The organism is Burkholderia vietnamiensis LMG 10929 (assembly GCF_000959445.1).
Taxonomy (GTDB): domain Bacteria; phylum Pseudomonadota; class Gammaproteobacteria; order Burkholderiales; family Burkholderiaceae; genus Burkholderia; species Burkholderia vietnamiensis.
Map to the genome: position 1 here is coordinate 3,245,700 of NZ_CP009631.1, position 55,045 is coordinate 3,300,744.

A 55,045-nucleotide genomic window follows, 5' to 3' on the forward strand; every position below is an offset into this window, starting at 1 on the left:
GGCCGCGGGCTGATTTGTCTGACGTTGACGCAGGAACGCTGCAAGCAGCTGCACCTGCCGCTGATGACCTACCGCAACGGCACCCAGTACGGCACCGCATTCACGGTCAGCATCGAAGCGGCCGAAGGCGTGACGACCGGCATCTCGGCCGCCGACCGCGCACATACGATCGCCACGGCGGTCGCGCACGACGTGCGCCCCGAGCACATCGTGCAGCCGGGCCACGTGTTCCCGATCATGGCGCAGCCGGGCGGCGTGCTGGTGCGCGCCGGCCATACCGAGGCCGGCTGCGACTTCACCGCGCTCGCGGGGCTCACGCCGGCCGCGGTGATCTGCGAGATCATCAAGGACGACGGCACGATGGCGCGCCTGCCCGATCTGCTCGAGTTCGCGAAGGAACACGATCTGAAGATCGGCACGATCGCCGACCTGATCCAGTACCGCAGCCGCACCGAGTCGATCATCGAGCGGATCGCCGAGCGCACGATGCAGACCGCGCACGGCACGTTCCGCGCGGTGCTGTACCGCGACCAGCCGAGCGGCTCGCCGCACATCGCGCTGGTGCGCGGCGCGCCGGCGCCCGACGTCGATACGCCGGTGCGCGTGCACGAGCCGCTGTCGGTGCTCGACCTGCTCGAGACGGGCATCTCGACGCACTCGTGGACGCTCGACGCAGCGATGCGCGAGATTGCGGAGCGCGACCTCGGCGTGATCGTGCTGCTCAACTGCGGCGACACGAAGGAACATCTGATCGACGTTTTCAAGGCGTTCGACGAGGAACAGAAGGCCGCTGCGCTGAAGCGCCGGCCGGTCGATTTCAAGACGTTCGGCATCGGCGCGCAGATCCTGCGTGATGTCGGCGTCGGCAAGATGCAGGTGCTGTCGAATCCGCGCAAGCTGGGCAGCATGTCCGGCTACGGCCTCGAAGTCACGGGCTTCATTCCGATGCCCGGCGACGAAGCCAAGTCCTGCCCGGCGTCCAACGCGTAACCCGCCGCGGCGCTTTCGCCCTATAACCGTTCATCCACACCACGGACCAGATCATGGAAATCGGACAATACCAACCGAATCTCGAAGGCGACGGCCTGCGTATCGGCATCGTGCAATCCCGCTTCAACGAACCCGTCTGCAACGGCCTCGCCGATGCATGCGTCGAAGAACTCGAGCGCCTCGGCGTGTCGGGTGAAGACGTGCTGCTCGTATCGGTGCCGGGCGCGCTGGAAATCCCGCTCGCGCTGCAAAAGCTCGCCGAAAGCGGCCAGTTCGACGCGCTGATCGCGCTCGGCGCGGTGATCCGCGGCGAGACGTACCACTTCGAACTCGTGTCGAACGAAAGCGGTGCGGGCATCACGCGCATCGGCCTCGACTTCAACCTGCCGATCGCGAACGCGGTGCTGACGACCGAAAACGACGAGCAAGCCGTCGCGCGCATGACCGAAAAGGGTCGTGACGCCGCTCGCGTCGCGGTCGAGATGGCGAACCTGACGATGGCGCTCGACCAGCTCGGCGACGACGAAGAAGAAGACGAAGACGACGAAGAGGAGCGCGCATGAAAAAGAGCGCCCGCCGACAATCGCGCGAGCTGGCGACGCAGGGCTTGTATCAGTGGCTGCTGTCGAACGCGTCCTCCGGCGAGATCGACGCGCAACTGCGCGGCGCGCTCGGTTACGACAAGGCCGACAAGGAACTGCTCGAGGCCATCCTGCACGGTGTGATTCGCGAGCACACGACGCTGGTCGAAGCGATCACGCCGTCGCTGGATCGTCCGATCGACCAGTTGTCGCCGGTTGAACGCGCCGTGCTGCTGATCGCGACGTTCGAGCTCACGCACCATGTCGAAACGCCGTACCGCGTCATCATCAACGAAGCGGTCGAACTCACGAAGACGTTCGGCGGCTCCGACGGCTACAAGTACGTGAACGGCGTGCTCGACAAGCTCGCCGCGAAGCTGCGCCCCGCCGAAACGCAGGCGCGTCGCAACAGCTGATCCGTGTATCGACGGGCGCATACGCGCCCGTTTTTCGTTTCCCCTTCCCCTGCCCGCTCCGCCCGACCGATGAATACCACCGCCGATTCGCTCGTCACGCTCGCCGCACGCGTCGACGCGATCCAGCCGTTCTATGTGATGGAACTGATGAAGGAAGCACAGCGGCTCGAGTCCTCCGGGCGCGATGTTATCCACATGGGGATCGGCGAGCCGGACTTCACCGCGCCGGAGCCCGTCGTCGAGGCGGCCGCGGCTGCGTTGCGCCGCGGGGTCACGCAGTACACGAGCGCGCTCGGCATTGCGCCGCTGCGCGAAGCGATCGCGGCGCACTATGCGCGCGCGTACGGCCTCACGATCAGCCCCGAGCGGATCGTCGTGACGGCCGGCGCATCGGCCGCACTGCTGCTCGCGTGCCTCGCGCTCGTCGGCCGCGACGACGAGGTGCTGATGCCAGATCCGTCGTATCCGTGCAACCGGCACTTCGTCGCGGCGGCCGAAGGCCGGCCGGTGCTCGTGCCGAGCGGCCCGGAAGCGCGCTTTCAGCTCACCGCCGACGACGTCCGCACGCGCTGGGGCAACCGCACGCGCGGCGTGCTGCTCGCGTCGCCGTCGAACCCGACCGGCACGTCGCTCGAGCCGGACGAGCTCAAAAGGATCGTCGAGGCGGTGCGCGCACGCGGCGGCTTCACGATCGTCGACGAGATCTATCAGGGCCTCAGTTACGATGCGGCGCCCGTGTCGGCGCTGTCGTACGGCGACGACGTCGTCACGGTGAACAGCTTCTCGAAGTACTTCAGCATGACCGGCTGGCGGCTGGGCTGGCTCGTCGTGCCGCCGGCGCTGGTCGGCACGTTCGAAAAGCTGTCGCAGAATCTGTTCATCTGTCCGTCCGCGCTCGCGCAGCATGCGGCGCTCGCCTGCTTCGAACCGGCGACGCTCGACATCTACGAAGCGCGCCGCCTCGAATTCAAGCGTCGCCGCGACTTCATCGCGCCGGCGCTCGAACGGCTCGGCTTCAAGGTCCCGGTGATGCCCGACGGGGCGTTCTACGTCTACGCACATTGCGGCGGCGTTGCCCACCCGGCAGCCGGCGACAGCGCCGCGCTCACGCATGCGATGCTGCACGACGCCGGCGTCGTGCTGGTGCCGGGCATGGATTTCGGCGTCCATGCGCCGCGCGACTATATCCGGCTGTCGTATGCGACGGCCTATTCACGGCTCGAGGAAGCGGTCGAGCGGCTGGCCAAACTGTTCGGCCACCACTGAGCCACGGAACCCGTGGCACCGCGCCGGCCGGCGGTCCATCTGCGTCGATACAAAAGAAAAAAGCACCCGACCGGGTGCTTTTTCTATTCGTGCGGGTGAAACCTGCGGTCGTTACGCGCCCAGTTCCGAATGCTCGCCGTGCGATTGCTTCGCGGTGTCGACGCTCGCGTCGTCCTGCTGCGCGCCCTTCGGTGCCGCGGTCTTCGCGGCGAGCGGCTGCGCGGCGTCGAGCGTCGCATGCACGCGCTTGGCGCCGCCTGCGGCTGCCGTGACGGCCGCGGTGACGATCGGCTTCGACGCCTGGACCGGCGCCTGCGGTGCATTGACCGGCACGTTGCGGCCGTGCGCCACGTCGCGCAGGCGGCCGCGCTCGGCCATGACCTTCGCGCCGTACGCGTTGTCGTCCGGGTTCGTCGAGCCGTTGTACAGGCGCAGGCCGTTCGCGAGCGAGCCGCCGCGCGCGATGCAGTCCTTCAGCACCAGCGCACCGACCTGCAGGTTCGCGAGCGGCTGCAGCGCGGTATCGGTGCCGCCGAAGTATTCGAACTTGTCGGAATGGACCTTCGACATGACCTGCATCAGCCCCTGCGCGCCGACGCCGCTTTCCGCGTACGGGTTGAAGCCGGATTCGATCGCCATCACCGACAGCAGCAGCAGCGGATCGAGGCCGACGTCGCGGCCGGTCTGGAACGCCGCCTTGACGAGCTGGCCGAGCGGCTCCTGCGCGACCCGGTAGCGGCGCGACAGGTAGGTGGCGACGAGCGCCTGTTCACGGTTCGACGCGAGCGTGCGATCGTCACGGGCGTCGGCCGGAACCCGCTGGGTCGGAATCAGTTTCGCGAGCGCGACCGGCGACGGGCCGTTGCGGGCCGCATCGGCCGCATCGTTCTGCGCGGAGGTTTCAGGCGCGACGTCGAGACCGACGGCGAGCGCGTCCGTTTCGGTCGCGTCTTCCTGCTGCGGCTGCGCGCCGGCGGGCGCGAAGTTCGGCAGCGGATGGCCGGACAGCAGACGGGCCGGACCGGCTTGCATGGCCGCGGATACGATCGGCATCAGCTTTGCTGCGAGGTTCCCGCGCACGGTCGGCACGAGCCAGAGGGCGAGCGCAACTGCGACAGCGAGACAGCCGACAACGCTGAATAAGTGGTGACTGACACGCGTCCCCCGGCGCAGCATGTCGCGCACGAACTGCGCATGCTGCTCTGTGGGACGCCACGATAACCAAGCGTTCATTCAGATCATCTCCCATGAACATGACTCGTGCGGCTCGCTCGGCTCGATGGCGAGACAGAATACGCGCCGCGGAATCACGACGCCGCACGCCTTGGTCGGACGCACAAGCATCGGGGAAACGGTATAAGTACCGTTCGAGGCCACGGTGTAAGAAGGCCAGCACCTTTGCATCTTGTGCAAGGTGGGCACACGCGGTGGCACTCACGCAAAAAACCAGCGTCAGGTGGCGCTGGCCGAGACTACAACTAAAGACCGTCGAAAGACGCCGTGCAGGATTCGGCGGACGGTGACGCGCTGCGTCGAAGATCGGTGATTGGCGGCTCGAAGCCTTTTACCCTGCAACCAATGTGAGCGGATTCTAGCAGGGTTTTATAGATCGTCAACACTATAAAACCTCGAAATTATAACAAAAAGTAATGTTGAGGCGGCCTTCAGATCGCGAGGCCTCTGCCGAAGGGGCTTCCAGCGCGGTCTACTTTTTTCGCTCGCGGGCGAGCGCGCGGCGGCGCGGGTAAAATCGGCGATCGATTCGGGGCCGCACCGGCAGTTGCGCCCGCTCACCGTTGCCCGCGTCGCGGGCAATCCGGACCATCTTCATGAAATACAAAGACTTACGAGATTTCATTCAGCGCCTCGAGGCGCTCGGCGAACTGCGGCGCGTCACGCAACCCGTGTCGCCCGTGCTCGAAATGACCGAGCTGTGCGACCGCGTGCTGCGCGCCGGCGGCCCTGCGCTGCTGTTCAACGCGCCGCCGGGCAATGCGTTTCCGGTGCTCGGCAACCTGTTCGGCACGCCGCGCCGCGTCGCGCTCGGGATGGGCGTCGATGCGGGCGACGACGCCGCGCTCGGCTCGCTGCGCGACCTCGGGCGGCTGCTGTCCGCGTTGAAGGAGCCGGATCCGCCGAAGAGCCTGAAGGACGCCGGCAAGCTGCTGTCGCTCGCCAAGGCCGTGTGGGACATGGCGCCGAAATCGGTGTCGTCGCCGGCATGCCAGGAGATCGTCTGGGAAGGCGCCGACGTCGACCTGCACAAGCTGCCGATCCAGACCTGCTGGCCCGGCGACGCCGGGCCGCTCGTCACGTGGGGCCTCACGGTCACGCGCGGGCCGAACAAGTCGCGCCAGAATCTCGGCATCTACCGCCAGCAGCTGATCGGCCGCAACAAGCTGATCATGCGCTGGCTCGCCCATCGCGGCGGCGCGCTGGATTTCCGCGAATTCGCATTGAGGAATCCGGGCCAACCGTATCCGGTCGCGGTCGTGCTCGGCGCCGACCCGGCCACGACGCTCGGCGCCGTGACGCCGGTGCCCGACACGCTGTCCGAGTATCAGTTCGCCGGCCTGCTGCGCGGCAGCCGCACCGAGCTCGCGAAGTGCCTGACGCCCGGCGTCGACACGCTGCAGGTGCCCGCGCGCGCGGAAATCGTGCTCGAAGGCTTCATTTATCCGCAGCAAGGCACGCCTGCGCCGGCCCCGGCCGGCGCGCCGCCGCGGCCGGCCGGCAATGCGGCGGCCGCGTACGAGCACGCACTCGAAGGCCCGTACGGCGACCACACCGGCTACTACAACGAGCAGGAGTGGTTTCCGGTGTTCACGGTCGAGCGCATCACGATGCGCCGCGACGCGATCTATCACTCGACCTATACGGGCAAGCCGCCCGACGAGCCGGCCGTGCTCGGCGTCGCGCTCAACGAGGTGTTCGTGCCGCTGCTGCAGAAGCAGTTCACCGAGATCACGGACTTCTATCTGCCGCCGGAAGGCTGCAGCTACCGGATGGCCATCGTGCAGATGAAGAAGAGCTACGCGGGCCATGCGAAGCGCGTGATGTTCGGCGTATGGAGCTTCCTGCGGCAGTTCATGTACACGAAGTTCATCGTGGTCGTGGACGAGGACGTGAACATCCGCGACTGGAACGAGGTGATCTGGGCGATCACGACGCGCGTCGATCCAGTGCGCGACACCGTGATGGTCGACAGCACGCCGATCGACTATCTCGACTTTGCGTCGCCGGTCGCCGGGCTCGGTTCGAAGATGGGGCTCGACGCGACCAACAAGTGGCCGGGCGAGACCAACCGCGAATGGGGCCGGCCGATCGAGATGGACGCGGCCGTCAAGGCGCGCGTGGACCGGCTCTGGCAGGAGATCGGACTTTGATCGGCCCGTGCGCAGACATGCGTCGGCACGCACCATCGACTCCACCCGAGCAATGACGATGAGCTTTCCACCCGCCTCGATGCTGTCCGACGGCTTCTTCCTGTCGCTGTCGCTGTGTCTCGACATCGGCCTCGTCAACGTCGCGATGCTGTCGCTAACGCTGTCGCACGGCTTTCGGCCGGGCTTCTGGCTCGGCCTCGGCTCGTGCGTCGGCGATCTCGTCTACGCCGCGCTCGCGCTGGCCGGCATGGCCGTGCTGCTGCAGTTCGAGGCCGTGCGCTGGATCGTCTGGATCGGCGGCGGCGCGGTGCTGCTGTTCCTCACGTGGAAGATGGCGCGCGAAGCGATCGCGCCGCCCGCCGATGCCGACGACCGCGCCGGCGACGCACCCGCGCCGCGTGCGAGCGCGCGCCGCAGCTTCGTACGCGGGCTGCTGCTGGCGATGTCGTCGCCGAGCGCGATCCTGTGGTTCGCGGCGGTCGGCGGCGCACTGATCGCGAAAGCCGGCGCGACCACGCCGGCTACGGCTTCGGTGTTCCTGTCCGGCTTCTTCCTCGGCGGCCTCGCGTGGACGCTGTTCATCTGCACGCTCGCGAGCCACGGCCGCAAGCGTGCGGGCGCGGGGCTGATGCGCGCGTGCCATGTCGCGTCGGCGCTGCTGTTCGCGTATTTCTCTTATAGCGTGATCGTCGGCGGCTACCGCGATCTAATCGTTCACGCCGCGTGAGCGCAACGTGCCGCCCACGCGGCATCGGGCGCCTGAAATGAAGAACGGCGCAACGTCCGTCACCGGGCGTTGCGCCGTTCTGCTTCACGCGGCCGTCGCCGCGCGCGACGCGTCAGCGGCGCCAGTAGCCGTGGTGGCCCCAGCCGCCATAACCGTGATGCCAGTACGGACGGCCGTAATAGCCGCCGACCACCACCGGCGGCGGCGCATAGTACGCCGGCGCAGGCGCGTAATACACGGGCGGAGGCGGCGGTGCGTAGTAGACGGGCGGCGGCGGCGCGTACACGGGGTATGCCGGCGCAACCGGGATACCGATGCCGACCCCGATCGACACGTGGGCCTGCGCGGCGCTCGCGGCACCCAGGCCGAGCGCGGCGGCGGCGATGAACGGAATGAGCTTTTTCACTTCGATTCTCCTGCTGGAGCGGTAATTTGTGCGCTCCGGTCGGCGACGGCAGGCGCGCACGTCGCATGCAAGCAATGTAGCGAAAACCCGCTCCGGGCGGGTCGCGCATTTGTTGCAAATTGCAATTCCGGGCCGCGAGGGCCACCACGATGCCCCGCTCGCGCGGCCATCGCGTGCCGCACCGACACGCAGGATTTCGTCCGACCGGCCCACGCGGGGCACACCACTCGGTCGTTCTTACCGGACCACGCCCGCGCGGCTCGCAGCGTGCCGTAATGAACGATTACAAATTCGAGACAAGACGCCGACCGTTCCGATGGGCAAGCGGCCCCACTCAGTTTGAGGGTCGTAACCGTCCTCCCTCGAAGCTCCGCGCTCACGACATACATTCTTGCAACGACTCGCCACGGCGAGCACCAACGCGCTCGACGAGCTCCACGTGTGCCCGCGCCGTCGCGACGCCGTCGTCATTCCTGCGATACTGGCGGCTGCCCCGTTCTTGTCCCCCGCCCCGCCCATGTCCGTACCCGATACTCCCCGCCTCGGCTTCATCGGCGCCGGCCGTCTCGCGCGCTGCGTCGCGATGCGTTTCGCGGCGGCCGGCTTTCCGGTCGCCGCAGTCGCGAGCCGCACGGCCGCTTCCGCCGCAGAACTCGCAGCCCGCATCGACGGCTGCCGGGCAGTCGACACGCCGCAGCAGGTCGTCGATGCGGCCGACCTGATCTTCCTGACCGTCCCCGACGACCAGCTCGCGCCCGCCGCCGCCGCACTGCGGTTCGATGCGGCCCGCGCGAGCGGCCAGGCGCTCGTGCACTGCAGCGGCGCCTCGGCGGTGGAACTGCTCGATCCGGCCCGGCTGCAAGGCGCAGCCACCGGCGGCTTTCATCCGCTCTACCTGTTCGGCGGCACCGACGCCGACCTCACGCGCATCGACGGTTGCTCGGTCACGATCGAGGCCGACGGCGCATTGCATGCGACGCTGATGCGGCTCGTGGCCGCACTCGGCTGCCACCCGCTGTCGATTCCCGCCGGCGGCCGGATGCTGTATCACGGGGCCGCGCATTACGCGGCGAGCTTCGCGCTGTGCGGGCTGGCGGAAGCGGTCGAGCTGTGGCGCGGCCTCGGCTTCGACGAAGCCGCCGCGCTGCGCGCGCTGCTGCCGATGCTCGCCGGCACGATCGAGACCGCCCGCGACAAGGGGCTCGCGAACGCGCTCGCCGGCCCGGTGTCGCGCGGCGACACCGGCATCGTCGAGCGCCAGCTCGCGCTGCTCGAGGCGCACGGCGGCGATCACGCGACGCTGTACGCGCTGATGACGCGCCGCGCGGTCGCGCTCGCGGCGCAACGCACGGCGCCGCCGGCCACGCTGCCGGCGCTCGCCCAGGCCGTCGAAGCGTCGCTCGCGCGCACCACCGGACACCCCTCCCCGCCGCGAGACGAGGCGTGATAAGGTGTCGGCCGATGCGCCGCCATCCGGCGTTGGCGGCCGCACGCTACTCGACTGCATAAAAAGGATGCCAACGATGTTCGGCGAGATCGCCCGTTTTCTGCTCAATACCGTCTTCACGCTGTTCGGCGCCGCGCTGATATTGCGCGTCTGGATGCAGGCCGTGCGCGTGCCGCCGTACAACCCCGTCACGCAGGCCGTCCTGCAGGCCACCAATTGGCTCGTGCTGCCGCTGCGCCGCGTGATCGCGGGCGTGCGCGGGATCGACTGGGCAAGCGTCGTCGCCGCGCTGCTCACCGCGCTCGTCTATGTGGTGCTGATGGTCGTGATGGCCGGCTTCGATCCGGCTTCGGTGATCGCGACGCTCGTCGTAGTCGCGCTGCTGACCGTCGTGAAGTGGGCGCTCAATCTGGTGATCTGGATGACGATCCTGATGGCGCTGCTGTCGTGGCTCAATCCGCGCTCGCCGGCGATGCCGATCCTCTACCAGCTCACCGCGCCGTTCCTGAACCCGCTGCGCCGCGTGATCCCGAACCTCGGCGGCATCGACCTGTCGCCGATCCTGCTGTTCGTGATCGTGCAGGTGCTGCTGATGATCGTCACGCGCGCAGCGGTGTCGCTGACGCTGTTCGGCATCTGACGCGTTGCGCTACACCGCCGGCCCCGCGGCCGGCGGCGCCGACAGCGTGTCGATCACGCCGAAGCTCGCCGGGATCATCGCGTAGCACACGCGCACTTTCTCGCGCGACAGCCGTTCGAGCAGTTGCCGCGCCTCGTCCTCGGTGACGATGAATTCGACCTCGATCGTGAGCGAGCCCTGCAGCTCGAAGAAGCGGTCCTCATGCAGCACGCGATGCCGGCCGAAGCCGGCCATCGCGCGGAACGCGGAACCGCCCGCGACGCCCATCCGGTTAGCTTCCTCCAGCAGCCATTCCCATAGCGGCTTCCAGTGCAGCCGCTGCTGCTCATGCACATAGAAACGCAGGAACACGGTGTCCATCGCGTTCTCCGGATGCCGGCGCGCTCAGGCCGGCGCGAACCACGCGCTGGCGGTCCACATGCCGAGCGCCGTCAGCGTGAACGAACCAGTCAAGTGTAGGACAGCCACCGCGAACGCCCATCCGAATTCGCCCTGCAGCGCGTGCGTCATCACTTCGACCGAGTAGGTGGAGAACGTCGTGAGGCCGCCGAGGAAGCCGGTGATCACGAACAGCCGCCACTCGGGCGGCAGGCCGACGCGGCTCGTGAACACGACGGCCGCGATGCCGATCGCGTAGCCGCCGAGCAGGTTCGCGGCCAGCGTGCCGAGCGGCATGGCCGGCACGAACGCGTTGAGCGCGAGGCCCAGGAACCAGCGCAACACGGCGCCGAGCCCGGCGCCGACGAAGATCGCGATGATCGAAGGGAACACGAAAACTCCTTGCTGACGGCGCCGGATGGCCGGCGCGGCGTACGCCGAACTGTATGCGCAATCGTGCGGCGGCCGCAATGCCGGCGCGTCGTATCGTTCGCACACGGCCGCCGGATTCGCCATTTTCCGATGAATTACGCCGATCATTACAAATCCACAAAATAAATCGATTAATGAGTCAGCGACCGTTCGGAAGTCGGAGAAACCTGCGCCAGGCGGTCCGTTCCGGTCATGACAAGCCCCATGCGCCGGGCATTCCGCGTATTTACCCTCATCCAGACATTCCCGCATCCTGCCGATATTCGATGTAATTCATTCCGGCTATTTCATAGAATCAATTCGCCGTCGATCCGTCGGCACGGGGAGATTCTCAAAATGAACAATATTCGCCTGTCGTCCATGTTGATTCCGGCGCTGTGCGCATCGCTGCTCGGGTCGAGCGTCGCGCTCGCCGACGACGGCGCCCAGCAGTCGTTCATCGAAGGCCACCGCGCGCCGAAAGGATTCGCCCGCCCGCCATTCCACACCAAGCCGCGTGCGAGCACGGCCACCGTTGCCGGCCTCACGCCCGCGCTCGTGCGGCACGCGTACGGATTCGATGCGCTCGCGAACCAGGGCGACGGGATGGTCGTCGCGATCGTCGACGCGTACGACGACCCGAAGATCGAGGCCGATCTCGGCGTCTTCAGCAACGCGTTCGCGCTGCCTGCCTGCACGTCGTCGAACGGGTGTTTCACCAAGGTGTATGCGCGCGGCACCCGGCCCAAGACGGACGCCGGCTGGTCGCTCGAGATGTCGCTCGACGTCGAATGGGTGCACGCCATCGCGCCGAAAGCGAAGATCGTGCTGGTCGAGGCCGCATCGGCGAGCTTTACCGATCTGATGGCTGCGGTCGACGTTGCGGTGAAACGCGGCGCGTCGGTCGTGTCGATGAGCTTCGGCGGCAACGAGTTCAGCGGCGAAACCGGCTACGACGGCCACTTCAACGTGCCGGGCGTCACCTTCGTCGCGTCGTCCGGCGACAGCGGCACCGGGACCGAGTACCCGGCCGCATCGCCGTATGTGGTGGCGGTGGGCGGCACGACGCTGTCGGTCGACGCAGCGGGCAACTACGTCGGCGAAGCGGCGTGGAGCGGCAGCGGCGGCGGCGTGAGCACCGCCGAGGGCGAGCCGGCCGGTCAGGCCGGCTGGCCGATTCCGGTGGCCGGCAAGCGTGGCGTGCCCGACGTCGGCTACGACGCGAATCCGTCCAGCGGCTTCGCCGTGTACGACTCGGTGACGTACCAGGGGCAGGCCGGCTGGTTCCAGGTCGGCGGCACGAGCGCCGGCGCACCGCAATGGTCGGCGCTCGTCGCGATCGCGAATTCGCTGCGCGCGGCGGCCGGCAAGAGCCGTCTGAGCGGCACCTACGACACGCTGTATGCGATCGGAAAGAGCGCGTACGGCAGCGACTATCACGACGTCACGATCGGGTCGAACGGCAGTTGCGGCAGCATCTGCAACGCGGCCGGCGGCTACGACTACGTGACGGGCCTCGGTTCGCCGGTCGCGCCGTCGCTCGTTCAGGCGCTCGTCGCGCAGCCGTAACCGCGCAACCGGCGGCGGCCGGCGCGCACCGCCGCGTTCAACCGCCGTGCCACGCGCGCTCGAGTTCGACGAGCGTCGCGAGCGCGCCGCCCTGCAGCCCGATCACGTCCGCGCGGCGCGCATGCGCTTCGCGTGCGTTGATGCGGATCACATCGGCGCCGAGCCGCTCGCTCGTCAGCCGGACGGTCGGGATCGCGGTGCCTGCGCCGAGCTCGACCACCACCACCCGCCCCGCCTGGGCGATCCATTCGTCGAGCGCGCGCTGCTGCGCGTCGTAGCGCTCGCCGAGCCAGCCGTGGTCGCCGAACATCAGGATGTTCGGCCGCGCCAGGCCGCCGCAGCGCGGGCAGCGCGGCGGCTCGCCGATCAGCCGGCACGCGGCGGCGTCGACGTCGGGGACGAACGATGCCGCATCCCACGTGTCGTCCGAGCACGGACGCAGACACTGCAGCGCGTGAATCGAACCGTGGATCTCGACGATGCGCGCCGGATCGAAGCCGGCTTTCTGAAACTGACCGTCGACGTTGCTCGTCAGCACGAAACCGCCGTTCGGCATCGCGTCGATCCAGCGTCGCAGGATCGCGAAGCCCTGATGCGGCAGCGTCTGTCGATACAGCGCAAGACGGTGCCCGTAGAAGCCCCACGCCAGCCGCGGTTGCGCGCGAAACGCCTGCGGCGACGCGATCTCGTGAAATTCGAAGCGCTCCTGGCGCAGCGCCGGATAGGCGCGCCAGAAGCCGTCCGTGCCGCGGAAATCGGGCAGCCCCGAATCGACGCCGATGCCGGCGCCGGCCGTCACGAGGAGCGCATCGGCGCGCGCGAGCGCCTCGACGGCGGCGCCGACGCGATCAGTGGGCAGTGGGAGTGGTGCGGCGGACGCATCGGAGGAACGGGAAAGCGGCATGGCGAAGCTGGGCAAAGAATCGAACGGTAGGCGGCGGATGTCGCGCGATCATACGCCGGTTCGAGCGCGATGCTGCGGCGGCGTGGCGTGGCGTGGCGTGGTGTTGCGCAGCGCAGTGCCGCGCCGAGCGCCGAGCGCGCCGCGAACCGGCCGTGGCCGCCGCACGCACGGTCGGGCACGCCGCACGGCATCGCGTTCAGGCTTGTGAACTCTCCTGCACGACCGGTATCGCCTCGACCGACGAGTAGACCGCCTTGCCGAGCTGCCGCGCAAGCGTCACGTCCGCGTCTGCGCCGCGCGATGCGCCGTCGATCCGCAGCACCGCATCGCAGCGCCGCAACAGCCGGTGCGCCGCCGGATACAGGAACGATTCGCTGATCGCGTCACCGATCGCCGTGGCGCCGGCCGCCGCGGCGAGCGGCAGCGACAGCCACTCGCCGATCATCGGCACGTGCCCGCGGCGATACACCGCGAGCGCGGCCTGCTCGAGCCGGCGCAGGTTGGCGGCGATGCGCGCGGGGTCGCCGTCGGTGCCGCTGCGCCACGGCCCGGCGACGAGCACCAGCAGCGGCGTCATGTCGGGCGCACGCCGGCGGTTTCCCGCAGCGCGACGTACTGCAGCAGCATGATGGTCTTCGCATCGACGATCTCGCCGCGCTCGATCGCGTCGAGCGCCGCACGCAGCGGCATCTCGACGACCTCGAGATCCTCGCCCTCTTCCGCGACGCCGCCGCCGTCGCCGATCCGCAGCGACGCGTCGTATTCGCCGATGAAGAAATGCAGCTTCTCCGTCACCGAGCCGGGGCTCATGAACGCCTCGAACACCTTGCGCACGCCGCGCACGCGGTAGCCGGTTTCCTCTTCGGCTTCCGCGCGGATACGCGCGTCGGGCGTCGCATCGTCGAGCAGGCCGGCCGCCGCTTCGAGCAGCATCCCGTCGTGGCCGTTCACGAACGCCGGCATCCGGAACTGCCGCGTGAGCAGCACGTCGCCCGTCGCCGCATTGCGCAGCAGGATGGTCGCGCCGTTGCCGCGGTCGTAGGTCTCGCGGCTCAGCCGCTGCCAGGTGCCGTCGCGGCGCAGGAAATCGAACGTCACCTTCTTCAGCACGTACCAGTCATCGGACAGCACCGTCGTATCGACGATACGGACGCGCTCATGCGTTGCGGCCATCGCGGCCTCCCCATTCGACATAGGACGGCGCCCATGGTAACGTGCAGTTTCGTGCAATTTCAAGATATTTCGTGCAATGCGATGCTGACGACCCAACGCAAGAAAGCGATCCTCGACGCGCTCGCCCGTGACGGCCAGGTGCTGGCCGTCGAACTGAGCGCGCAATTCGGCGTATCCGAAGACACCGTGCGGCGCGACCTGCGCGAGCTGGCCGCCGAAGGGCTGTTGCAGCGCGTGCACGGCGGCGCGCTGCCGGCGTCGCCGGCCGTCGCGCCGTTCGCGCAGCGCGAGACGCTGGAAACCGCGGAAAAGCGGCGCATCGCGCGGCGCGCCGCGCAGATGATCGCGCCGGGACAAGTCGCGATCGTCGATGGCGGCACGACGTCGGCGCTGCTCGTCAGCCAGTTGCCGGCCGACCTGCGCGCGACGATCGTCACGCACAGCCCGAGCGTGGCCGTCGCGCTGGCGGCGCATCCGTCGATCGACGTCATCCTGATCGGCGGGCGGCTGTACAAGCATTCGATCGTCGCGGTCGGCGCAGCGGCGCTCGAAGGTATCTCGCGCATCCATGCCGACCTGTATTTCATGGGCGTCACCGGCGTGCATCCGGTCGCGGGCCTGAGCACCGGCGACTTCGAGGAAGCCGCGATCAAGCGCGCGCTCGCGGCACGCGCCGCGGAGACGGTCGTGCTCGCGTCGCAATCCAAATTGCGCGCGGCGTCGCAATTCGTGATCGGCGAGCTGGCGCTCGCGCAGGCCGTGGTCGTCGAGCAGGAAACCGACGTCGCCCTGACCGAGCCGATCGAGGCTGCCGGCGTGACGGTCGTGCGGGCGTAGCGCGGCGGAAAGCGGGATGAGCGCCGACGGCCCCACGTCAGCGTGCCGACAGACAGCCCTTGCTACCATGGGCGACTGCCCAACCAACACGTCAGCGCCCGCCCGATGCCGACCGCCCCGACCTCCGTTCCAGACGCTATCGCCCCGCCTCCGGGCATCCTCGCCTTGTTCGCCGCGTTCGCGCAGATCGGCCTGACCAGCTTTGGCGGCGGATTGAGCGGGCGCATGATGCGCGCATTCGTGCACGAGCGGCGCTGGCTCGACGAGGAGGCGTTCCTGAACGGACTCGCGTTGTCGTAGGCGTTGCCGGGCGTCAATGTGAAGAACCTCGCGATCTGGATCGGCTACCGGCTCGCCGGATGGCGCGGCGCGGTGGCCGGCTTCACCGGCGTCATCGCGCCGCCCGCCGTGCTGATCGTGCTGTTCGGCGTCGCGCTCTCTGCACTCACGCGCTTCACGCTCGCCCACGTCGCGCTCGCCGGCGCCGCGGCCGCGGCGATCGGGCTGTCGATCTCGATGGCGATCACCGCGGTGCGCCGACTGCCGCGCCGTGCGCTGCCGCTGACGGTGATGACGCTCACGTTCGTGTCGGTGGCCATGCTGCACTGGCCGCTCGTGTGGACCGTGGTGATCGGCGGCACGCTGAGCGTCGCACTCGAATACCGTCGTGCGGCGCGCGCGACGGCCGGGGGGAGCGGCCGATGATCACGCTGTCCCGCTATGTCGCGCTGGCCGGCGTGTTCGCGCCGCTGTCGATCGCCACCATCGGCGGCGGCCAGGCGATCGTCGCCGATATCCAGCGGCAGGTCGTCGATGTTCATCACTGGATGACGGCCGCACAGTTCGTGAACGACTTCGCGATTGCGCGGATGGCGCCGGGCCCCGGCTCTCTGCTTGCAACGCTGATCGGGTGGCAGGTGGCCGGCTTCTGGGGCGCGGTGATCGCGACGCTCGCGCTGTTCGGGCCGACCGCGTTCCTCATTTACGGCGTCGCGCATCTATGGCGGCGGCACCAGGGCGCACGTTGGCAAGTCGCCCTCGAGGCCGGCCTGCGGCCGGTTGCAGCGGGGATGATTCTGGCGTCGGCCTGGGTGCTGCTGCAGGCGCTCGACGGCGGGTGGCCGGCCCGCGCGATCGCGCTTGCGTCGACTGCATGCGTGATGCTCACGCGCGTTCATGCGGTGCTGCTGATCGTCGTCGGGGCGTTGTTGCTGGTCGTCATGCATGCGATCGGCTGACGTCGGCGACCGCGCCGCGAGCCGTCGGCGCACCGCGCGATATTGGATGACGAACGGGGATTTGCGACTTGGCGAGACGCGCGTCGCTAGGGGTCGAAGCCTTGCAGCGCCCCCGTCGAGAATAAGATGGACATCGGCCACGAAGCGCGTATGATCAATTCATCCGAGCGCGCGTCACGTCCCAGATCGCTCGTCCCGCCCTCTGCCCTCTTGCTGCGTTGCGCCGTCATCCGCACGCATCGTTTTCTTTTCACCCCCACCCGTCGCGCCGCGTAGCGGTGATACCGGTCGGTTGCGTTCGTCCGTGCGATTTGTCGCGACGAACAGAGGAGTTCCTCATGAGCATGCATCTGTATCGTGGCTTCGAAATTTACCCGCTGATCTACCCGCACGTTCCGTCGCGGAACGGCAGCGCGCACAACTACGACGGCGGCTTCGACGCGGCCGTGAAGATCTGCCTGCGCGGCACCATCGACACGCTGACCCGCAGCGAGACGTTCCGGTTGGCCAGCAAGACGCCGTTCGAATCGGCGGGCGATGCGCGGCGGGCGTCGGTGCTGTACGCAGAGCAGGTCATCGATGGCAATCGCGGCGAGCAGCCGCTGTTCGCGTAGTTCCACCGATTCCACCGATGCATGTCGACGCGGCCGGCGACAGTCGGCTGGCGATTCGGAGCGCGAAATGATCATCGACGAATTGCTCGGCCTGATCGAGCGACACGAGATTTCCCCGACCGACGCTGTCCCGCAACACCGGCTTGCCGGATCCGCGTTGCGCCATCAACCCGAGTTGCAAATGTTCGCTGCCGTGCGCGCACTGTCGATCGGCGCCGGATATTCCGAGTTCGAGTCCGACGGGATAGCGAGCGCCGTCATGACGCGACTCGGCTAGCTTCCCACCACACGCTTTTAGAACAGGATCTGCATGACGACCATCATCCTCAAGCCCGACGAACCAGTCGAGGTCGCGCTGCGCCGCTTCCGGCGAAACATCGAGAAAACCGGACTCATCCGCGAGTTGCGCAGCCGCACCGGGTATGAGAAACCGACCACCGAGCGCAAACGCAAGAAAGCGAGCGCCGTGTCGAGACAGCGACTCCGCGCGAAGCGCATGCTGCCGCCGCGGAAGCTGTACTAGGGCGCGAGTCGTGTACGAGCCGCCCGTCGAAGTGCGTCCGTTCTTTCCATTGACGAAATGCGAAGTCGACTTCGATCGACAGAACGATGCGATCACGCTGTTGCCGAGCTTCTACGCGTTCGGCTGCGAGTACACCAGCCGCGGCCTGCGGATCGGTCGCGACGACGCGTTCAAATTGATCGCCGCGATCGAAAAGGCGCTGAGCGTCGATTAGCGGAGCGCGCGGTTGGACGCATCGGTCTCCGACCGGCGCTTTCGCACCGGACGGACCGAACGGTTCGTTCACGCGAACACGAAGTACTTGCGCACCGTCTCCACGACTTCCCACGTTCCCTTCATGCCCGGCTCGATCACGAACACGTCGCCGGCCTTCAGGTGCACCGGTTCCTCGCCTTCCGGCGTGATGATGCAATAGCCGTCGAGGAAGTGGCAGTACTCCCATTTCTCGTAGTTCACTTCGAACTTGCCGGGCGTGCAGATCCACGTGCCCATGATCTTGCTGCCGTCGCGGGACACGTAAGCGTTGAGGTTCACGGTGTGCGGATCGCCGCCGATGCGCTTCCACTTGGTCGCATCGACGACGGGCATCGGGCAGGTTTTGCGCAGCACGGTGATGAAATCGGACATGTCGGCTCCTGAAGAACGAACGGATGAGAGGACTGTCACGTTAGTTCGAATGGTCGCGCGCGGCTTGTGTCGTTCCGACATCGAGTCGTTCATTTTCGACATGGGCGGGCGGAGGGTGGCGAGTGCGTTTTGGGAGCCGCGTCGCTTCGAGGCACGCGTCAGGCTCGTCGTCGATGATCATTCCGGTGCTGTTCGACCTGTGCGCGAGCGGCGCTAGGTCATAGACGGCGGCGGCAACGAGCATCACACTCGATCGCGCCGATTGTCTTGCACACCGGACTGGGCCCATCGTCGCCCCGATGGGCAGCAAACCTGTCGCTCAACTCGCGTGATGGGGCTGCGGGTCCGCGTAATGCCAGATGACCATTCCCCACGTCGTGCGCTGCGGCCCCGGCATCGGCGCTCCGGCTTCGACGTGAACCGAATCCTTGACAGCCGGACTTTGCCAGTAACCTCTGCGCGGACAAGGCTCCCCGGGCAGGGCCCGGAGCCTCGATTGCACGACAGGCGTCGGGAAATAAGTCGCCTCTTCCGCCGGAATGCTGCCGTCCCGGTAACGCTTGTCTTCCCACAGCAGCCGCCAGGCCACCGCATGTTCGTCGTTGGTGCCTTCCAGCAAGTAGGTGTGGGCGATACTGCCTTTCAGGAAATAGCTCGGGCAACCGACCTTGCCGGCCGGAAACCATGGCTCCCAGATACCCTCGACTGGAATCTCCTGGCCGCTGTGAATCTCCCCGGCCGCGGATTCGTTCTTCGGCGGGCACGGAGGAAGGTCGGCGGGATAGCTGCGACCGGGCGGCCAATATCGCCATGCCGGGAGCGGCGCACTTTCGAACATCGATTCGTAAGTCCAGTGCTCAAAGACACGGGTCCCTCCATCGGCGCGTGTTCCGTATGCAAGCATCCCGGTAAAACCGAATCCGACCGTGCATTTAAGCGCATAGCAAATCAACCTCTCGATCCAGACGCCCTCCGCGAATCCGGTGGCATACACCGGGTCCGAAAAGTTGGTGTCCTTCAGTCCCAGCGCATGGAAAAACGGATCGTATTTACGGCCGATTTCGAGCGCACTCCGCCCAAACAACAGGTCACCACCTTGCTGGCTTCCTACGATCAACGCGTCGTACGCCGCTCTCTTGTCGAGACCTCGGCGCAATGCATCGATGCCGAGGTCCATTTGCACTAGCGCTCCGAGGAAGTCGCGAATATAGGCTTCTTCAAGCTCAACCTGATTTGGGCACGGCGTATCCAGTTGTTTCGCATACGCGGCCAGAAAGTCCCTGTACAGTCCAACGGCGTAGTCCAAGAACGTGAAACTGGTCCATTTCTTGAGCAGATGAAACGCCTTCGCCCGCGCATCGCGTTCCTGCTCGGCGGTCATGTTCGAAATATTCAACATCAGGGAGCCTGTTCTTCAGTCGATTGTTTTCCGACAACGGCAGTGGTTCGCCGCGCATAGCCTTCGTGTCTGATCTTGGCCGATCATTTCCGCTCTGCCGGGAAGGGTACTCGCCACGTCCGTCGAATCGTTGATATTGGGGCACCCATGCTGCGCAGCGCCACGAGAATGTGCAGTTCGCGTGAACGGCACATTCCGCAAACCGCTCGGAGACTCGCCCCACCGCCCCCTTGCCATCCCCACCCAACCCCCTGTACAATTGCGCGTTCTGCGGGCGTCGTATAATGGCCATTACCTCAGCTTCCCAAGCTGATGACGTGGGTTCGATTCCCATCGCCCGCTCCACCTTCGGCTGCCCGGCAGCCAGCGCAAGAGCCGCCTCGTCGAAGGCGGCTTTTTTGTACCATGTGCCCGTTCATCCGGCGCACCGCTACGCGTAACGGCCTCGCGCCCGAACCGAGTCTTACTCAGTCACCGATGATGCACGACGATCCGAACGAAGCCGGCCTGCCGCCGGACGACGCCGCCCTTCCCGACGAAGCCGCCGACGGCGCCGACGAAGTCAACCCGCTGCACCACCGCCGCATCCGCAGCTTCGTGACGCGCGCCGGCCGCGTGTCGACCGGCCAGCGCCGCGCGATCGACGAACTCGGCCCGCGCTTCGTCGTCCCGTACGCACCGACGCTGCCCGACTGGGACGCCGTGTTCGGCCGCAGCGCACCGCGCATCCTCGAGATCGGCTTCGGGATGGGCGCATCGACCGCCGAAATCGCCGCGCACCGCCCCGGCGACGATTTCCTCGGCGTCGAAGTGCACGAGCCGGGCGTCGGCGCGCTGCTGAAGCTGATCGGCGAACAAGGCCTGACGAACATCCGCATCATCCAGCACGACGCGGTCGAAGTGCTCGAGCACATGCTCGCCCCGGAAAGCCTCGACGGCGTGCACATCTTCTTCCCCGACCCGTGGCACAAGGCGCGCCACCACAAGCGCCGGCTGATCCAGCCGCCGCTCGTCGCACAGCTCGCCGCGCGCCTGAAACCCGGCGCGTACCTGCATTGCGCGACCGACTGGCAAAACTACGCCGAGCAAATGCTGGAAGTGCTCGGCGCCGAGCCGACGCTCGAAAACACCGCGGCCGACTACGCGCCGCGCCCCGACTACCGCCCGGTCACGAAGTTCGAACGCCGCGGCCTGCGGCTCGGCCACGGCGTCTGGGATCTGGTGTTCCGCAAGCGCGCCGCCTGAACCCGACGCACCCCGCGCAACGCAAAACGGCCCGACCGGCATCTGCCGATCGGGCCGTTCGTCATTGACCACTGCCTTCAACGCCGGGCGTCACGCCCAGTTGAGCCATCCGCTGTAACCGACGAGCAGCACGAACAGCCCAAACGCGATCCGGTACCACGCGAACACGGTGAAATCGTGCGTCGCGACGAAGCGCAGCAGCCAGCGCACGCACACGAACGCACTGACGAACGCGGCAACCAGCCCGAGCGCGAACAGGCCGAGCGAGTCGACCGTGAACGCCTGCCAGTCCTTGACGGTTTCATACAGCGTCGCGCCGAAGATGATCGGAATCGCGAGAAAGAACGAGAACTCGGTCGCGACACGCCGGTCGAGCCCGAACAGCATCCCGCCGATGATCGTCGAGCCCGAGCGCGACATGCCGGGCACCAGCGCGAAGCATTGCGCGATGCCGACCTTCAGCGCATCCAGCGGAGTCAGCGCATCGACCGACTGCACGCGCGGCGGCTCGCTACGCTCGCGCTGCCGCGCCTCGGCCCACAGGATGATCGCGCCGCCGACGACCAGCGCAAACGCGACCGGCACCGGCGAAAACAGCACGGCCTTGATCTTCTTCTCCAGCAGCAGGCCGAGCGCGATCGCCGGAATCGTGGCGATCACGACGTTCAGCGTGAAGCGCCGCGCGTCGGGCCGGCTCGGCAGCCCGCACACGACCGACACGATCCGTTCGCGGTATTCCCAGCACACCGCCAGGATCGCGCCGAACTGGATCACGACGTCGAACGTCTTCGCGTGCGCATCGTTGAAATTGAGGAAGCTGCCCGCAACGATCAGGTGGCCGGTGCTCGACACCGGAAGGAATTCCGTCAGCCCCTCGACGACGCCGAGGATCAATGCCTTGCAGATCAGGATCCAGTCCATCCGTGGCCCAACTCCGAAGTAGTCGAAAGAAACGGCCACGTCAGCGCCGCGGCCCGCCCGGCCGCGCGCGCTGCGCCGTCATTTCTCGACGATCGCCACGCGTATGCCGTTTGTAAGAATCGTAATTGTACCGGGTTCGTAGTTCACGCCGGCAAATTGAAGTTGCTCGGGCTTGAACGTGTAGATCGGGTAGTTGGTCAGCACCTGCGTCGCGAGCAGCCCGGCCGCCGCGCCGACCTGTTGCGCGTACATCTGCGCGTCGCCGTCGAGCACGAGATTGTCGACGGCCGGCGCCTTCAGCACGACCGAGCGGCTCGGCGCGTCGTAAGCCAGCTGGCCCGACACGGTGAACTTGCCGCTCACCGGTTCGCGCAGGAACGGACTCGTGAAATGCGCATCCAGCTGCACCGCAACGCGGTTCTGGTCAGGCAGCAGGTTGACGGCCGGATTCGCGAGCGCGACGTCGACGACCTGCGCGACCGTGCGCTCGTACGGGAACTTGCGTGCGACGGCCTTTTGCACGTCGCCGCGCGAGAACGTGTAGTGATCCGGAATGAACGGGAACGTCGACGCGCAGGCGGCAAGCGATATCGACACGCCGAGTGCGCCGGCACAGGCGGCGACGAAACGGCGCCGGCCGGGCGTGCAAGGTGCGGTCATGCTGGACAATCTCCTGTATCGGGCGCGGCCGCGGTCGGACGACCGGCCGTGCGATGAAGTGCGATGCACCGACGTTAGTGCGGCGTCGCGCGCGGCGGGTTCCACGGGCGCACCGCCCGCGCGCCGCGGCGCGACGGCGGGGCGGCTGGCTAACGGCCGGCGCCCGCGTCTGGCGAAGGCTGCGTGGCGATCTCGAGGTGCGCGAGCCATGCAAGCGCGTCGTCGCGCGACACGCCGCACATCTCGGCGGACGGCTGCAATCCCGAGCAGCACGCGGGCCGCTCCGGTCGGCCGAAAATCCGGCACTGCAGATCGTCGCCGAGCTGCGCGCAGCGCACGCCGGCGGGCTTGCCGTTCGGCATCCCGGGAATCGGCGAGGAAATCGACGGCGCGATGCAGCACGCGCCGCAGCCGGGGCGGCACGCATGCGGCGACACGGCATCGGCGGACGCCGGGCGGACAGGTATTTCGACGGACACTCGGCTCTCTCGAACGGACAACAAAAACGGTGCGGCAACCGGACGCGGCGTGCGGCGGCCCACCGCACATTGTGCCACCGCCGGCTGCGACGTTATTACACAATGCGGCCGGAGCGCGCGTTTATATACTCGGACGCATTCGAATAGCGCGAGACCATCATGAGCTCCGGTTCTGCCGACACCCTGTTCCGCCCCGATTTGCTCGCGAAATACGGCGCGAACGGCCCGCGCTATACGTCCTACCCGACCGCCCTGCAGTTCCGCGACGATTTCGATCCGGCCGACTACGCGCGCGCCGCGCGCGATCCCGGTGCGTCGTCGAGCGAGCTGTCGCTGTACTTCCACATCCCGTTCTGCAACACGGCCTGCTTCTACTGCGGCTGCAACAAGATCGCGACCAACAACCACCGGCGCGCGCGCCCGTATCTCGAACAGCTGAAGCGCGAGCTCGCGCTGCAGGCCGCGCTGTTCGACCCTGCGCGCCCGGTCACGCAGTTGCACTGGGGCGGCGGCACGCCGACCTTTCTGTCGGATGCCGAAACGGCCGAGTTGATGGCCGCCACGCGCGAGCATTTCGCGCTGGCGCCGGACATGGACGCCGAATTCTCGATCGAGATCGACCCGCGCACCGTCACGCCGGCGACGCTCGTGCATCTGCGCAACATCGGCTTCAACCGCCTGAGCCTCGGCGTGCAGGATTTCGACCCGGTCGTGCAGCAGGCGATCAACCGCGTGCAGCCACGCGCGATGACGGCCGACCTGATCTCGGCCGCACGCGCGACGGGCTTCCATTCGGTCAGCGTCGACCTGATCTACGGGCTGCCGCACCAGACGGTCGCCGTGTTCGCACGCACGCTGGAGACGATCATCGAGCTCGCGCCGGACCGCCTGTCGGTGTTCGGCTACGCGCACATGCCGCACCTGTTCAAGATGCAGCGGCAGATCGACGACGCCACGCTGCCGTCGCCCGAAACGCGCATCGCGCTGCTCGGCCTCGCGATCGACATGCTGACGTCGGCCGGCTACGTCTACATCGGGATGGATCACTTCGCGAAGCCGACCGACGAACTCGTGCGCGCGCAGCAAAACGGCACGCTGCAGCGCAATTTCCAGGGCTACAGCACGCGGGCCGATACCGATCTGATCGGGATCGGCGTGTCGTCGATCGGCAAGGTCGGCGACGTCTACGCGCAGAACGCGAAGGACCTGCCCGGCTACGGTGCCGCCCTCGACGCGGGCCGGCTGCCGATCGCGCGCGGCGTGCGTCTGACGGCCGAAGACCGCCTGCGCCGCGACGTGATCACGCAGCTGATGTGCAACCTCGAGCTGCCGTTCTCGCACATCGAAGCGGCGCACGGCGTGCACTTCGCCGAGCACTTCGCGCGCGAGCTGGAAGCGCTGCGCCCGTTCGAGCGCGACGGGCTGCTCAGCATCGCCGGCGACCGCCTGACGATCCATCCGGCCGGCCGGATGGTGGTGCGCAACATCGCGATGGCCTTCGACGCGTATCTGGCGCAAACACCACGCCAGCGCTATTCGCGCACCGTCTAGCGCGGCGCGGCACATGCGGGCGGCTGGTTTGATAAAGTAAGGGGCTCGACGCCTCTGCAACCATCCGCACCATGCGCACCACCAAAGCGACCAACGCGGTCGAACGCCTGAAGGCCCGCTCCGGCAACCCGCAGTTCGCGGCCGTTGCGATGGCCGGCGGCCTGTTCTATCTGGTCGACCGCTCGGGCGGCACCGCCGAAAAACGCAGCGAACCGCTTCCGCTCGACGAATTCGTCCGCTTCGTCGACGAATTCGGCCCCAAAAAGCCGCGCAAGGCCAGCAAGCTGGACCTCGCGTTCGAGGCGCAGATCAAGAAGAGCAATGCGTAAAGGTCTGTTGCAGGCTGCCTGAAGGCTTTGCCGACGCCCCGTTTGGTACAATCACGAAGTTTTTCTATCCCCGCTGACGGCCGATTTGGCTGCGTGACCACACCATGAATATCGAAAACGCGCGTTTCAACATGATCGAACAACAGATCCGGCCGTGGGACGTGCTGGACCTGGACGTCCTGGGCCTGCTGTCGATCGTCAAGCGAGAAAACTACGTTCTGCCCGAACACCGCGATCTGGCGTTCGCCGATCTCGAACTGCCGCTGCCGGGCGGCACCAGCAAGATGCTGTTCCCGCGCGTCGAAGCGCGCGTGCTGCAGGATCTGGCGGTCAAGAAGCACGAGAACGTCCTCGTGATCGGTGCGGGCTCCGGCTACCTGGCCGCGCTGTTCGCGCATCGCGCGCAGCACGTGACGGCGGTCGACATCGATCCGACGATCGCGAAGTTCGCAGCCGACAACCTGCGCAACGACGGCGTGACGAACGCCGAAGTCGTGCTCGGCGACGGCTCGCTCGGCTGGCCCGCCAAGGCGCCGTACGACGTGATCTGCGTCGCGGGCGGCCTGCCGGTCGTGCCGCAGCAGATGCTCGAACAGCTGAAGGTCGGCGGCCGCCTGTCGGCATTCGTCGGCGGCCGTCCGGTGATGAAGGCGCAGATCATCACGCGCATCGACGACAAGCAGTACCGCGTCGCCGACGTGTTCGAAACCTACGTGAACCACCTCGTGAACGCGATCGAGCCGTCGCGCTTCAAGTTCTGAGCGGCGGCGCAGCCATGCAGATCCTGACGCCCGCGATGCTCGCCGACTGGCTGCGCGATCCGGCACGCCCGGCGCCGGTCGTGCTCGACGTGCGCGAACCGTGGGAAATCTCGACCGCCCAGATCGCCGGCAGCGTGTCGATCCCGATGCAGCAGATTCCCGCACGCAGCGAGGAGCTCGACGACGAAGCCGAGATCGTCTGCGTGTGCCATCACGGGATGCGCAGCGCGCAGGTCGCGATGTTCCTCGAATCGCGCGGCTTCACGAAGCTGTACAACCTGCAAGGCGGAATCGACGCGTGGTCGCGCGACGTCGATCCCGCCGTGCCGCGCTACTGACCTTCCGCGCGGCGCGTCATGCGCCGCCACGCCGACCGCTCGCCGCGGTCGCGCCGATTCGCCGAACGGGCGCGCATTGCGCGCCCGTTTCATTTCCGCCGACGGTTGCCACGCTGTCGTCGCCTGTCGCGCCCTCTCCTGCCCCGTCCCGCCCCGTCCGAGCGCACGTGATGCGTGCGCCCGCACGCGGATGCACCATTTCCGCCCGCCCGAGCGCACCGCGACGGATCGCCGATGCCGCACGACGCGCCACGCGCACCGCACCGACGCCCCGCATCGCGCCGTAACGGCACGCCGGGCGTGCATCGACACGACTGGCACATGCCTTGCGTTACACCGATGCCGGCGCCGCCCACGGCGCACGCACAACCAACACGTCAAGGGGATATCGATGAAACGTCGCAGTCTGCTGAAGTTCGGTTCGATGGCCGGTGCGCTCGCGCTGGCGGGCAAGAGTCCGTTCGCGCATGCGGCCGATGCAGGCACCGGCCCGATCAAGGTCGGCATCCTGCACTCGCTGTCGGGCACGATGGCGATCTCCGAGACGTCGCTGAAGGACACCGCGCTGATGACGATCGCCGACATCAACAAGAACGGTGGCGTGATGGGTCGCAAGCTGGAGCCGGTGGTCGTCGATCCTGCCTCGAACTGGCCGCTGTTCGCCGAGAAGGCGCGCCAGCTGCTCACGCAGGACAAGGTCGCGTGCGTGTTCGGCTGCTGGACGTCGGTGTCGCGCAAGTCGGTGCTGCCGGTGTTCGAGGAGCTCAACGGTCTGCTCTACTACCCGGTGCAGTATGAAGGCGAGGAAATGTCGCGCAACGTGTTCTACACGGGCGCGGCGCCGAACCAGCAGGCGATCCCGGCCGTCGAGTACCTGATGAGCGCCGAAGGCGGCGGCGCCAAGCGCTTCTTCCTGCTCGGCACCGACTACGTGTATCCGCGCACGACCAACAAGATCCTGCGCGCGTTCCTGAAATCGAAGGGCGTGAAGGACGCCGACATTCAGGAGGTCTACACGCCGTTCGGCCACAGCGATTACCAGACCATCGTCGCGAACATCAAGAACTTCGCGCAAGGCGGCAAGACGACCGTGATCTCGACCATCAACGGCGATTCGAACGTGCCGTTCTACAAGGAGCTCGGCAACCAGGGGATCAAGGCGACCGACGTGCCGGTGGTCGCGTTCTCGGTCGGCGAGGAGGAACTGCGCGGGATCGACACGAAGCCGCTCGTCGGCCACCTTGCCGCATGGAACTACTTCATGTCGGTGAAGAACCCGACCAACACGAAGTTCAAGGACCAGTTCGCCGCGTGGGTGAAGGCGAACAACCTGCCGGGCGGCGCGAAGCGCGTGACCAACGATCCGATGGAGGCCACCTTCGTGGGCATCCACATGTGGAAGCAGGCCGTCGAGAAGGCGAAGAGCACCGACGTCGACAAGGTGCGCGTCGCGATGATCGGCCAGACCGTCGCCGCGCCGTCGGGCTTCACGCTCACGATGGACGGCAACCACCACCTGCACAAGCCGGTGATGATCGGCGAGATCCGCGGCGACGGGCAATTCAACGTCGTGTGGAAGACCAAGACGGCCGTGCGCGCACAGCCGTGGAGCCCGTTCATCGCGGGTAACCAGGGCAAGCCGGACGTCGTCAGCTCGATCCCGGCGTTCCTGCGCCGGCAGCGCGCGGCGCTCGCCTGATGCCGGCCGGAGCGCACGCGCTGCATACGTCGCACACGTCGCGCACGTTGCACGCGGCGCTCCGGTCGCATCCGCGCGCGGTGTGCAGCTTCACGCGTGCGGCGCCGCGCCGCACGCAGCCGCGCGGCGGCCCCCGCGTGCGCTTTCCCCAGCCCGACAGGAATCCCCGATGCCTACACGCTTTCGCCGCGCGGCCGTCGCGCTCGTCGCGCTCGTCGCTGGCGCGATGCTCGCGCTCGCACTGCCGCGCGCCGCATTCGCCCTGACGGCCGCCGATACCGCCGCGCTCGCCGGCGACGACTTCGACGCGAAGACGGCCGCAGTCGAGCGCCTTGCCACCGACGCCGATCCGCGCGCCGCCGCGCTGCTCGATGCGCTGTCGACCGGCGACGCGCTCGCGACCGCCGACGGCCGCCTGCTGATCCAGACCGGCGACACCGCGCACGATGCGCTCACGCAGGCCGCGACGCCGGCCGGCGACGCACAGCCGGTGATGCTGAACAATCTGCTGCGCACGAAGATCGCCGGCGCGCGCTCGGGCCTCGCACTCGCGTCGCCCGATGTCGCGACGCGTCGCGACGCGATCGACGCGCTGCTGAAGTCGCCCGACCCTGCGCTCAAGCCGATGATCGACCGCGCACGCGCAAAGGAAACCGATCCGGTGCTGAAGCGCCGCCTCGACGCGCTGTGGGCGATCGCCGCGCTGCACGACGCCGATCCGGCGAAGCGTCTCGAAGCCGCGCAGGTGGTGGCCGCGCGCCAGGATCTCGACATGATCGAGCAGCTGCGCCCGCTCGTCGCGAAGAACGCGGACGGCAGCTACGCCGAGCCCGATGCACGCGTGCGCGAAGCCGCGCAGCAAGGGCTCGACGCCCTGCACGCGCTGCAGCGTCGCGGCGAAATCGTGGGCACGGTGTTCGCGGGCCTGTCGCTCGGCAGCGTGCTGCTGCTCGCCGCGCTCGGCCTCGCGATCACGTACGGGCTGATCGGCGTGATCAACATGGCGCACGGCGAATTCCTGATGATCGGTGCGTACGCAACCTATGTCGTGCAGACGCTGATCCAGCGCTATGCGCCGGCCGCATTCGACTGGTATCCGCTCGTCGCGGTGCCGGTCTCGTTCGCGACGGCCGCGCTCGTGGGCATCGTGCTCGAACGGCTCGTGCTGCGGCATCTGTACGGCCGCCCGCTCGAGACGCTGCTCGCGACCTTCGGCGTGAGCCTGATCCTGATCCAGGCGACCCGCATGCTGTTCGGCGCACAGAACGTGCAGGTGGTGAACCCGTCGTGGATGAGCGGCGGCGTGTCGGTGATGCAGAACCTGATCCTGCCTTACAACCGGCTCGTGATCCTCGCGTTCGCGCTCGCGGTCGTGTTCGTCGCGTGGGCCGTGCTGACGAAGACGCGGCTCGGGCTGTTCGTGCGCGCCGTCACGCAGAACCGGCGGATGGCCGCGTGCGTCGGCGTGAAGACCGCGCGCGTCGATGCGTATGCGTTCGCGTTCGGCGCGGGCATCGCGGGCCTCGGCGGCTGCGCGCTGTCGCAGATCGGCAACGTGGGCCCTGACCTCGGGCAGAACTACATCATCGATTCGTTCATGGCGGTCGTACTCGGCGGCGTGGGCCAGATCGCCGGCACCGTGCTCGGCGGCTTCGGGCTCGGCCTCGTCAGCAAGGCGATCGAGCCGTTCTGGGGCGCCGTGCTCGCGAAGATCGCGGTGCTCGTGATGATCGTGCTGTTCATCCAGAAACGCCCGCAGGGGATGTTCGCCCCGAAGGGACGCAGCGCGGAGGCCTGACATGACTTCAATCACCGATTCCCTGTCGAACCCGGTCGCGGGCGCGCCGCAGCCCGCAGCGGCCGCCGCGCGCGGCGACGCCGGCTTCGCGCTCGGCCTGCCGCCGCGTCCGGCGCTGCTGTCGCGCCGCGCGTGGCTCGCGCTGATCGCGCTGTGCGTCGCGATCGGCATCGGCGTGCCGCTCGCCGCGCTGGTCGCGCCCGAGGCGAGCGCGTTCCATCTGTCCGCATACACGATGACGCTCGCCGGCAAGCTGATGTGCTACGCGATCGCCGCGCTCGCGCTCGATCTGGTGTGGGGCTACTGCGGCATCCTGAGCCTCGGCCACGGGCTGTTCTTCGCGCTCGGCGGCTACGCGATCGGCATGTACCTGATGCGCGAGATCGGCCGCGACGGCAAGTACGGCAGCGACCTGCCCGACTTCATGGTGTTCCTCGACTGGCACCAGTTGCCGTGGTACTGGAGCGGCACGCAGCATCTCGCATGGGCGCTCGCGCTGGTCGTGCTCGTGCCCGCCGTGCTGGCCTGGGTGTTCGGCTTCTTCACGTTCCGTTCGCGCGTGAAGGGCGTGTACCTGTCGATCATCACGCAGGCGCTGACGTTCGCCGCGATGCTGCTGTTCTTTCGCAACGAGACGGGCTTCGGCGGCAACAACGGCTTCACCGACTTCAAGCGCATCGCCGGCTTCCCGATCACGTCGCCCGGCACCCGCACCGTGTTGCTGCTGCTCAGCTTCGCGACGCTCGTGCTCGCGTTCATCGCGGCGCGCGCGATCGTGTCGAGCAAGCTCGGGCGCGTGGTCACCGCGGTGCGCGACGGCGAGACGCGGCTGATGTTCCTCGGCTACAGCCCGCTCGCGTACAAGCTGTTCGTGTGGACGCTGTCGGCCGTGCTGTGCGCGATCGCGGGCGCGTTGTACGTGCCGCAGGTCGGCATCATCAACCCCGGCGAGATGTCGCCCGGCAACTCGATCGAAATGGCGATCTGGGTCGCGGTCGGCGGCCGCGGCACGCTGATCGGGCCGATCGTCGGCGCGTTCGCGGTCAACGGTGCGAAGAGCTTCTTCACCGCGTACTTCGCCGAATACTGGCTGTTCTTTCTCGGCCTGATCTTCGTGCTGGTGCCGCTGTTGCTGCCGCGCGGAATCATGGGCCTCGTCGACACGCTGCTCGCCAAGGGGAAACGCGGATGAACGGCACAGCGCTCTACCAGTTCACGCCGCCAGCCGAAGACGAGCTGCTCGCGGTCAGCGGCACCGCGTCGATGGGCCGCGTGATGCCCGCCGGCATCGACACGTCGCACGGCACGATCCTGTATCTCGAGGACATCGAGGTGAGCTTCGACGGCTTTCGCGCGCTGAACAAGCTGTCGCTCGCGATCGACGCGGGCGAGCTGCGCTGCGTGATCGGCCCGAACGGCGCGGGCAAGACGACGATGATGGACGTCATCACCGGCAAGACGCGCCCCGATGCGGGCAAGGTGTTTCTCGGCCAGACCATCGACCTCGCGCGGATGAGCGAACCCGAGATCGCGCGCGCCGGGATCGGCCGCAAGTTTCAGAAGCCGACCGTGTTCGAGCAGCATCCGGTGTGGGAAAACCTCGAACTCGCGATGCAGACCGACAAGGGCTGGCTCGCGTCGCTGCGCGCGCGGCTCGACCGCGCGGCGCAGGCGAAGATCGAGGACACGCTCACGCTGATCGGCCTCGAAAGCGATGCGTATCGCGCGGCCGGCGAGCTGTCGCACGGCCAGAAGCAGCGGCTCGAGATCGGCATGCTGCTGATGCAGCGCCCCGCGCTGCTGCTGCTCGACGAGCCCGCGGCCGGGATGACCGACCACGAGACGATGGAGCTCGCGAAGCTGCTGAACACGCTGCGCGGCACCTGCTCGATGATGGTCGTCGAGCACGACATGGAGTTCGTCGCCGCGCTCGCGGGCGACACGGGCCGCGTGACGGTGATGGCCGAAGGCGCGGTGCTCGCGGAAGGCACGCTCGACCAGGTCAAGCGCGACGACGCGGTGATCGAGTCATACCTCGGACGATGATGCGATGCTCAAGATCGATGCACTGAACCAGTATTACGGCGGCAGCCATATCCTGCGCAACGTGAACCTGAGCGCCGACGACGGCAAGCTGACCGTGCTGCTCGGCCGCAACGGCGTGGGCAAGAGCACGCTGCTGCGCTGCCTGATGGGGGTCGTCGCGGCGAAGAGCGGCAGCGTGTCGTGGCGCGGCACCGCGCTCGGCACGCTGCCGCCGTATGCGCGCGTCGCGGCCGGGCTCGCGTACGTGCCGCAGGGCCGCGACATCTTTCCGCGGCTGACCGTCGAGGAAAACCTGCTGGTCGGCGCGGCGAGCCGCAAGGCGCCGTCGAAGGTGCCCGACCGGATCTACGAACTGTTCCCGGTGCTGAAGGACATGCGCGCGCGACGCGGCGGCGACCTTTCCGGCGGCCAGCAGCAGCAGCTGGCGATCGGCCGCGCGCTGATGAGCGAACCGCAGTTGCTGATCCTCGACGAGCCGACCGAAGGGATCCAGCCGTCGATCATCCAGGACATCGGGCGCACGCTGCGTCAGCTCGTCGACGAATCGAAGATGACCGTGCTGCTGGTCGAGCAGTATTACGATTTCGCGCGCTCGATCGCCGATCGCTACTGGGTGATGAGCCGCGGCGAGATCGTCGCGGGCGGCGAGGCACGGGATATGGAGGCGAACGGCGTGCGCGAGTTGATCGCGGTGTAATGGCAACGGCAGGCGACGGCGGGCGGCAACCGACAACCCGCGCCGCCCAAGCGCATATTGTTGCGTTAGCATCGTCGTTTCGTCCGCCTGTCCCAGCTTCCCGCCGATGTCCGCCGCCGATTCCCACGCTTGCCTGTCCCGCCCCGCCGCCGCCAAGTCATGGCGCGGCCGCCTCGAACTCGGCTTCGAGCGGCACGGCATGCGCACGACGCTCGTGCACCGGCTGCATGAAGGGCCGCTGCGCGTGCAGCGGCCGCTGTACCCGGAAGGCGACGGCGTCTGCCACGCGGTGATCGTTCACCCGCCGGGCGGGGTCGCGGGCGGCGACCGCCTCGACCTCGACATCGCGCTCGGCGACGGCACCCATGCGGTGCTGACGACGCCCGGCGCAACCAAGTGGTACAAGTCGAACGGGCTCGACGCGACGCAGCGCATCGACATCAAGGTCGGCGCGCACGCGAAGCTCGACTGGCTGCCGCAGAACAACCTGTTCTTCGATGCCGCGCATGCCGCGCTCGACTTCACGCTGTCGCTGGGCGCGCACGCGAGCGCGATCGGCTGGGACGCGACGCAGCTCGGCCGGCAGGCGGCCGGCGAAACGTGGTCGGCCGGCCGCATCGCGTCGCACGCGACGCTCGTCGATGCCGACGGCCGGCCGCTCTGGACCGAACGCGCGCTGCTCGACGCGCACGATCCGCTGCGCGGCGCGTTGCAGGGCCTCGCCGGCTTTCCCGTGTACGGCACGCTGTGGGCGGCCGGCGCCGCATGCGACGCCGCGCTGGCCGAGTCGCTCGCCGCACGCATGCCGTTCGACGACACGCTGCGCGCCGGCGCGACCTGCGTGACGCCGGGCGTCGTGCTGGTGCGCGCGCTCGCCACGTCGATGGAGGCGTTGCAACGCCATTTCACCGACTGCTGGCTCGCGCTGCGCCCGATCGTGCATCGCGTCGACGCACGTCCGCTGCGCCTCTGGCAAACCTGAGCGCACGCACCAATCCGACGCAACGCCCCATCTGACGCGCCCCCGTTTCATGCATCGCGCACCACGAGCGCGCATCGATGCATCGCCGGCGGGCTCGCGGCATGGCACGCACCTTGCTGATTACATAAGCAATACATGCCACCCGGAAAACGGCGCGGTGCTACGATGAGCCGCGAGCATGCCGGCCTCCCGTGCATCGACAACAATTACGTTTTCCTGAACGACTGCCTTCATGAAACTGACTCCCCGAGAGAAGGACAAGCTGCTGATCTTCACGGCAGCGCTGTTGGCCGAGCGCCGCCGCGCGCGCGGGCTGAAGCTGAACTATCCGGAAGCGGTCGCGTTCATCACCGCCGCGCTGATGGAAGCCGCGCGCGACGGCAAGACCGTCGCCGAGGTGATGCACTACGGCACGACGCTGCTCACGCGCGACGACGTGATGGACGGCGTTCCCGAGATGATCCCCGACATCCAGGTCGAAGCGACCTTCCCCGACGGCACCAAGCTCGTCACCGTCCACCATCCGATTCCGTGATCGAGGTAGCACGCATGATCCCCGGCGAAATCCTCACCGACGACGGCGAGCACGAACTGAACGCCGGCCGCGCGACGCGCTCGCTCGTCGTCGCGAACACCGGCGACCGGCCGGTGCAGGTCGGCTCGCATTACCACTTCTTCGAAGTCAACGACGCGCTGTCGTTCGATCGCGCGGCCGCGCGCGGTTTCCGGCTGAACATCGCGGCCGGCACGGCCGTGCGCTTCGAGCCGGGCCAGACGCGCACCGTCGAGCTCGTCGAGCTGGCCGGCGACCGCGCCGTCTACGGTTTTCAGGGCAAGGTGATGGGGCCGCTGTAAGCCGCGCCCCGCTCTTCAGGAACAGCACATGACACTACGCTTGAGCCGCCGCGCGTACGCGGAAATGTTCGGGCCGACGACGGGCGACCGCGTGCGGCTCGCCGACACCGAACTGCTGATCGAGATCGAGCGCGACTACACGATCTACGGCGAGGAAGTGAAATTCGGCGGCGGGAAGGTGATCCGCGACGGGATGGGCCAGTCGCAGCGCGTGGCCGCCGACGTACCCGACACCATCATCACCAACGCGGTGATCCTCGACCACTGGGGCATCGTGAAGGCCGACATCGCGATCAAGCACGGCCGCATCGCCGCGATCGGCAAGGCCGGCAACCCGGACATCCAGCCCGGCGTGACGATCGCGATCGGCGCGGCCACCGAGGTGATCGCCGGCGAAGGACTGATCGTCACCGCGGGCGGCATCGATACGCACATCCACTTCATCAGCCCGCAGCAGATCGACGAGGCGCTCGCATCGGGTGTCACGACGATGCTCGGCGGCGGCACGGGGCCGGCCACCGGCACCAACGCGACCACCTGCACGCCGGGCCCGTGGCACATGGAGCGGATGCTGCAGGCGGCCGACGGCTGGCCGATCAACCTCGGCTTCCTCGGCAAGGGCAACGTGAGCGTGCCGCAGCCGCTCGTCGAGCAGATCGCGGCCGGCGCGATCGGCCTGAAGCTGCACGAGGACTGGGGCACGACGCCCGCCGCGATCGACAACTGCCTGTCGGTCGCCGACGACACCGACACGCAGGTCGCGATCCACACCGATACGCTGAACGAAGGCGGCTTCGTCGAATCGACGGTCGCCGCGTTCAAGGGCCGCACGATCCACACGTACCACACCGAAGGCGCGGGCGGCGGCCATGCGCCGGACATCCTGAAGGTGTGCGGCGAATCGAACGTGCTGCCGTCGTCGACGAATCCGACGCGCCCGTACACGATCAACACGCTCGACGAGCATCTCGACATGCTGATGGTGTGCCACCACCTCGACCCGTCGATCGCGGAAGACCTCGCGTTCGCCGAATCGCGGATCCGCCGCGAGACGATCGCGGCCGAGGACATCCTGCACGACCTCGGCGCGCTGTCGATGCTGTCGTCCGATTCGCAGGCGATGGGCCGCGTCGGCGAGGTGATCATCCGCACCTGGCAGACCGCGCACAAGATGAAGGTGCAGCGCGGTGCGCTGCCGGAGGACAACGCGCGCAACGACAACTTCCGCGCGAAGCGCTACGTCGCGAAGTACACGATCAACCCGGCCATCACGCACGGGATCGCGCACGAAGTCGGCTCGATCGAGCCCGGCAAGTGGGCCGACCTCGTGCTGTGGGAGCCGGCGTTCTTCGGCATCAAGCCGTCGATGATCCTGAAGGGCGGGATGATCGCGATGGCGCAGATGGGCGACCCGAACGCGTCGATCCCGACGCCGCAGCCGGTCCATTACCGCGAGATGTTCGCCACGCGCGGCGGTGCGCTCGCGCGCACGTCGCTGACCTTCGTGTCGCAGATGGCCGCCGACGCGGGCATCGCCGAGCGCTACGGGCTCGCGAAGCGGATCGTGCCGGTGCGCAACTGCCGCAACGTGACGAAGGCCGACATGATCCACAACGCGTGGCGGCCGTCGATCAGCGTCGATCCGGAAACCTACGACGTGATCGCCGACGGCCAGCTGCTCACCTGCGAGCCCGCGACGGTGCTGCCGATGGCGCAGCGCTATTTCCTGTTCTGATTGCCGGTCTTCGTTTCATGCGCACGCTCGACAAACGCATCGCCCCCAACGTGAAGCTCGCCGCACCGCTCGTCGCGCGCGCGCCGACCCTCACGCTCGCCTATGACGCCCGCTGCAAGAGCCGTGTCGCGGCCACGCTCGATACCGGCGAGGACGTCGCCGTCTTGCTGCCGCGCGGCACCGTGCTGCGCGACGGCGACGTGCTGGTCGCCGACGACGGCGCGCTGGTGCGCATCGTCGCGGCGCCCGAAACGGTGCTGCTCGTGCGTGCGCACGATCCGCTCACGCTGATGCGCGCCGCGTATCACCTCGGCAACCGGCACACGCCGGTCGAGATCGGCGACGGCTACCTGAAGCTCGAAGCCGATCCGGTGCTCGCGGACATGCTGCGCCGCCTCGGCACGCAGGTCGACGAAACGCAGGCGCCGTTCCAGCCGGAAGCCGGCGCCTACGGCGGCGGCCACAAGCATGGCCACGATGCGACGTTCGCCGAGGATTACGCGCTCGCGCAGCAGGTGTTCGGCGAACACCACGGGCACGCGCATCCGCATCCGCACGATCACGACCACGACCACCAACACGGCCCGGGCTGCGCGCACGGCCACCACGGCCATGACCACCACTGAGCTCGTCGCGCTGCTGCATCTCGCGTCGCCAGCGCTGCCGATCGGCGCGTTCAGCTATTCGCAGGGCTTCGAGGCCGCGCTCGACGCGAACCTGATCCGCGACGCCGACACCGCGCGCGACTGGATCGCGAGCGGGCTGACCGACGTGCTCGCGCACGGCGAACTGCCGTTCCTCGCGCACCAGCTCGCGCGCTGGCACGCGCACGACGCCGACGCACTGGCGCGCGAGAACGCGTGGTTCGTCGCGAGCCGCGAGTCGGCGGAATTGCGCCGCGAAACCGAGCAGATGGGCTGGTCGCTCGCGCAGCTTTGCGCCTCGCTCGAATGGGGCGATGCCGCGCGCCGCGCGACGCTCGGCGCGCTGAAGCCCGTCGCGCTGCCCACCGCGTTCGCGTATGCGGCCGCCGCGCACGACGCCGGCGCCGACGCGACGCTCGCCGCATACGCGTTCGGCTGGGTCGAGAACCAGACCTCGGCCGCGCTGAAAGCGGTGCCGCTCGGCCAGCTCGCCGGCCAGCGCATCATCGTCGCGCTGCGCGGCGCGATCGACGCGGCCGTGAAGCGCGCGCTCGCGACGCCGCCCGACGCCGTCAACACGTTCGCGCCGCAGCTGGGCATCCTGTCCGCACGGCACGAAACCCAGTATTCGCGGTTGTTCCGCTCCTGAACCTGCTCCACACACCATGAACGCACCTGCTTCCTCGTCCGCCCGCCGCACCAAGAAACTGCCGCCGCTGCGCGTCGGCATCGGCGGCCCGGTCGGCTCCGGCAAGACCACGCTGCTCGAAATGCTGTGCAAGGCGATGCGCGACACCTACGACCTCGTCGCGATCACCAACGACATCTACACGAAGGAAGACCAGCGCCTGCTGACGGTCGCGGGCGCGCTGCCCGAGGAACGCATCATGGGCGTCGAGACGGGCGGCTGCCCGCACACGGCGATCCGCGAGGATGCGTCGATCAACCTCGAAGCCGTCGATCGCATGCTGTCGCGCTTCCCCGATGCTGACATCGTGTTCATCGAGTCGGGCGGCGACAATCTCGCGGCGACGTTCAGCCCCGAGCTGTCGGACCTGACGATCTACGTGATCGACGTCGCCGGCGGGGAGAAGATTCCGCGCAAGGGCGGCCCGGGCATCACGAAGTCCGACCTGCTGGTGATCAACAAGACCGACCTCGCGCCGCTCGTCGGTGCGAACCTCGACGTGATGGCGTCCGACACGAAGAAGATGCGCGGCGAGCGCCCTTACGTGATGACGAACCTGAAGGCGCTCGACGGCGTCGCCGACGTCATCGCGTTCATCGAAAAGAAGGGATTGCTGACGGTCTGACCTGCCGCGTGGCAGCGGCCCGCTGCCGCCACGCCGGCCCGCGGGCGGCACGGCGGCGCGCGGTCAGTCGTCGTCGGAGACTTGCTGCGCCGTGCGCGCGCCGCGCTCGACGGCCGGCAGCAGCGCCGCGAGCACGTCGACCGAGCGCGCGGTCGCGCCGCGATGGCGCGCCGCGAACGCCGAGCCAGCCGCGCCCATCGCGATGCGCCGCGCGTGGTCCGCGAACAGCGCGTCGAGCACGTGCGCGAGATCGAGCGGATCGGCGACCTGCAGCGCGGCGCCGGCCGCGACCGCATCGGCGGTCGCCTGCGTGAAGTTGAACACGTGCGGGCCGATCAGCACCGGCACGCCGACCGCACACGCCTCGATCAGATTCTGGCCGCCGAGCGGCAGCAGGCTGCCGCCGATGAACGCGATGTCGGCGGCCGCGTAGTAGGCGCCCAGCTCGCCCATCGAATCGCCGAGCAGGACCGTCACGTCGGACGGCAACGGCTCCGCCGCGGCGGGCCGGCCCGCTGCGAGCGCCGCGGCATTCGCACCCCACACCGAACGCCGCACGCACTTCAGGCCCTGACGCGCGACCAGCGCCTCGACCTCGGCGAAGCGCTGCGGATGGCGCGGCACCAGAATCAGCAGCGCGCCGGGCGTACGCATCGCGGCGAACGCCTGCAGCACCAGCGCCTCCTCGTTCTCGCGGGTGCTCGCGGCGACCCACACGGGCCGCGTGCCGATCGCATCGCGCCATGCATGGCCGCGCGCGGCGAGCTCCGGCGGCGTCGTCATGTCGAACTTCAGGTTGCCGAGCACGGCCACGTTGCGCGCGCCGAGCGACGTCAGCCGCTCCGCGTCGGCCGGGCTCTGCGCGAGCACGCGCGAGAAGCCGCCGAACACGTCGCGCGTCGCGTTGCCGAATTTCGCCGCGCGCCGGTGCGACCGCGCGGACATCCGCGCATTGGTCAGCACGAGCGGCACGTCGGCGCGGCGGCACTCGTCGATCAGCGTCGGCCACACCTCGGTTTCCATCACGAGGCCCAGCGTCGGCCGCCATGCATGCAGAAAGCGGCGCACCGCGCCCGGCATGTCGTACGGCAGATAGCAGCGCAGCACGCGCTCGCCGAACAGCTGCTCGCCGGTCGCGCGGCCGCTCGGCGTCATGTGCGTGAGCAGGATGCGCGCGTCGGGGCGCGCACGCATCAGCGCATCGATCAGCGGCTGCGCCGCGCGCGTCTCGCCCACCGACACCGCATGCACCCAGATCAGCGGCGCACGGTCGTCGGGCGAGCGGCCGGCGACGTAGCCGAAGCGCTCGCCGATATGCTCGCGATAGCCGCGCTCCTTGCGCGAACGCACATAGAGGCGGATCACCGCGACCGGCGCGACGAGCCACCACAGCGCGCGATAGATCGCCCTCAGCATGAACGGGCTCCGTCGCCGGCGGCGATGCGGCGCGCGCTCAAACCAGCGTCCTGCCGGTCAGGCGCTCGAGAATGCCGAGCGGTGCGCATTCGCGGCGCACCATCGCGTCGACCGGCAGGAAGAACGTCTGCTCGAGCATGAACTGGCCGGACATCACAGCGTGAGAAGCCTGATCGGAGAAACATATCCACACGCTGCCCGGCGGAAACGGGATCGTCTGCTGCGAGCAGGTTTTCTGGTAGTCGAGATCGGCCTTCATGCTGTCGTGCAGGTTCAGCATCAGGTGGTCGTAGGCGCTGCGCGGCGACTTCGTCACGTGCAGCAGGTTCAGCAGCCACGCGGAGCCCGGCAGCTGCGGGCGGATCTTCGGCAGGAAGCGCTTCGCGACGGTCTCGAACGGCTCGCCGACGCGCCACACGCGCGGCTGCCCGGCCGGGTTCACGTTGGTGAACACGCGCAGGATGCGCTCGCCGTAGTTCGGCCGCGACGGGAACGCGTCGACGTGCAGCCGGCTGTCGTCCTTGCGCCACGACGTCTGGCGCGTCTCGACCTGCATCAGCCGCAGGCTCGTCGGCGCGACGCGCAACTTGCCGCGATATTCGGGAAAGAGCCCGTCGACCAGCGTGCCGGCCTGCTTCTGGAAGCGCGCGACCAGCGCGCGCACGGCCGACTGCGTGACGCTGTCGCCGAGCACGCCGGCGAGCGCGCCGCCGTTCGGCGCGAGGCTGATGTTCTTGCGCTTCGGATCGGCCAGCGCCGGATCGAGCAGCGCTTCCTCGCCGCCTTCGATCGCGAAGCGCAGATGCGGGAAATACAGCACCTTGCCCTCCTCGACCGCGGCCAGCAGCTGTTCGCGCGGCGTCGACAGGTTGTGTCCGCTCCAGTCGGCGGACGGGACTTCGATGATCTGGGATTCGCTCATGATCGGTTCGCGTGCGTGACAGGTATGGCGGGCATCACAGCAGACCGAAGCCCGCGAGCGCCGCCTTCACCTGTGAGATCGACGGCGGCTGCCCCGCCGTGCCGAGATTGACGACGTTCGGCGACCAGTAACCGCCGGTGCGCCACGCCGTCGCGAAATTGTACAGTTCGACCGTCGGGCGCTTCAGCGCTGCCGCGATGTGAACCAGACCTGTGTCAACCCCGACGGTCGCGGCCGCGCCGTCGATCAGCCCGACCACGGCCGGCAGCGACAGCCGCGGCGGCACGATCGCGGCCGCGCCGAACTCCTTCGCGAGCCGCTCGCTGGTCGCGCGCTCCGCGTCGTTGCCCCACGGCAGCACGAGCGACGCGCCGCGCCGCACCAGCGCCTGGCCGAGCTCGATCCACGCGGCGTCGGGCCATTGCTTGTCGGCGCGCGAGGTCGCGTGCACGAACACCACGTAGGGTACCGGCAGGTTCAAGCCGAGCGCGCCGACCGCGAGCGCCGCCGCGCGCGTATCGAGGCCGAAGTCGATCGGATCGGCCGGCGTCGGCGCCGGGTCGCCCAGCGCGGCCGCGACGAGCTGGCGCGAGCGCTCGACCACATGCGTGCGCGGCGCGATCGGCACGCGCTTGCGATAGAAGAAGCGCACCGGCCATTCGTAGCCGGCGCCGTCGGTGCGGTTGCCGAGGCCGACGAGCGGGCCGCGCGCCCAGCTCGCGACCCACGCGGTCTTGATGAGCCCCTGGCAATCGATCACGAGATCGTACTGTTCGGCCGCGACGCGCTTGCGGAATGCGCCGATCTCGCGCCACGTCGCGCCCGAGAACGGCTTCCGGCGCCAGCGGCGCAGCGAGAACGGCAGCACGTTGCGCACGCCGTCGACGAGCCGCACGAGGTCGACGAAGCTCTCCTCGACGAGCCAGTCGATCTGCGCATCGGGATGGCGACGCCGGATATCGGCGATCACCGGCATGTTGTGCACGACGTCGCCCAGCGACGACACGCGCACGATCAGGATCTTTTGCACGCTGAAAAAACGCCGGCGGATGGCCGGCGACAGGCATAAAGACGCGATTTTATCGCGCCGCGGCGCTCGCACAGACAAAAAGCGGCCGCATGCCGCTGGCATGCGCCGCTTTTGGGGGAAACGCGCGACGGCTCGTGCGACCGTCGCGCCGGTTGGCGGCCGTCAGGCCGCGCGCTCAGAACGGCAGATCGACGTCCGGCTTCGCAGCCGTCAGCACGCGGCGGAAATCCGCCTGGATGCGCTCGAGCCCTTCCTGTGTCTCCGCCTCGAAGCGCAGCACGACCACCGGCGTCGTGTTCGACGAGCGCGCGAGGCCGAAGCCGTCCGGATACTCGACGCGCAGCCCGTCGATCGTCACGACCTCGTCCGCGCCGTCGAACTTCGCCTCGCTCTGCAGCTTCTCGATCAGACGGAAGTTCTCGCCTTCTTCCAGCTTGAGTTGCAGTTCCGGCGTGCTCATCGCGTCCGGCAGCGCATTGAGCACCGCGCTCGGATCGGCCGTCGTCGCGAGGATCTCCAGCAGCCGCGCGCCCGTGTACAGCCCGTCGTCGAAGCCGTACCAGCGATCCTTGAAGAACACGTGGCCGCTCATCTCGCCCGCGAGCGGCGCACCGGTCTCGCGCAGCTTCGCCTTCACCAGCGAATGGCCCGTCTTCCACATCAGCGGCTCGCCGCCCTTCTCCTTCACCCACTGCGCGAGATGGCGCGTGCACTTCACGTCGTAGATGATCTGCGCGCCCGGATTGCGCGACAGCACTTCCTCCGCGAGCAGCATCAGCTGGCGGTCCGGGTAGATGATCTGGCCGTCCTTCGTAACGACGCCCAGGCGGTCGCCGTCGCCGTCGAACGCGAAGCCGAGTTCCGCGTCGGTGTCCTTCAGCGCCTGGATCACGTCCTGCAGGTTTTCCGGGTGCGCGGGATCGGGGTGATGGTTCGGGAACGTGCCGTCGATGTCGGTGAAGCGCTCGACCAGCTCGCAGCCGAGCGCCTTGAACAGACGCGTCGCGAGCGGGCCGGCAACGCCGTTGCCCGCATCGACGACGAGCTTCAGCGGACGCGCCAGCTTCACGTCGCCGACGATGCGCGCGATGTACTGATCGGCCACGTCGAATGCTTCGTACGAGCCGCTGCCGGTGTCGTAGCGCTCGTCGACGATGCGGCGGTACAGCGCCTGGATCTGCTCGCCGTAGATCGCCGCGCCGCGCAGCACCATCTTGAAGCCGTTGTAGTCGGGCGGGTTGTGGCTGCCGGTGACGACGATGCACGAATCGACGCGGCGCTCGCCGCCCTTCAGCGCGAGCGGCACGCTCGCAGCGAAATAGCCGACCGGCGTAGGCACCATCCCGACGTCGACGACGTCGACGCCCGCCGCACGCAGGCCATCGGCCAGCGCGCCGACGAGTTCCGGCCCGGACAGGCGGCCGTCGCGCGCGACCACGACGGCGTCGCCGCCTTGCGCGCGCACTTCGCTGCCGAACGCGCGGCCGATCGCGCGCGCCGTGTCGGCGTCGAGCGTCTTGCCGACCACGCCGCGAATGTCATATGCCTTGAAGATGGATTGGGAGATCATCAGTTCTCTCTCTGTTGCCTGCATGGAAAATTGTCTGGCCGCCTGTCGCGTGCGCCCGGCATCATACTGCGGGCCCCTCGGCGCAACGGACGGGACGGCTGGAGCGGCCCCGATCCCACTTATAATCGCGGGTTTTGATGACGCGCATCGTAGCCATTTTAATGCCTAGCCGTTCCGCCGCCGCCCACCTGCCGCCTCCGGGCGCTTTCCCGGCCGCCGCCAGCGCGTGCGGCCGCCGCGCATGCTGAAGCGATTCGGCAACCCGGACGTCGCGAAGGCCGTCGCGAACCTCGTCTGGCTCGGGCTCGAACGGCTCACGCAGATCGGCGTCGCGATCGCGATCAGCGGCCTTCTGGCCCGGTATTTCGGGCCGGACGTGTTCGGCAAATGGCAGTATGCGAATACGCTCCTCCTCGTACTGGCGCCGCTCACCTGGGTGTGCGGCGCCGAAATCCTGGTTCCGACCATCGTGCAGCGCGCCGGCGCGCAACCCGGCACGCAACCCGGCGCGGTGCTCGGCAGCGCGTTCGTGCTGCGCATCGGCGTGTCGGCCGCCGCGCTCGCCGCGACCTGGATCGCGATCGGCGCCGGCGCGTTCGACCCGCTCGTCGGCGCGATGCTCGCGGGCCTCGCGGTCACGATGGTGTTCCGCGAGCCGTTCGTCGGCGTGATCAACGCGTGGCTGCAGAGCATGACGTACAGCAAGCCGCAGCTCGTCACCAGTATGGTGACGGCGCTGGTCAAGGCGCTGCTCGTCTGGCTGCTCGTGCGCGCGGCCGCCGGCCCGGCCCGCTTCGCGTGGCTGTGGGCGCTCGAGGCCGCGGCGATCGGCTTCGCGCTGCTGCTCTACTACCGCCACCGTAACGGCGGCGCGCTCGGCTGGACGTTCGACAAGCCGCTGTTCAGGCACTTCGCGACGGCCGGCACCGTGTTCTGGCTCGGCCTGATCTGCATGTACCTGTTCCTGAAGCTCGACCGCCTGATGCTCGAGCGTCACGTGTCGTTCGCCGACCTCGGCCGCTATGCGGCCGCCCAGCAGCTCAACGAGAACTGGATCACGCTCGCGCTGATGCTCGCGCAGACCATCGCGCCCGCGTTCGTGTACCGCGTGCAGGACGTCGCGCGGCTGCGCCGCAACATCGTCCGGCTGATCGCGATGACCGCCGCGCTGATGACGGCCGGCGCGCTGGTGCTGGACGCCGCCGCGCCGCTCGTCGTGGGCAAGGTGTTCGGCCGCGGCTACGAGGCGTCGGTCGACATCTTCCGCTGGGCCGTCTGGCTGTCCGTGCCGGCCGGCATCGAGGCGATAGGCAATCTTATCGTTCTCAAATATCAAGCAAAATTCGTGTTGCTGGCGAAATGGGTGCTCGCGCTCGCGATCGCCGCGCTCGTCAACGTGCTCGCGATCCCGCGGCTCGGCCTGTACGGCGCGCTGGTCGGGCTGGCCGCGGGCTACGTCGCGGCCGCCGCCGTCAACTTTTATTACATCCGTATCAAGCTGCGCCCATGACGCCTTCCGATTGCCCGCCCCTGCTCGACGACGTGGCCGTGCTGATGCCCGCCTACAACGGGCACGACGACGTCGTGCGCACCCTCGCGTCGTTTCGCGAGGATGCGCGCGTGCACGTGCTGATCGTCGACGACGGCAGCACGCCGCCGATCGTCGCGCCCGCGCTGCCGGGCCTCGCGATCGAGGTGCTGCGCATGCCGCGCAACGGCGGCATCGAGCGTGCGCTCGAGGCCGGCATCGACGCGCTCGCCGCGCGCGGCTTCCGCTATGCGGCGCGCATCGACGCCGGCGACCTCGCCGCGCCGCAGCGGCTCGCGAAACAGCGTGCGTATCTCGATGCGCATCCGCGCGTGGCCTGTGTCGGCATGTGGACGCAGGTGGTGTCGCGCGCCGGCGAAGCGCGTTTCATGCTGACGCCGCCGGCCGACCCGCGCACGCTGCGCCGCACGCGCTTTCTGCGCTCGCCGCTCGTGCATCCGTCGGTGATGCTGCGCATCGACGCCGTGCGCGAAGTCGGCAACTATCGCGCGAAGTACCGCGCGGCCGAGGATCTCGATCTTTATTTACGGTTAATGCAACGTTACGATTGCGCGAACCTGCCCGAGCTCGGCCTCTATTACGAGCTCAACGAGGGCGGGATCAGCGCGACCAAGCGCCGCCGCCAGCTGATCTCGACGCTGTCGCTGCTGCTGCGTCACTTCAACGTGCTGAACCCGTACGACTGGGCCGGCCTCGCCAAGAACCTGCTGCATTTCGTGACGCCGTATCGCGCGCTGCAGCGGATCAAGCAGACGCTGTTCGCCGCGCGGCCGTCCGCGTAGTCCGCACCGGCTTTTTCGACGCTTTATTTTTTCTTTTTTTCATGTCCGCCACCTCCCCGCTGCGCATCGCGCTCGTCTGCAACACGGCCTGGGCGATCTACACGTACCGACACGGGCTGATCCGTGCGCTCGTCGCGCGCGGCGCCGAGGTCGTCGTGATCGCGCCGCACGACCGCACGGTGCCGCTGCTCGAACAGATGGGCTGCCGCTACGTCGCGCTCGCCGTCGCATCGAAAGGCACGAGCCCGCGCGAGGATCTCGGCACGCTGGCCGCGCTGGTGCGTCACTACCGCGCGCTGAAGCCCGATCTCGTGTTTCATTACACGATCAAGCCGAACATCTACGGGTCGATCGCCGCGTGGCTCGCGCGCGTGCCGTCGATCGCCGTCACCACGGGCCTCGGCTACGTGTTCATCCAGAAGAGCCGCGCGGCCAGCGTTGCCAAGCGCCTGTACCGCTTCGCGTTCCGCTTCCCGCGTGAAGTCTGGTTCCTGAACCGCGACGATCTCGCGACCTTCACCGACGAGCAGTTGCTCGCGCATCCCGAGCGCGCACGGCTGCTGCACGGCGAAGGCGTCGATCTCGAGCAGTTCGCGCCGGCGCCGTTGCCGGCCGGCCGCGGCCCCGTGTTCATCCTGATCGGCCGGCTGCTGTGGGACAAGGGCGTGCGCGAATACGTCGAGGCCGCGCGCGCGGTGCGTGCGCGCTATCCGGACGCGCGCTTCCAGCTGCTCGGCCCGCTCGGCGTCGACAATCCGAGCGCGATCGGCCGTGCGGACGTCGACGCGTGGGTTGGCGAAGGCGTCGTCGAGTACCTCGGCGAGGCGCACGACGTGCGGCCGCACATCGCGGCGGCCGACTGCGTCGTGCTGCCGTCGTATCGCGAGGGCGTGCCGCGCACGCTGATGGAAGCGTCCGCGATGGGCCGCCCGATCGTCGCGACCGACGTGCCGGGCTGCCGCGACGTCGTCGCCGACGGCGACACGGGTTTCCTGTGCCGCGTGCGCGACGGCGCGAGTCTCGCCGAACAGATGATCCGCATGATCGAGCTCGGCGCGCCGGGACGTGAAGCGATGGGCGCGCGCGGGCGCCGCAAGGTGGCCGCGGAATTCGACGAGCAGCAGGTCGTCGAACGCTACCGGCAGACCATTCATACATTGACCGGCATCACACTCTGAAGGAGCGCATCAGCATGACCGCTAAAGGCACCATCCTCGTGACCGGCGGTGCGGGCTACATCGGCTCGCACACCGCCGTCGAGCTGCTCGACAACGGCTACGATGTCGTGATCGTCGACAACCTCGTCAACAGCAAGGTCGAAGCCGTGCGCCGGATCGAGCGCATCACCGGCAAGACGCCGGCGTTTCACCAGGTCGACGTGTGCGACGAAGCCGCGCTCGCCAAGGTGTTCGACGCGCACCCGATCACCGGCACGATCCACTTCGCGGCGCTCAAGGCGGTCGGCGAATCGGTCGCGAAGCCGCTCGAGTACTACCAGAACAACCTCGGCGGGCTGCTTGCCGTGCTGAAGGTGATGCGCGAGCGCAATGTGCGGCAGTTCGTGTTCAGCTCGTCGGCGACCGTATACGGCGTGCCCGAGCGCTCGCCGATCGACGAATCGTTCCCGTTGTCCGCGACCAATCCGTACGGCCAGTCGAAGCTGATCGCCGAGCAGATCCTGCGTGACCTCGAGGTGTCCGACCCGTCGTGGCGCATCGCGACGCTGCGTTACTTCAATCCGGTCGGTGCGCATTCGAGCGGGCTGATCGGCGAGGATCCGGCCGGCATTCCGAACAACCTGATGCCGTATGTCGCGCAGGTCGCGGTGGGCAAGCTCGAGAAGCTGCGCGTGTTCGGCTCCGACTATCCGACGCCGGACGGCACCGGCGTGCGCGACTACATCCACGTCGTCGATCTGGCGAAGGGGCACATCGCCGCGCTCGATGCGCTCGCGACGCGCGACGCGAGCTTCGTCGTGAACCTCGGCACCGGCCAGGGCTACAGCGTGCTCGAAGTCGTGCGCGCGTTCGAGAAGGCGTCGGGCCGGCCGGTGCCGTACGAACTCGTCGCGCGCCGCCCGGGCGACATCGCGGAGTGCTACGCGAACCCGCAGGCCGCCGCCGACATCATCGGCTGGCGCGCGACGCTCGGCATCGAAGAGATGTGCGCCGACCACTGGAAATGGCAGGAGGGAAACCCGCGCGGTTTTGTATAATCCGCTGTCCATTTTTCGAGCGATCCCATGCTCAGCTTCGCGTCCGGCTTCATCGCCTCCCTGCTCGTCACGTTGTTCATCGTCCGCTACGCGCATCTGCACGAGAAATTCTCGGTCGACAGCGATCTGGCCGGCGTGCAGAAATTCCACGTGCGGCCGGTGCCGCGGGTGGGCGGCATCGGGATCCTGGCCGGGGTCGTCATCGCCGCGCTGATCCTGTCGCGGCGCTATCCGACGATCGCCGGCAGCATCCTCGGGATCGCCGCATGCGGGATGCCGGCGTTCCTGTCGGGGCTCGTCGAGGATCTGACCAAGCGCGTGTCGCCGCGCGCGCGGCTGCTGTGCACGATGGGCGCGGCCGCGCTCGCGTTCTGGCTGCTGGGTATCGCGGTCAAGCGCATCAGCGTGCCGCCGCTCGACTTTCTGCTGGGCTACGTGGCCATCTCGGCGTTCATCACGGTGCTCGCGGTCGCGGCGCTCGCGAACGCGATCAACATCATCGACGGGTTCAACGGGCTTGCTTCGATGGTGAGCTTCATGATGTTCGCGTCGCTCGCGTATGTCGCGTTCCACGTCAACGACCCGGTCGTGATGTCGGCGTCGATCATCATGATGGGCGCCGTGCTCGGGTTCTTTCTGTGGAATTTCCCGGCCGGGTTGATCTTTCTCGGCGACGGCGGCGCTTATTTCATCGGGTTCATGCTGGCGGAGCTCGCGATCATGCTCGTGATGCGCAATCGCGAGGTGTCGGCGTGGTATCCGGTGCTGCTGTTCATGTATCCGATCTTCGAGACGTGCTTCTCGATCTATCGGAAGAAGTTCATCCGCGGGATGTCGCCGGGGATTCCGGACGGCGTGCATCTGCACATGCTCGTGTACAAGCGGCTGATGCGGTGGGCGGTGGGGACCAAGCATGCGCATGATCTGACGCGGCGCAATTCGCTTACCTCACCTTATCTGTGGCTGCTGTGCCTCGTCGCGGTGATTCCGGCGACGCTGTTCTGGCGGCATACGGTGCATCTGTTCGTGTTTGTCGTGCTGTTTGCGCTCACTTACGTTTGGCTTTATCTCAGCATCGTCAGGTTCAGGGCGCCGAAGTGGATGGTGGTGAGGAAGGAGAGGCGGGGGCATTAAGTCACGCTGCCAAAACGAAAAAGCGTCCCGCGGGACGCTTTCTTCATGGTCGGCACTAACGCAGCCGAAGCGGCAGCCGAAGCGCGTGCGCGCTCATTCGTTCGATACCGCTCGCACCAAAGGCACACTCTGCAGCACCGGCGCGACGGACGGCTGATACTCCGGCACCCATCGCCGCAAGTCGCGCCGCACCTCGTCGTCGTTGAGCACGCGGTGCTGCATCAGCCACGGCAGCAACTCGTCGAGCAGGTGGTCCGGCACTTCCCGCGCACGGGCGATCCGCAGCTTCGGATGCGGCGTGCGCGTGGTCGTTTCGTCGTCGGCGAGCAGTTCCTCGTACAGCTTCTCGCCCGGACGCAGCCCCGTGAATTCGATCCGGATCTGCCCTTCCGAAAAACCGTAGAGACGAATCAGGTCGCGCGCGAGGTCGACGATCTTGACCGGCTCGCCCATGTCCAGAATGAAGATCTCGCCGCCATGGCCCATGCTCGATGCCTGCAGCACGAGCTGCGACGCCTCGGGAATCGTCATGAAGAAACGCGTGATCTCGGGATGCGTGACCGTCACCGGGCCGCCCTTCGCGATCTGCTGCTGGAACTTCGGAATCACGCTGCCGGCACTGCCGAGCACGTTGCCGAAGCGCACCGTCTCGAACTGCGTGCCCTCGCTCGTCTGTTGAAGCGCCTGGCACGCCATTTCGGCGAGCCGCTTGCTCGCGCCCATCACGTTGGTCGGGTTGACGGCCTTGTCGGTCGAGATCAGCACGAAATGGCGCACGTCGTGACGGATCGCCGAGCGTGCGACGCGGTACGTACCGAGCACATTGTTGCGCAGCGCCTGCCACGCGTTGAGCTCTTCCATCAGCGGCACGTGCTTGTAAGCGGCCGCGTGGAAGACGATATGCGGCGCATAGCGCGACATCACCTGATCGAGCAGCAGCGAATCCTTCGCGTCGCCGATGATGGGCACCACGTGCTGGTCGGGGAAGCGCTCGCGCAACTCCTCGGTGAGCCGGTACATCGCATATTCGGACAGGTCGAACGCGACCAGTTGCGCCGGCTTGAAGCGGAGAATCTGCCGGCACAGCTCGGAGCCGATCGACCCGCCCGCGCCGGTCACCATCACCACGCGGCCGCGCAGCAGCGCTTCGACGTGCGGTGTATCGATCGTCACCGCGTCGCGACCGAGCAAATCCTCGAGGTCGATGTTGCGCACCTGCGACAGGAAGCCCTGCCCCGGCATCAGGGCGGTCAGCGACGGCAGCACCATCGCCTTGATGCCGGCGCGCACGCAAAGCGTCGCGACGCGGCGCTGTGTTTCGACCGACGCCGACGGAATCGCGATGATCGCGTATTCCACTTTCAGCGCGTCGGTCCAGTGCTTCAGGTCGTTGAATGAACCGAGCACTTTATAGCCATAGATTTCGCGCCCGCGCTTGGTCGGATCGTCGTCGAGCAGGCCGACCAGACGCCATTCACCCGATCGCGACAGTTCGCGGGCGAGGCTCGCGCCGGCCGTGCCGGCACCGAGCACGAGTATCGGCTTGCCTTGCCCGACCAGCCCACCATACAGGTAGAACTCCTTCGTCGCGCGGTACAGCGCGCGGGCGCCGCCCATCGCCAGGAACAACATCAGCGGCGACACGAGCAGCACGGAGCGCGGGATGATGGGGGACGGCTGGAACATCACCGCGCCGATCATCACGATCACTCCGCCGCCGACGACCGCCTTCGAGATCCGGACCAGATCGGGGAGGCTTGCGAACACCCACAGGCCGCGATACAGGCCGAACACGTGAAACATCAGCGCGTAGACGGGCAGCACCCAGACGAGCGCCGTCAGCGCGCCGCTCATGAAGTCGGACGGCACGCTGCCGTTGAAACGGACGAGATAGGCGAACAACCACGCGGTGGTGACCGCCGTCAGGTCAAACAGGAAAGCGCTCAGCGAAAGCCATGATGCCTTGGTTCGCAACATCGGCAGGAAACCTCAAGAGTTATTTTCGGCAGCCGACTGAAACCGGCGCCAACGCATGTCGATCAAGAGTCCGATACATGCCAGGACGCCGTACCATCCGAAGAACGCCAGCCACTGCTGCGGTTCCGGGCGGCCCTTCGCCCACAGAGCAACGATTATGCCTGCGAGCATGATGAGGTACCAATAAAGAGCGGTCCGGCGATGACCTACGCCCGCGCGGACCATCCTCTGATAATAGTGCTCCCGATGGGCCTGCCAGAACTTTTCTCCGCGTAACAATCGTCTCGAAAGTGTTACAGATGCATCCGCAATAAAGGGAGCGAAGACGAGCGCGGGAAACCAGATCGGCCACACGTTCCCTCGCCAGCCCCAATAGCCGACGGCACCGGCGAGGAATCCGAGCGGAATCGAGCCCGCATCGCCGAGAAAGAGCCGGGCCGGATGGAAATTCAGCAGAAGAAAGCCGAGCGCGGCGCCCGAGATGGCGGCGCCGGCGACGACCAGATCCGGCGACGGTCCTGGGCCGCCGAGGGCCGCGATCGCAAGTGCGCCGAAGCCGAACAGCGCCATGCCGCCCGCGAGGCCGTCCGCGCCATCCATGAAGTTGTACAGGTTCGTCAACCAGACCATCACGAAGCCGATGCCGGCCAGCAACCACCACGGTGCGTCGGCCGGATACACCGCGAGCAGCGCGACGACCGCTGCGAGGTGCGCCGAGAACCGCACGCGTGCCGGCAGCCCGCGCCGGTCGTCGATCTGCGACATCGCGGCCAGGCCAGCGGCGGCGGCCGCGATCAGCCACAGGTGCGGCGCCAGCGCGAGCAACGCAACGACGCAGACCGGGACGATGCCCCACCCGCCGACGCGCGGCGTCGGCAGCGTATGGAGCGAACGGTCGTTCGGAATGTCGGTGGCGAGGCGCCACGCCAGGCCGGTGGCGAGCAGGATGCGCAGGATGGCCGTCGACGCGATGGCAGCGGCCAGCGCCACCGCGGCCGCCTGCGGCCACGTGGAGAGGGTGAAATGCATGTCGGCTATTGTTGTGTATCGCGCAAACGATACCATGCAGCCGTCGCTTCGAGGCCCTGTCGTGTCGTGTAGGGCGGATGCCAACCGAGCACACGGGTGATTCGGCCCGTGTCGAGCTGGAGACTGCCCGTCAGGCGGTCGATTGCCGCCCGGCGGCCGGTCAGCGCGCCAACGACACGCAGCACGGCAGACGGGACCGGAATCAGGCGGGCCGGCTTGCCCAGCGCTTCACCGACCAGCCGCAGCAGGCCGGTGACCGACGGTGCGTCGTCGTCGGCCACGTGGAAGCATTCGCCCGCCGCACGCGGATCGATTGCGCATCGCAGTAGCGCGTCGGCGAAGTTGTCGACGTAGACGATGCTGCGGCGGGCTGGGATTGAGCCGAGCGGTAGCGGCATCCCGCGCGCGACGGCGTCCATCATCTTCAGGAAGTTCGCTCGGACGGCAGGACCGTAGACGAGCGGCGGACGAACGATCACGACGTCGAGCCCGTTCGACGCACCGAACTGCGCGAGTTCGCGCTCCGCGCGCAGCTTCGAGCGACCGTAGGCGTCCTGAGGAGCGGGGGGCACCGCTTCCGACAATGGCGCGCCGCCATCGCTCTCGCCGACCGCCTTGATGCTGCTGGCGTATACGATGCGGCGCACGCCGTGCCGGCGCGCGGCTTGGGCGAGCCGCATGGTGCCGGCGACGTTGGTCGCGTCGAACGCGGCGTCGGGATCCGGCGACTCGTCGCGCATCACGTGTACGCGAGCGGCCAGATGTATCACGCAGTCGGCGGCCAGATCGGCGGGCCATGCTTGGTCGACACCGTCGAAATCGGCGGCGTCGTGCACCCATTCGCGCACGCCGGCGACAGACCCGCCCTGGCGCCTGACCAAGGCGGTGACGGTGTGCCCGGCCTCCAGCGCGCGCCGGCAGACCGCGCGCCCGACAAAGCCGTTTGCGCCGGTGACGATGAGGTGGCTCACCACAGCCTCCAGCCGAAACGGTTGTAGAACTTGAAGGCCGACGCGGCGAACATGCGGATGTGCGCGAAGCCCTTGCGCGACGCGCCGCCGCCATGGTGGATCACCCGCACCGACGGGACATAGGCGACGCGCGCGACGTCGTGCGTGCGCAGGCTGAGGTCGTAGTCCTCGAAGTAGAGGAAATAGCGCGGATCGAAGCCGCCGAGTTTCTTCAGCACTTCGGTGCGGAACAGCATGAAGCAGCCGCTGACGATGGGCGGGTCCCAGACGATGTCGTGGTCGTTGATGACGTCGCGCATTTCGTAGTGGGCGAGGCGGCGAGAAAAGAGACGACGCAGAGCTGATGGGGCAAATCCTCGAATTGCGAGATCGACCAACGTCGGGAAACGTCGGCAGAGATATTGTGGGCAGCCTTGTTCATCGCCGGTCCGCGCTGCCAACAGTCCTGTTTCGGGGTGAGACCAAAGAAAATTTAGCCCCGCGGTTAATGCATCCGGGTCTAGATCGACATCGGGATTCAGTATAAGGTGGGCCTCAGTCGCCAATTGCTCGACTGCGAGATTATGCCCACGCCCATAGCCGACATTCCCGTGACCGGTAATGACCTCACATTCGATGCTATGTGCTTGTGCAATTTCCAGTGGCCCCAAACCCGAGCCCAGACCACCATTGTCAATGAGATACCATAAAATTTTCACTTGTGGAAACGCAGCGCGCAATTGATCACATGCAACACCAAGCGTCGACAACGTTCCCGCGAGCTCGATGAGATTTTGTCGATAAACTACGATTGAAACCGACAACCCTCTCTCCCGCGAAGCGCTCCGCCCCCCTATATCCATTGCAGCTCCAACCAAGCAGTTACGGGGTTAAATCACCTTCCGCCGCCCAAAAATAAAACAATGAGATCAATCAACCTAACACCCGCAGTTCAAATTGGTTACGAAATCGGAAAATTGATATTCAAGGACACGCGTGTCCCGAGCAATGCTGAAGTCTCGCGCCCGTCACGGCCAGCTCCAAAAACGGGCCGCGAGCGGCCGTAGCGTTCAGGAATTGCCACCCTACGCAGATCAAGCGCACAATCGCAACTCCCCTGTTTATCCCAATTAAGAGACTCCCTCGTATCCTGCCAACACCTGATCCACGGCGCCGAACATACGAATTTGCCCCTTTTCCAGCCACAGCGCTTTGTTACACGTCTTACGAATAATTTCGTTCGAATGCATCGCCAACACAACAATTTCTGCGCGATTGTGCAGATCGTCCAGCCGAACACGGGCCTTTTCCTGAAACGACGCATCCCCAACGCCGATCACTTCGTCGAGGAGGAGGATCTCCGCGTCAACCGCAGTTGCGACCGCAAACGCCAATCGCATGCGCATCCCACTTGAGTAGGTTCGCAGCGGCAGATCAAGGTAGTCGCCAAGATCGGTAAATTCGGCAATTTCATCCTGCTTTGCCCGGATTTCCGAATCGGTCATCCCAAGCAAAAGCCCGCGCAGTCGGATGTTCTGGCGGCCAGTCGAGTTGTCGTCCATCCCCAAGCTGATATCCAATAGGGGAACAGCCTTCCCTTCCGTTCGGACAGTGCCAGATGTTGGACTGTAGATACCCGCCAATAACCGGAGCAATGTAGATTTGCCCGCTCCGTTTGGGCCGATTAGACCGACCCGATCACCCGCGTCTAGCCTCAAATTCACGTTATCCAATGCGCGGACAACGACAACACCGTCCGTGTCCTCCGCGATCCGGTTCCTTCTGCCCATGCGCATCACTCGCTTCTTAAGCGATCGCCCTTGAACATCAAAGATAGGCAGATCCAACCCCACGTTTTCCAGCTCGATAAAAGTCATGTCGCCTTCAGCAAACTTGCATTAAACCCAATAAGGAATACGCTTGAGATACCGCCCTGTGAGCCACAAGGCCAGTGCCCAGCCCAACAGGGCCATACCGCCAGTAATGCCCCAAGTCAACGCCGATGGAATTTCTCCCGTCAGCGGCCCCCGAACGAGATCGAGCAAATAAGCTAGCGGATTAAAAGTGACGATCCACGAAAACTTACTGAGTGAACGTGGGCGGTACATGATTGGCGTAATGTAAAAGGCGACCTGCAACAGCGCGCTAATGATTTGCGGAAGGTCACGAAACCGAGCCGACAACAATCCAGCGACCATTGCAATCCAGCACGCATTTAACAAATAAAGCGCCAACGCCGGCAGCAAAAAAAACATAGCAGCCCAGCTCTTCGTCCCGAATGCCATCAACAGCAAAGCGATAATAATGAAGTTATGAGCAAATACGATAAGATTTCGCCAAACGATTTGAAAGACAAATATGAGCTTTGGGGTGGCGGCTTGTCGAATGTACGCTGCACTACTGATATAGACGAGCCCTCCGTCATTGACGATCTGGGAGAAAAGCGTCCACAAAACAATGCCGACACTCAGGAATGGCAAATATTCCTTCAAATCCATCCCAAACAATGTCCCGTATACCGCGCCAATCGAGCCTATCATGACGGCCATACTGATGGTAAGCCAGAAGGGGCCGACGGACGACCGAGCATAGCGCTGGCGTATCTCAAGCCAACCAAGCAGCGTCCAAAGTCGCCATGACCGCAGGCTTGCTCTAAAATCACTTAATGCAATTGAAAACATAAGTTGATGCTTTACGACAGTCGACAGAAAGGGAATGAATGGCTTCGGTGGCCTGAAACGTGCCGGAGTTCTGCATTGTGGCGCGGAGCGAGCATCGGGCCATCCGACGGAATCGCGTGCAACTGTACCATGCGCACCATCCCCTAGGGCACCCGAACTGTTACACTTTGTCGCTTCCGGCGCGACGATTTGGTGCCCCTGATGT

The 55,045-nt window shown here is 67.2% G+C and carries 59 protein-coding genes, 1 tRNA gene and 1 pseudogene (1 of these 61 running past the window's edge); 39 read left to right on the forward strand and 22 right to left on the reverse strand.

The window, feature by feature from the left end; all coding sequences use genetic code 11:
• The 4 genes from ribBA to AK36_RS24650 all read left to right on the forward strand — a co-directional run.
• On the forward strand, positions 1 to 990 hold the 3' portion of the coding sequence (gene ribBA / locus AK36_RS24635; RefSeq protein ID WP_011883653.1) for a bifunctional 3,4-dihydroxy-2-butanone-4-phosphate synthase/GTP cyclohydrolase II. 153 nt of this gene lie to the left of the window's left edge; only the last 990 of its 1,143 coding nucleotides appear in the window; its start codon lies beyond the left edge, outside the window; it ends in the stop codon at positions 988 to 990.
• 53 nt (positions 991 to 1,043) lie between these two features.
• Positions 1,044 to 1,553 (forward strand): 6,7-dimethyl-8-ribityllumazine synthase, encoded by a 510-nt coding sequence (ribH, locus tag AK36_RS24640; RefSeq protein WP_011883652.1) that lies wholly within the window; start codon positions 1,044 to 1,046, stop codon positions 1,551 to 1,553.
• Entirely contained in the window at positions 1,550 to 1,987 is a 438-nt protein-coding gene (nusB, locus tag AK36_RS24645; RefSeq protein ID WP_045579378.1) for a transcription antitermination factor NusB, read from the forward strand. Before ribH ends, nusB begins: the two co-directional genes overlap by 4 nt.
• 69 nt (positions 1,988 to 2,056) lie before the next feature.
• Positions 2,057 to 3,253 carry a pyridoxal phosphate-dependent aminotransferase gene (locus AK36_RS24650; protein ID WP_014722619.1) on the forward strand — a complete coding sequence of 399 codons (1,197 nt, stop codon included), beginning with the start codon at positions 2,057 to 2,059 and terminating at the stop codon, positions 3,251 to 3,253.
• A 111-nt stretch (positions 3,254 to 3,364) separates the two neighbouring features.
• Here the strand turns inward: AK36_RS24650 and AK36_RS24655 are convergent, their stop codons facing one another.
• On the reverse strand, positions 3,365 to 4,486 hold the full coding sequence (locus tag AK36_RS24655; protein ID WP_011883645.1) for a transglycosylase SLT domain-containing protein: 1,122 nt from the start codon (positions 4,484 to 4,486) through the stop codon (positions 3,365 to 3,367).
• A 596-nt stretch (positions 4,487 to 5,082) separates the two neighbouring features.
• Between AK36_RS24655 and AK36_RS24660 the strand changes: the two genes are divergently transcribed.
• Together AK36_RS24660 and AK36_RS24665 are read left to right on the forward strand one after the other, a co-directional pair.
• A complete protein-coding gene (locus tag AK36_RS24660; RefSeq protein ID WP_011883644.1) occupies positions 5,083 to 6,639 on the forward strand; it encodes a UbiD family decarboxylase in 1,557 nt (518 codons plus the stop codon).
• Between the two features lie 58 nt (positions 6,640 to 6,697).
• On the forward strand, positions 6,698 to 7,366 hold the full coding sequence (locus tag AK36_RS24665; RefSeq protein ID WP_014722614.1) for a LysE family translocator: 669 nt from the start codon (positions 6,698 to 6,700) through the stop codon (positions 7,364 to 7,366).
• A gap of 112 nt (positions 7,367 to 7,478) precedes the next feature.
• Here the strand turns inward: AK36_RS24665 and AK36_RS24670 are convergent, their stop codons facing one another.
• Positions 7,479 to 7,772 (reverse strand): hypothetical protein, encoded by a 294-nt coding sequence (locus tag AK36_RS24670; RefSeq protein ID WP_014722613.1) that lies wholly within the window; start codon positions 7,770 to 7,772, stop codon positions 7,479 to 7,481.
• A 517-nt stretch (positions 7,773 to 8,289) separates the two neighbouring features.
• Here AK36_RS24670 and AK36_RS24675 point away from each other — a divergent pair.
• Together AK36_RS24675 and AK36_RS24680 are read left to right on the forward strand one after the other, a co-directional pair.
• Entirely contained in the window at positions 8,290 to 9,219 is a 930-nt protein-coding gene (locus tag AK36_RS24675; protein ID WP_045579379.1) for a Rossmann-like and DUF2520 domain-containing protein, read from the forward strand.
• Positions 9,220 to 9,295: 76 nt separating this feature from the next.
• Positions 9,296 to 9,859, forward strand: a complete 564-nt coding sequence (locus AK36_RS24680; RefSeq protein WP_011883636.1) for a YggT family protein — start codon at positions 9,296 to 9,298, stop codon at positions 9,857 to 9,859.
• Between the two features lie 9 nt (positions 9,860 to 9,868).
• Here the strand turns inward: AK36_RS24680 and AK36_RS24685 are convergent, their stop codons facing one another.
• Positions 9,869 to 10,219, reverse strand: a complete 351-nt coding sequence (locus tag AK36_RS24685) for a DUF190 domain-containing protein (RefSeq protein WP_011883634.1) — start codon at positions 10,217 to 10,219, stop codon at positions 9,869 to 9,871.
• Between the two features lie 24 nt (positions 10,220 to 10,243).
• Entirely contained in the window at positions 10,244 to 10,630 is a 387-nt protein-coding gene (crcB, locus tag AK36_RS24690; RefSeq protein WP_045579506.1) for a fluoride efflux transporter CrcB, read from the reverse strand.
• A gap of 375 nt (positions 10,631 to 11,005) precedes the next feature.
• Here crcB and AK36_RS24695 point away from each other — a divergent pair, with 375 nt between their 5' ends.
• The gene (locus AK36_RS24695) at positions 11,006 to 12,217 is read left to right on the forward strand and encodes a S53 family peptidase (RefSeq protein ID WP_045579380.1); all 1,212 of its coding nucleotides are present in this window, start codon (positions 11,006 to 11,008) and stop codon (positions 12,215 to 12,217) included.
• Between the two features lie 37 nt (positions 12,218 to 12,254).
• Here AK36_RS24695 and AK36_RS24700 read toward each other — a convergent pair whose 3' ends face one another.
• From AK36_RS24700 to AK36_RS24710, 3 genes are all read right to left on the reverse strand, one after another.
• Positions 12,255 to 13,121 (reverse strand): SIR2 family NAD-dependent protein deacylase, encoded by an 867-nt coding sequence (locus AK36_RS24700; RefSeq protein WP_045579381.1) that lies wholly within the window; start codon positions 13,119 to 13,121, stop codon positions 12,255 to 12,257.
• A gap of 196 nt (positions 13,122 to 13,317) precedes the next feature.
• The gene (locus AK36_RS24705; protein WP_011883627.1) at positions 13,318 to 13,698 is read right to left on the reverse strand and encodes an NUDIX hydrolase; all 381 of its coding nucleotides are present in this window, start codon (positions 13,696 to 13,698) and stop codon (positions 13,318 to 13,320) included.
• The gene (locus AK36_RS24710; protein ID WP_045579507.1) at positions 13,695 to 14,294 is read right to left on the reverse strand and encodes an NUDIX domain-containing protein; all 600 of its coding nucleotides are present in this window, start codon (positions 14,292 to 14,294) and stop codon (positions 13,695 to 13,697) included. Before AK36_RS24710 ends, AK36_RS24705 begins: the two co-directional genes overlap by 4 nt.
• An 81-nt stretch (positions 14,295 to 14,375) precedes the next feature.
• Between AK36_RS24710 and AK36_RS24715 the strand changes: the two genes are divergently transcribed.
• The 7 genes and pseudogenes from AK36_RS24715 (at position 14,376) to AK36_RS24745 (ending at position 17,720) form a co-directional block, all read left to right on the forward strand.
• Positions 14,376 to 15,131 (forward strand): DeoR/GlpR family DNA-binding transcription regulator, encoded by a 756-nt coding sequence (locus AK36_RS24715; protein WP_045579508.1) that lies wholly within the window; start codon positions 14,376 to 14,378, stop codon positions 15,129 to 15,131.
• Positions 15,132 to 15,236: 105 nt separating this feature from the next.
• Positions 15,237 to 15,836 (forward strand): annotated as a pseudogene (locus AK36_RS24720) (chromate transporter).
• Complete coding sequence (locus AK36_RS24725) at positions 15,833 to 16,369, forward strand: chromate transporter (protein WP_011883619.1); 537 nt, start codon at positions 15,833 to 15,835, stop codon at positions 16,367 to 16,369. Before AK36_RS24720 ends, AK36_RS24725 begins: the two are co-directional and overlap by 4 nt.
• Positions 16,370 to 16,707: 338 nt before the next feature.
• On the forward strand, positions 16,708 to 16,983 hold the full coding sequence (locus AK36_RS24730; protein WP_014722601.1) for a hypothetical protein: 276 nt from the start codon (positions 16,708 to 16,710) through the stop codon (positions 16,981 to 16,983).
• Positions 16,984 to 17,050: 67 nt separating this feature from the next.
• Positions 17,051 to 17,260, forward strand: a complete 210-nt coding sequence (locus AK36_RS24735) for a hypothetical protein (protein WP_011883615.1) — start codon at positions 17,051 to 17,053, stop codon at positions 17,258 to 17,260.
• Positions 17,261 to 17,293: 33 nt separating this feature from the next.
• Positions 17,294 to 17,506 (forward strand): 30S ribosomal protein S21, encoded by a 213-nt coding sequence (gene rpsU / locus AK36_RS24740; protein WP_011883613.1) that lies wholly within the window; start codon positions 17,294 to 17,296, stop codon positions 17,504 to 17,506.
• A gap of 10 nt (positions 17,507 to 17,516) precedes the next feature.
• Positions 17,517 to 17,720 carry a hypothetical protein gene (locus AK36_RS24745; RefSeq protein ID WP_014722600.1) on the forward strand — a complete coding sequence of 68 codons (204 nt, stop codon included), beginning with the start codon at positions 17,517 to 17,519 and terminating at the stop codon, positions 17,718 to 17,720.
• Between the two features lie 68 nt (positions 17,721 to 17,788).
• On the opposite strand, the gene AK36_RS24750 is transcribed toward AK36_RS24745, so the two are convergent.
• On the reverse strand, positions 17,789 to 18,133 hold the full coding sequence (locus AK36_RS24750) for a cupin domain-containing protein (RefSeq protein ID WP_011883612.1): 345 nt from the start codon (positions 18,131 to 18,133) through the stop codon (positions 17,789 to 17,791).
• Between the two features lie 319 nt (positions 18,134 to 18,452).
• Positions 18,453 to 19,532, reverse strand: a complete 1,080-nt coding sequence (locus AK36_RS24755; RefSeq protein WP_224383372.1) for an Imm71 family immunity protein — start codon at positions 19,530 to 19,532, stop codon at positions 18,453 to 18,455.
• A 270-nt stretch (positions 19,533 to 19,802) separates the two neighbouring features.
• Here AK36_RS24755 and AK36_RS24760 point away from each other — a divergent pair.
• Together AK36_RS24760 and trmB are read left to right on the forward strand one after the other, a co-directional pair.
• A tRNA-Gly gene (locus AK36_RS24760) sits at positions 19,803 to 19,877 on the forward strand.
• Positions 19,878 to 20,009: 132 nt separating this feature from the next.
• A complete protein-coding gene (trmB, locus tag AK36_RS24765; RefSeq protein ID WP_041493780.1) occupies positions 20,010 to 20,777 on the forward strand; it encodes a tRNA (guanosine(46)-N7)-methyltransferase TrmB in 768 nt (255 codons plus the stop codon).
• 90 nt (positions 20,778 to 20,867) lie between these two features.
• Here trmB and AK36_RS24770 read toward each other — a convergent pair whose 3' ends face one another.
• The 3 genes from AK36_RS24770 to AK36_RS24780 form a co-directional block, all read right to left on the reverse strand.
• Positions 20,868 to 21,698: an undecaprenyl-diphosphate phosphatase gene (locus AK36_RS24770; RefSeq protein ID WP_011883604.1), complete on the reverse strand. Its 831-nt coding sequence runs from the start codon at positions 21,696 to 21,698 to the stop codon at positions 20,868 to 20,870.
• 78 nt (positions 21,699 to 21,776) lie between these two features.
• Positions 21,777 to 22,358: a DUF1439 domain-containing protein gene (locus AK36_RS24775; RefSeq protein WP_011883603.1), complete on the reverse strand. Its 582-nt coding sequence runs from the start codon at positions 22,356 to 22,358 to the stop codon at positions 21,777 to 21,779.
• A 149-nt stretch (positions 22,359 to 22,507) separates the two neighbouring features.
• Positions 22,508 to 22,837 carry a YkgJ family cysteine cluster protein gene (locus AK36_RS24780; RefSeq protein WP_011883601.1) on the reverse strand — a complete coding sequence of 110 codons (330 nt, stop codon included), beginning with the start codon at positions 22,835 to 22,837 and terminating at the stop codon, positions 22,508 to 22,510.
• Positions 22,838 to 22,996: 159 nt separating this feature from the next.
• On the opposite strand from AK36_RS24780, the gene hemN reads away from it, so the two are divergent.
• The 16 genes from hemN to ureG all read left to right on the forward strand — a co-directional run bounded on the left by hemN (position 22,997) and on the right by ureG (position 37,585).
• Positions 22,997 to 24,388, forward strand: coding sequence for an oxygen-independent coproporphyrinogen III oxidase (gene hemN, locus AK36_RS24785; RefSeq protein WP_045579383.1), 1,392 nt, complete (start codon positions 22,997 to 22,999; stop codon positions 24,386 to 24,388).
• A gap of 71 nt (positions 24,389 to 24,459) precedes the next feature.
• The gene (locus AK36_RS24790) at positions 24,460 to 24,717 is read left to right on the forward strand and encodes a hypothetical protein (RefSeq protein WP_034194096.1); all 258 of its coding nucleotides are present in this window, start codon (positions 24,460 to 24,462) and stop codon (positions 24,715 to 24,717) included.
• Between the two features lie 104 nt (positions 24,718 to 24,821).
• Positions 24,822 to 25,478 carry a protein-L-isoaspartate O-methyltransferase family protein gene (locus AK36_RS24795; RefSeq protein ID WP_014722591.1) on the forward strand — a complete coding sequence of 219 codons (657 nt, stop codon included), beginning with the start codon at positions 24,822 to 24,824 and terminating at the stop codon, positions 25,476 to 25,478.
• 14 nt (positions 25,479 to 25,492) lie between these two features.
• Positions 25,493 to 25,816: a rhodanese-like domain-containing protein gene (locus tag AK36_RS24800; RefSeq protein WP_034194095.1), complete on the forward strand. Its 324-nt coding sequence runs from the start codon at positions 25,493 to 25,495 to the stop codon at positions 25,814 to 25,816.
• A 391-nt stretch (positions 25,817 to 26,207) separates the two neighbouring features.
• Positions 26,208 to 27,515, forward strand: coding sequence for an urea ABC transporter substrate-binding protein (urtA, locus tag AK36_RS24805; RefSeq protein WP_011883592.1), 1,308 nt, complete (start codon positions 26,208 to 26,210; stop codon positions 27,513 to 27,515).
• Between the two features lie 169 nt (positions 27,516 to 27,684).
• A complete protein-coding gene (gene urtB / locus AK36_RS24810; protein WP_045579384.1) occupies positions 27,685 to 29,313 on the forward strand; it encodes an urea ABC transporter permease subunit UrtB in 1,629 nt (542 codons plus the stop codon).
• Position 29,314: 1 nt separating this feature from the next.
• Entirely contained in the window at positions 29,315 to 30,505 is a 1,191-nt protein-coding gene (gene urtC / locus AK36_RS24815; protein ID WP_011883589.1) for an urea ABC transporter permease subunit UrtC, read from the forward strand.
• Positions 30,502 to 31,359 carry an urea ABC transporter ATP-binding protein UrtD gene (gene urtD / locus AK36_RS24820; protein WP_011883587.1) on the forward strand — a complete coding sequence of 286 codons (858 nt, stop codon included), beginning with the start codon at positions 30,502 to 30,504 and terminating at the stop codon, positions 31,357 to 31,359. Before urtC ends, urtD begins: the two co-directional genes overlap by 4 nt.
• Before the next feature lie 4 nt (positions 31,360 to 31,363).
• Entirely contained in the window at positions 31,364 to 32,056 is a 693-nt protein-coding gene (gene urtE / locus AK36_RS24825) for an urea ABC transporter ATP-binding subunit UrtE (protein WP_014722587.1), read from the forward strand.
• Positions 32,057 to 32,162: 106 nt separating this feature from the next.
• Positions 32,163 to 33,038, forward strand: a complete 876-nt coding sequence (locus tag AK36_RS24830; protein ID WP_045579385.1) for an urease accessory protein UreD — start codon at positions 32,163 to 32,165, stop codon at positions 33,036 to 33,038.
• Positions 33,039 to 33,270: 232 nt separating this feature from the next.
• A complete protein-coding gene (gene ureA / locus AK36_RS24835; RefSeq protein WP_006406310.1) occupies positions 33,271 to 33,573 on the forward strand; it encodes an urease subunit gamma in 303 nt (100 codons plus the stop codon).
• A 14-nt stretch (positions 33,574 to 33,587) separates the two neighbouring features.
• A complete protein-coding gene (locus tag AK36_RS24840; protein WP_011883582.1) occupies positions 33,588 to 33,893 on the forward strand; it encodes an urease subunit beta in 306 nt (101 codons plus the stop codon).
• Between the two features lie 28 nt (positions 33,894 to 33,921).
• The gene (gene ureC / locus AK36_RS24845; protein WP_014722585.1) at positions 33,922 to 35,628 is read left to right on the forward strand and encodes an urease subunit alpha; all 1,707 of its coding nucleotides are present in this window, start codon (positions 33,922 to 33,924) and stop codon (positions 35,626 to 35,628) included.
• A 17-nt stretch (positions 35,629 to 35,645) separates the two neighbouring features.
• A complete protein-coding gene (gene ureE, locus AK36_RS24850) occupies positions 35,646 to 36,254 on the forward strand; it encodes an urease accessory protein UreE (RefSeq protein ID WP_045579386.1) in 609 nt (202 codons plus the stop codon).
• Positions 36,241 to 36,921 carry an urease accessory protein UreF gene (locus AK36_RS24855; protein WP_045579387.1) on the forward strand — a complete coding sequence of 227 codons (681 nt, stop codon included), beginning with the start codon at positions 36,241 to 36,243 and terminating at the stop codon, positions 36,919 to 36,921. The genes ureE and AK36_RS24855 overlap by 14 nt, the downstream gene beginning before the upstream one ends.
• A 16-nt stretch (positions 36,922 to 36,937) precedes the next feature.
• Positions 36,938 to 37,585, forward strand: a complete 648-nt coding sequence (ureG, locus tag AK36_RS24860) for an urease accessory protein UreG (RefSeq protein ID WP_045579388.1) — start codon at positions 36,938 to 36,940, stop codon at positions 37,583 to 37,585.
• 63 nt (positions 37,586 to 37,648) lie between these two features.
• On the opposite strand, the gene waaA is transcribed toward ureG, so the two are convergent.
• The 4 genes from waaA to AK36_RS24880 all read right to left on the reverse strand — a co-directional run bounded on the left by waaA (position 37,649) and on the right by AK36_RS24880 (position 42,523).
• Entirely contained in the window at positions 37,649 to 39,001 is a 1,353-nt protein-coding gene (gene waaA, locus AK36_RS24865) for a lipid IV(A) 3-deoxy-D-manno-octulosonic acid transferase (protein ID WP_014722582.1), read from the reverse strand.
• A gap of 37 nt (positions 39,002 to 39,038) precedes the next feature.
• Positions 39,039 to 39,923: a Kdo hydroxylase KdoO gene (locus tag AK36_RS24870; RefSeq protein WP_011883563.1), complete on the reverse strand. Its 885-nt coding sequence runs from the start codon at positions 39,921 to 39,923 to the stop codon at positions 39,039 to 39,041.
• Between the two features lie 34 nt (positions 39,924 to 39,957).
• Positions 39,958 to 41,055, reverse strand: coding sequence for a lipopolysaccharide heptosyltransferase I (gene waaC / locus AK36_RS24875; RefSeq protein ID WP_011883561.1), 1,098 nt, complete (start codon positions 41,053 to 41,055; stop codon positions 39,958 to 39,960).
• Between the two features lie 73 nt (positions 41,056 to 41,128).
• Positions 41,129 to 42,523, reverse strand: a complete 1,395-nt coding sequence (locus AK36_RS24880) for a phosphomannomutase/phosphoglucomutase (protein ID WP_045579389.1) — start codon at positions 42,521 to 42,523, stop codon at positions 41,129 to 41,131.
• A gap of 241 nt (positions 42,524 to 42,764) precedes the next feature.
• Between AK36_RS24880 and AK36_RS24885 the strand changes: the two genes are divergently transcribed.
• Genes AK36_RS24885 through AK36_RS24905 form a run of 5 tightly spaced genes read left to right on the forward strand, consistent with a single transcriptional unit; the run spans position 42,765 to position 48,203 of the window.
• Positions 42,765 to 44,033, forward strand: a complete 1,269-nt coding sequence (locus AK36_RS24885; RefSeq protein ID WP_045579390.1) for a lipopolysaccharide biosynthesis protein — start codon at positions 42,765 to 42,767, stop codon at positions 44,031 to 44,033.
• A complete protein-coding gene (locus AK36_RS24890; RefSeq protein WP_045579391.1) occupies positions 44,030 to 44,854 on the forward strand; it encodes a glycosyltransferase in 825 nt (274 codons plus the stop codon). Before AK36_RS24885 ends, AK36_RS24890 begins: the two co-directional genes overlap by 4 nt.
• A gap of 41 nt (positions 44,855 to 44,895) precedes the next feature.
• Positions 44,896 to 46,032: a glycosyltransferase family 4 protein gene (locus AK36_RS24895; RefSeq protein ID WP_014722577.1), complete on the forward strand. Its 1,137-nt coding sequence runs from the start codon at positions 44,896 to 44,898 to the stop codon at positions 46,030 to 46,032.
• A 14-nt stretch (positions 46,033 to 46,046) separates the two neighbouring features.
• Positions 46,047 to 47,069, forward strand: coding sequence for a UDP-glucose 4-epimerase GalE (gene galE / locus AK36_RS24900; protein ID WP_045579392.1), 1,023 nt, complete (start codon positions 46,047 to 46,049; stop codon positions 47,067 to 47,069).
• A gap of 27 nt (positions 47,070 to 47,096) precedes the next feature.
• Positions 47,097 to 48,203, forward strand: a complete 1,107-nt coding sequence (locus tag AK36_RS24905) for an MraY family glycosyltransferase (protein ID WP_014722575.1) — start codon at positions 47,097 to 47,099, stop codon at positions 48,201 to 48,203.
• Positions 48,204 to 48,296: 93 nt separating this feature from the next.
• Here AK36_RS24905 and AK36_RS24910 read toward each other — a convergent pair whose 3' ends face one another.
• The 6 genes from AK36_RS24910 to AK36_RS24935 all read right to left on the reverse strand — a co-directional run bounded on the left by AK36_RS24910 (position 48,297) and on the right by AK36_RS24935 (position 54,840).
• Positions 48,297 to 50,180: a polysaccharide biosynthesis protein gene (locus tag AK36_RS24910; RefSeq protein WP_034194506.1), complete on the reverse strand. Its 1,884-nt coding sequence runs from the start codon at positions 50,178 to 50,180 to the stop codon at positions 48,297 to 48,299.
• 12 nt (positions 50,181 to 50,192) lie between these two features.
• Entirely contained in the window at positions 50,193 to 51,209 is a 1,017-nt protein-coding gene (locus tag AK36_RS24915; protein ID WP_045579393.1) for an MraY family glycosyltransferase, read from the reverse strand.
• Between the two features lie 5 nt (positions 51,210 to 51,214).
• Entirely contained in the window at positions 51,215 to 52,180 is a 966-nt protein-coding gene (locus AK36_RS24920; protein ID WP_045579509.1) for a UDP-glucose 4-epimerase family protein, read from the reverse strand.
• Positions 52,177 to 53,022, reverse strand: a complete 846-nt coding sequence (locus AK36_RS24925) for a glycosyltransferase (RefSeq protein ID WP_045579394.1) — start codon at positions 53,020 to 53,022, stop codon at positions 52,177 to 52,179. Before AK36_RS24925 ends, AK36_RS24920 begins: the two co-directional genes overlap by 4 nt.
• Positions 53,023 to 53,289: 267 nt before the next feature.
• Positions 53,290 to 54,036, reverse strand: coding sequence for an ABC transporter ATP-binding protein (locus tag AK36_RS24930; RefSeq protein WP_045579395.1), 747 nt, complete (start codon positions 54,034 to 54,036; stop codon positions 53,290 to 53,292).
• 21 nt (positions 54,037 to 54,057) lie between these two features.
• Positions 54,058 to 54,840, reverse strand: a complete 783-nt coding sequence (locus AK36_RS24935; RefSeq protein WP_045579396.1) for an ABC transporter permease — start codon at positions 54,838 to 54,840, stop codon at positions 54,058 to 54,060.
• Between the last annotated feature and the right edge of the window lie 205 nt (positions 54,841 to 55,045).

Bases quoted from the DNA above. Each gene is read 5' to 3' on its own strand.
- ribH (WP_011883652.1), top strand. From the start codon at position 1,044: ATGGAAATCGGACAATACCAACCGAATCTCGAAGGCGACGGCCTGCGT.
- nusB (WP_045579378.1), top strand. From the start codon at position 1,550: ATGAAAAAGAGCGCCCGCCGACAATCGCGCGAGCTGGCGACGCAGGGC.
- AK36_RS24650 (WP_014722619.1), top strand. From the start codon at position 2,057: ATGAATACCACCGCCGATTCGCTCGTCACGCTCGCCGCACGCGTCGAC.
- AK36_RS24655 (WP_011883645.1), bottom strand. From the start codon at position 4,486: ATGAACGCTTGGTTATCGTGGCGTCCCACAGAGCAGCATGCGCAGTTC.
- AK36_RS24660 (WP_011883644.1), top strand. From the start codon at position 5,083: ATGAAATACAAAGACTTACGAGATTTCATTCAGCGCCTCGAGGCGCTC.
- AK36_RS24665 (WP_014722614.1), top strand. From the start codon at position 6,698: ATGAGCTTTCCACCCGCCTCGATGCTGTCCGACGGCTTCTTCCTGTCG.
- AK36_RS24675 (WP_045579379.1), top strand. From the start codon at position 8,290: ATGTCCGTACCCGATACTCCCCGCCTCGGCTTCATCGGCGCCGGCCGT.
- AK36_RS24680 (WP_011883636.1), top strand. From the start codon at position 9,296: ATGTTCGGCGAGATCGCCCGTTTTCTGCTCAATACCGTCTTCACGCTG.
- AK36_RS24685 (WP_011883634.1), bottom strand. From the start codon at position 10,219: ATGGACACCGTGTTCCTGCGTTTCTATGTGCATGAGCAGCAGCGGCTG.
- AK36_RS24695 (WP_045579380.1), top strand. From the start codon at position 11,006: ATGAACAATATTCGCCTGTCGTCCATGTTGATTCCGGCGCTGTGCGCA.
- AK36_RS24700 (WP_045579381.1), bottom strand. From the start codon at position 13,121: ATGCCGCTTTCCCGTTCCTCCGATGCGTCCGCCGCACCACTCCCACTG.
- AK36_RS24705 (WP_011883627.1), bottom strand. From the start codon at position 13,698: ATGACGCCGCTGCTGGTGCTCGTCGCCGGGCCGTGGCGCAGCGGCACC.
- AK36_RS24710 (WP_045579507.1), bottom strand. From the start codon at position 14,294: ATGGCCGCAACGCATGAGCGCGTCCGTATCGTCGATACGACGGTGCTG.
- AK36_RS24715 (WP_045579508.1), top strand. From the start codon at position 14,376: ATGCTGACGACCCAACGCAAGAAAGCGATCCTCGACGCGCTCGCCCGT.
- AK36_RS24725 (WP_011883619.1), top strand. From the start codon at position 15,833: ATGATCACGCTGTCCCGCTATGTCGCGCTGGCCGGCGTGTTCGCGCCG.
- AK36_RS24730 (WP_014722601.1), top strand. From the start codon at position 16,708: ATGAGCATGCATCTGTATCGTGGCTTCGAAATTTACCCGCTGATCTAC.
- AK36_RS24735 (WP_011883615.1), top strand. From the start codon at position 17,051: ATGATCATCGACGAATTGCTCGGCCTGATCGAGCGACACGAGATTTCC.
- rpsU (WP_011883613.1), top strand. From the start codon at position 17,294: ATGACGACCATCATCCTCAAGCCCGACGAACCAGTCGAGGTCGCGCTG.
- AK36_RS24750 (WP_011883612.1), bottom strand. From the start codon at position 18,133: ATGTCCGATTTCATCACCGTGCTGCGCAAAACCTGCCCGATGCCCGTC.
- AK36_RS24755 (WP_224383372.1), bottom strand. From the start codon at position 19,532: ATGTTGAATATTTCGAACATGACCGCCGAGCAGGAACGCGATGCGCGG.
- trmB (WP_041493780.1), top strand. From the start codon at position 20,010: ATGATGCACGACGATCCGAACGAAGCCGGCCTGCCGCCGGACGACGCC.
- AK36_RS24770 (WP_011883604.1), bottom strand. From the start codon at position 21,698: ATGGACTGGATCCTGATCTGCAAGGCATTGATCCTCGGCGTCGTCGAG.
- AK36_RS24775 (WP_011883603.1), bottom strand. From the start codon at position 22,358: ATGACCGCACCTTGCACGCCCGGCCGGCGCCGTTTCGTCGCCGCCTGT.
- hemN (WP_045579383.1), top strand. From the start codon at position 22,997: ATGAGCTCCGGTTCTGCCGACACCCTGTTCCGCCCCGATTTGCTCGCG.
- AK36_RS24790 (WP_034194096.1), top strand. From the start codon at position 24,460: ATGCGCACCACCAAAGCGACCAACGCGGTCGAACGCCTGAAGGCCCGC.
- AK36_RS24795 (WP_014722591.1), top strand. From the start codon at position 24,822: ATGAATATCGAAAACGCGCGTTTCAACATGATCGAACAACAGATCCGG.
- AK36_RS24800 (WP_034194095.1), top strand. From the start codon at position 25,493: ATGCAGATCCTGACGCCCGCGATGCTCGCCGACTGGCTGCGCGATCCG.
- urtA (WP_011883592.1), top strand. From the start codon at position 26,208: ATGAAACGTCGCAGTCTGCTGAAGTTCGGTTCGATGGCCGGTGCGCTC.
- urtB (WP_045579384.1), top strand. From the start codon at position 27,685: ATGCCTACACGCTTTCGCCGCGCGGCCGTCGCGCTCGTCGCGCTCGTC.
- urtC (WP_011883589.1), top strand. From the start codon at position 29,315: ATGACTTCAATCACCGATTCCCTGTCGAACCCGGTCGCGGGCGCGCCG.
- urtD (WP_011883587.1), top strand. From the start codon at position 30,502: ATGAACGGCACAGCGCTCTACCAGTTCACGCCGCCAGCCGAAGACGAG.
- urtE (WP_014722587.1), top strand. From the start codon at position 31,364: ATGCTCAAGATCGATGCACTGAACCAGTATTACGGCGGCAGCCATATC.
- AK36_RS24830 (WP_045579385.1), top strand. From the start codon at position 32,163: ATGTCCGCCGCCGATTCCCACGCTTGCCTGTCCCGCCCCGCCGCCGCC.
- ureA (WP_006406310.1), top strand. From the start codon at position 33,271: ATGAAACTGACTCCCCGAGAGAAGGACAAGCTGCTGATCTTCACGGCA.
- AK36_RS24840 (WP_011883582.1), top strand. From the start codon at position 33,588: ATGATCCCCGGCGAAATCCTCACCGACGACGGCGAGCACGAACTGAAC.
- ureC (WP_014722585.1), top strand. From the start codon at position 33,922: ATGACACTACGCTTGAGCCGCCGCGCGTACGCGGAAATGTTCGGGCCG.
- ureE (WP_045579386.1), top strand. From the start codon at position 35,646: ATGCGCACGCTCGACAAACGCATCGCCCCCAACGTGAAGCTCGCCGCA.
- AK36_RS24855 (WP_045579387.1), top strand. From the start codon at position 36,241: ATGACCACCACTGAGCTCGTCGCGCTGCTGCATCTCGCGTCGCCAGCG.
- ureG (WP_045579388.1), top strand. From the start codon at position 36,938: ATGAACGCACCTGCTTCCTCGTCCGCCCGCCGCACCAAGAAACTGCCG.
- waaA (WP_014722582.1), bottom strand. From the start codon at position 39,001: ATGCTGAGGGCGATCTATCGCGCGCTGTGGTGGCTCGTCGCGCCGGTC.
- AK36_RS24870 (WP_011883563.1), bottom strand. From the start codon at position 39,923: ATGAGCGAATCCCAGATCATCGAAGTCCCGTCCGCCGACTGGAGCGGA.
- waaC (WP_011883561.1), bottom strand. From the start codon at position 41,055: ATGCCAGCGGCATGCGGCCGCTTTTTGTCTGTGCGAGCGCCGCGGCGC.
- AK36_RS24880 (WP_045579389.1), bottom strand. From the start codon at position 42,523: ATGATCTCCCAATCCATCTTCAAGGCATATGACATTCGCGGCGTGGTC.
- AK36_RS24885 (WP_045579390.1), top strand. From the start codon at position 42,765: ATGCTGAAGCGATTCGGCAACCCGGACGTCGCGAAGGCCGTCGCGAAC.
- AK36_RS24890 (WP_045579391.1), top strand. From the start codon at position 44,030: ATGACGCCTTCCGATTGCCCGCCCCTGCTCGACGACGTGGCCGTGCTG.
- AK36_RS24895 (WP_014722577.1), top strand. From the start codon at position 44,896: ATGTCCGCCACCTCCCCGCTGCGCATCGCGCTCGTCTGCAACACGGCC.
- galE (WP_045579392.1), top strand. From the start codon at position 46,047: ATGACCGCTAAAGGCACCATCCTCGTGACCGGCGGTGCGGGCTACATC.
- AK36_RS24905 (WP_014722575.1), top strand. From the start codon at position 47,097: ATGCTCAGCTTCGCGTCCGGCTTCATCGCCTCCCTGCTCGTCACGTTG.
- AK36_RS24910 (WP_034194506.1), bottom strand. From the start codon at position 50,180: ATGTTGCGAACCAAGGCATCATGGCTTTCGCTGAGCGCTTTCCTGTTT.
- AK36_RS24915 (WP_045579393.1), bottom strand. From the start codon at position 51,209: ATGCATTTCACCCTCTCCACGTGGCCGCAGGCGGCCGCGGTGGCGCTG.
- AK36_RS24925 (WP_045579394.1), bottom strand. From the start codon at position 53,022: ATGGATATAGGGGGGCGGAGCGCTTCGCGGGAGAGAGGGTTGTCGGTT.
- AK36_RS24930 (WP_045579395.1), bottom strand. From the start codon at position 54,036: ATGACTTTTATCGAGCTGGAAAACGTGGGGTTGGATCTGCCTATCTTT.
- AK36_RS24935 (WP_045579396.1), bottom strand. From the start codon at position 54,840: ATGTTTTCAATTGCATTAAGTGATTTTAGAGCAAGCCTGCGGTCATGG.